Genomic DNA, 47705 nt, shown 5'->3' on the forward strand with positions numbered 1-47705 from the left:
TAACCTCTTTGAGACACCGGACAAGAAAGACCGCAAATACGGTGCCGGGGGAAAACTTTTGGAAGACCAGGATTGTTTCTATCATTACGATGACGAGGGGAACCTCATTTTCCGTGAGTTCAAGCAGTTGCAGGAAACGGGCGTAAGGTTCGACCGCAAGCGAATGGAGAAAGAACGGGGTATCCATTTTCTGGCAACGGGGACGGGATGGCTATACGAGTGGAGTTCCAACGGGATGCTGAAGAAAGTCATACGCCCGGACGGAAGACCGGTGGAGTTCCGGTATGATGCGTTGGGACGGCGCACGGCAAAGCAGTATTTCGGAAAAGTCACACGTTGGGTATGGGACGGGAATGTGCCTATTCACGAATGGGGCTACAAAGTCACCGATATGCAACCGGATGAGGAAGAAAACACTTCGTCAAAAGAACCGACAGAGAATATTACCACCTGGGTGTTCGAGGCAGGCACGTTTATACCAACAGCAAAGATACAGGATGGTAAGCAATATTCCATTGTATCTGACTATTTGGGTACACCTATTCAGATGTACGACGAAAAAGAAAACAAAACTTGGGATTGTACTTTAGATATCTATGGAAAAGTAGCAACTTTTGAAGGACGTTCTTTAAATGATTGTCCATTCAGATTCCAAGGGCAATATGAAGATGAAGAAACAGGATTGTACTATAACAGATTTAGATATTATATATCTGAAATAGGCGGTTATTTAAATCAAGATTTGATTGGATTAACTGGCAATAATCTTATTTTTTACAACTATGTAAAAAACCCAAACACATGGATTGATATATTTGGACTATTCAGTGATCTAAAGCCGACAGGAGATGGACACCATTTATTTCCTCGTGCCATAGGAGACAAACTAGGAATAAGGGATATTATAGAGAAAGTCAGTTGGTATCCCAATGTTTCAAAAAACACAGCAAGCTTACATCAGGAACTCCATGCAAAACTAAGAGAATCAGGAATCCCTATTCACGGAAGTCAATATCAAGGAACGATTGAACAAGCACTAGATGCAATGGATAATGCCTATAAATCTTTTGACACAAAGGGGTATTTAATGATTGATGGTAAAAGATATGATAATCTAACCCCATCAGAAGCAATGGTAAAAGTTCGACAACATGTAGAAAATAAAATAAAAGTCAAAAACAAATTAACACATCATTAAATGGAAAACAAAAAGATAAGTGCTTTAGGATACGGGTTTGTAATAATATCCCCGGAAAAATTTGAACAATGTCGTAAAAATAAAAACATTAAAGCGAAAAAAGTAATTTCTTATTTTAGTAAAGATAATGATTTTTTTTACTATTGTATTACAGAAGGAGTACTAATTCCTATTCATCATATAAATTATGATAGATACACATTATTATTTTCTATTGGCAAATGTGAAAAATCAAAATTGAATGGATGGGAAATTCAAGCAGAATGGAATGGTTTCAATTTACAAGTTGGAGCTTCAAATGAAATTTGGGCAGTAGGTATTGATGAAATGGAAAAATGGAATATTAAAAACCTTGATCAAGAAAGTGGTTATATTAAAGGTTTTTATTATGATATAAACGACAATGAGCATATTGAGTATAAAGCTATCAGGTATAATATTCCTTCCAATAAATACGAAGTGAAAATTTATGGTTTAGCTCGTAAAATAAAAAATAAAAATGGCATGGAAAATTATGGATTCCTTTTCGAATTAACCCAAGTACAAATTCTAACTTCAAAAACAGATCCATCTGAAACAGATTTTAGTAAATTGTTTGAATAACACAACCCGTCCCGGTGGATTTATAATCTGCCGGTTATGAGTATTAGGATTTGCAATCCTTGAATTTCTTTCTAAAAGTATAGGGGATAAGCAGGATACCAATCTTTATAAATCTGCGATTGTTTGTTCAATTAGTAAAAGGACTTAAAATAGAAAAAGTATAATCAAGCTGTCCAAGAACTCTTATCTAAAACATAGCATAATGTGTATAAACAGGATATGAGTTTTTGGACAGCCTACTATTCTTATTAAATAACACTAAGGCTGTACAAAGCATTACCCCACATCACTCAATTCATGGTCCAAATCAAACCTCAACACATAAAAAACACCATTATCCACATAACTAAAACACCTGTTCCGCTGAGTAATCTTGAACTTCTTAATGCTTTTCTGCCATAGGTCATCTGAAAAATAACGCTTGCTTTTCTTATTCTTATTATACGTTTTATAATCCAACCCATTGTCTGTTGCTATGGCATTCCAATCTGATTCCTCAAATTTTTAAAATAAATCAATAAACTCGTTTTGGTTCTCATTGTCAACAAAGGAAAATCCATGAGCGTCATCTATAAGGCTGAAATCAAGTTTCCCTCCACTGAAACGAATCGTGATATAATTCTTGAGAGGCAATTCTCCCCTTTCAAACAAGATGGAAAACAATTGCTTCTCTTTCCATATATTCCCCACCGGAATAGCAACTCCTTCTTTGGTTACAACAACCGGATGCTTCCCATACAAGGAGCGTATAAACGACAGAAGGCAGACCACACAGGCGGCGGCTTCGGCAACGGAACTGCCGGACACATCCGCTTCATCTATGAAACGGGCGTCCGGTGCTGTCAACAGATCGTTGATAGTCTTATCGAAAGTGGTTTACACCCCTTAAAAACTTCCTTGCTTGAACAAGCAGTTCAAACTCTAGCTATGTCTATCAGCTGTTTTTTACCACCTGACAGAAGTAACCGTATGGCAAGTCCATGATACGGGTAAATAAATCGGGGATTATCCATTTGCTTTTCTGTTTGGGCTTCCATACCAAACCTCCAAGAAATCGGGAGTTGGATTCAGCATTGAAGTAATCTTTTCCCCTTTCCGCTTCAATTGGAATACGAAAGCTGTCCGCATGGTACATTCTCCTTCAAAATCCATAACTCCTTTTTTCTTCTTAACATAAAGATACAATGTTTTTCTGAGAGATATTCTACATCAATCAGCTTCCGTTAGTACCCTTTGATATTTTTTTTTGAAAATAACCAAGGATAGGTTTTCATTTTTTTGATTTTAACTTATATATTTGCAAAAACAAACCGACTAATCGGTTTTAAGCAAGAATGGAATTTATATTAGATACGTTAGATCATATAGTTAATGTCGTTAAATTCAACGACATTAAACAAAAGGCAGTCCAATTCGCTAGTATATCAACTTTAAGAAAGAGTAAACTCTAATTAAATATTAATCTTTAATTGAAAAACATTATGAAGAAAAAGATGTTCAAATTTATTTCATGCATAGCCATTTTATTTATGGTTTCATGCTCTGGGGATGATTTACTTTTCTCCTATGAAGATGATGTTACCACAAGGGGACTTTCGGGTAGAGCTTCATTGACTTATCCTATGAGTAGCTTTATTAGTAATGTGGCGTTGAGTTTAACAGACCAAGGTTCTGTCAATTCCATTCTTGAGGAATTACAAAGTAATCCTTTAGGCAAAGGATACAGATGTGTTTTCAAGAAACTGACAACTAAAAAGGTATCAAAAATATCCCGAGGCGATACAGGCACAGCACCAGCTTCGTACAATGCAAAAACGAATGAGGTATTGTTGAAAACAGGCTCAACAATCGCAACGAATTCAATACAGGAGGAGTTTATACATGCCGCACAAGATAGAGTATATTTCAATGGAATTCTTCAATATGCAGGTAAAGAAGGAACTCCAAACATAGAATTTGAAGCAAAGATTATTCAAGAACTTATATATTGCGCTAATGGATATGGATTTGGTGGCTTAGGAGCAGGACCGACACATGCCGATGATTATACAAGATGGATTATGTTGTTATGTGAAGATGGTTTTCTTGATGAAAAATTTCCTTCTCTATCAGAAGTGTTATCTACTAAATATGCTGGATATGGTTATTACAACTATATGGAGTTTTTTAAAGTTAAAGATCCTGGCTATAATAAAGGTATCATTTATAGTATGCAACCTTCGCTACTTGATTATATAAGTAATAATTACGGTATTTAAAAAAGATATTATGAAGACATTAAGTTTTTTCATTTCAGTAATTGTCGCATTATTTGTTTTTACAAATAATATTTGTGCACAAAACGAAGTTAAAGTTTCCAATGGCAAATCTTATGTATATGATTATAAGAACCAGAAGATTTATCGTCAAACTTTGAATAGAAGTTTTCAGCAAGATAAAATACTGGACAATTTTGTAGCCAAACAAACGACACCAGTCAATAACTTATACATAGAAGTATTATCACCGGCAAGATTGGAAGAATTGAAATCTGAAAAGATAGCCACTACATTTATTTGTGATTCGTACGGAAAAGTAAAATCTGTAGAGTTCCTATTTTTCAAAGAACCTTTTTTGTCTGTTGATGAAATAGAAAGATTAGAAGAAGCTTTTTTGAATTACACATTTGATTTGAAAGTATATGGAGATAAGCAGGATTCAAATCTTTATAAATTTGCAATTGCTTGCTTTTTTAGTAAACTTTAAATAGGAAAGGGATAGAATATACTTCAAACTGTCCAAGAACTCTTATCGAACACATAGTATAGTATGTATAAACAGGATATGAGCTTTTGGACAGTTTTCTATATATAAAAAGAATACCAAGACTATAAAAACATTACCCCACATCACTCAACTCATGGTCCAAATCAAACCTCAACACATAAAAAAACGCCATTTTCCACATAACCAAAACATCTGTTCCGCTGAGTGATCCTGAACTTCTTAATGCCTTTCTTCCATAGGCCATCTGAAAAATAACGCTTGCTTTTCTTATTCTTATTATACGTTTTGTAATCCAATCCTTTGTCCGTTGCTATGGTATTCCAACCCAATTCTTCAAATTTGCGGAATGAATCAATAAACTCGTTTTGGTTCTCATTGTCAATAAGGGAAAATCCATGAGTGCCATCAATAAGGCTGAAATCAAGTTTTCCTTCACCGAAATGAGTCGTGATATACTTCTTGAGAGACAATTCCCTCTCCTTTCAAACAAGATGGAAGGCAATTGCTTCTCCTTCCATATATTCCCCACAGGAATAGCAACTCCGTCTTTGGTTACAACAACCGGATGCTTCTCATACAAGGAGCATATAAACCACAGAAGGCAGACCGCACGGGCGGTGGCTTCGGCAACGGAACTGCCGGACACATCCGCTTCATCTGCCAGGTAATCATTGACAGTTCTAAAACATAAGCCTAATAATCATAACTTTTTTAAAACCGGGTTTGTCTCTTCCGTTTTTTAAATTACCTTTGTAGTTACTTAGTATAAATGAAACATATTCAATGATTAACAGCATATTATTAACTGATTTTACAGGCTTTGCAAATACCCGGTTTGATTTCACCAAAGGGATAAACGTCCTTATTGGCAAGAATGGTACGGGCAAGACGCACGTTCTCAAATGCCTGGCGGCAACTTTGCAGGCACGCCATGACTTCCTCGGCAAGAACTCAGCTTCCAAGGAACAGTTTGAGTATATCTTGGCGGAAGACATGATATTTTATTTCAAGCCGGATGTCATAGGCAACCTGGTCAACAAGGGAGTGCCTTCAGGCAGGGCAAACATTACAGTCACGATAGACGGCAAACTGTTGCAATACAGCTTCTCATCCGCTTCCAAAACAACTGTAAAATTAGAAACGGATGAAAAGTGGGACGACCGCCACTTTATCTATATCCCCCCACGTGAGATGTTCTCTTTGTTCGAAGGCTTTATCGGTTTGAGCAGTAAGCGTGAAATCTCATTTGACCAAACGTATATCAACCTGGCACACGCGTTGTCACTCCCCATATTGCGTGAGTCGGAAGACAATCCGTTGAAACCGGCTATCGAGTTGCTGGAGCAGGAATTGCAGTTCAAGGTTTTGCAGATGAACGGACGTTTCTATATACAGACTGAAAAAGGGAACATGGAAGCGCACCTGGTAGCCGAAGGACTCCGCAAGCTGGCTTCCATCTTGTACCTCATACTGAATGGGGAAATCAATACGGACACCATCCTGTTCTGGGACGAACCCGAAGCCAACCTGAATCCGGCTCTTGTAAAAGTCGTGGCAAAGTTTATCCGTGTGCTTCAAGAATGCGGCTTGCAGATTTTCGTCGCCACTCACGACTACCTGCTTACACACACGCTTTCTCTCTATTCCGAATATAAGGAACACACCAACATATCCGTCAAGTTCTTCGGTTTGAAAAAAGAAGATAAGGGAATCATTGTGGAGGAAAGCGAAACCTTGGCAGGCATACGGAACAATCCGATACTGGAGGAATATGCGGCTTTTTACGATTTGGAACAGCAATTCATCAACCAATATGAGTAATTTTCAAGAAAGCGGCATAAACTTCAAGTTTCAGTCTCCCCAATGGACTGTTGTCAAGTATGACGAGCATTTGGCACACAAAAAGGTAAGCAATGCCTTGCAGCCTACCAAAGCGGTGGACTTTTTGGGTATTCATGATAACGGACAGTTGTTTTTGATTGAGGTGAAGAATTACAGGGGGCACACGCATGATGAGGAGACCCGGAATGTGCTTCAGGCAAAAGGCGATGAGTTGATGCGCAGGATTGCCGTCAAAGTAAGGGACACGATTGCCACAGTAATCGGTTCTGCCCGTTTTTCCACAAATGACGAAGCATTTTTTACCCAAGTCAACCAATTGTTGGTTGATGACCGGAAGAAGATAGTCATCATTGCCTGCATAGAACTGGATGCGACAGACGACAAAGAGCGAAAAGCCCAAATGAGCGTATGGATGCAGAAGTTGAAACAGAAACTGTCATGGCTCCATGCAGTTAAAATCTCCATCAATCCGGTTGACAACATTACCGCTCTCCTGCCCGATACGGAAGTCTCATTCATATAAATACCTACCGTACAACAAGAGGGTATCAAAACCCTCTTTTCCACATTTCAAAAAAAGTACCACATTTGTTTCCGTTCTCATACAAAAAGAATATATTTGCACATAACAGACTGTTTGGTCTGTTATGTGCAAAATAAGCATGGAACAAAAGTAATGGGCTCACTCCATTAAACACTTACCTTATATTAGGTCATCTTATTTATAAATGGTATATTTGCACATGGTCTATATAACAACGATATGAGTAGAATCAAGATTAAGAATTTCGGTCCGCTCAAGGAAACGGTCTCCGCAATGGACGGATGAATGGAACGCTTTTTCTTGGAAACAAACTATATATTGAGAATCGAAAATAGAATAAATATCGAATAATTGGTTGACCTTGCAGTGATTTTCGGCGAAAAACGGAACTCGGGTACGAAAGCCGATGCCTACATTTGCACTGTTAACAAGATGTTTCACTTAATACCAATTTATTTATGGACAATATCCAAAAAATCAAGTTGCTGAATGAGCTGATGTCCAAGGCAACCCCGCAAAATGTAGATTTCACCCCGCACAATGGCAATTATTGTGTGACACTGCTGGCTACGCAACCCATTCACACTTGGGGATGGCAAAAACGTAAATTCAAAATCAAGGGTCGCCTGGAAGAGGGCAAGACAATCTCCGCCGACTTGATAGTGGAAAATGAAATGCTTTTTGGTGTGACAGACCTGCCGTATGTGGCACACGAGGGCGACCGTACCCCTATCTTCAAGATTATCCGTGCTTCCATCTTCTGCGCTTATGGAGCCTTACAGCTTACGGAACTGCATCGGGGTATGCGGAAAATAGCCTGCACGGACTACCCTTTCAAAAAAGCGGATAAGGAAGAACAGATAACGGCGGAAGTCAAGTTTATGAAAAAACTGGCCTCAAGGATGACTGTCCCTGAACATTGTATAAGCGGACGCCCGGTAGTAACCCATCTTACGTCCACCCGCTTGAGAGACGTCATATTGTATAACAAAGAATATGAGCCGGCATTATATGAAAAGATGAAAGGTTCCATTGAGGCGTTATCCCCTTTCATTCCGGCAAAGGACAACGCGGACAATGCGCTTCCTGATGTATTTATCTCCCGCCAAGATTGGGAAAATCCCCGTGACACCTTTGACCATCAGGTGGTCATACTCAACGCCAAAAGCAAAAAGAAGCAACAGTTTTGGTGGGATTACCTGAAACTCAATATTTTTTTGAGTGACTTGGAGTATAAATTCGGTTACTATGTATTAATGAACCGCTGGCAGGTTCCGGTAATTCAAAAGTGGATTGCCGAATACCACGAAAAAGGTTATTTCGAATCCCAACGGGCAAAAGACTACCTTCTTTTTTATTTGAAAGCCAGTGAAAAAGCACCGGTTCGTGTCTTAAACTCCATGGGAGTACAGGTTAAAGTTAAAATGACTCCAAGATAAATTTGATAAATCAGCACTTGTCAAAAGGGAAGGATGAAATGTTTATTAACATAGAGTTTCATCTTTCCCTTTGTTTTTATTCCGAATGTTTATATTTTTGCAATAAATACCGACTGGACGGTTTATATGAAAAAAATTATGATATACAAAACTTGTGCTAAGGAATTGGTCATACCGCTGATTGCAGCAATACCTGAAATTGTCGCAGTTATGTTCGTTGATGTTCATTCAACGGATTGACAACAGGCATGATTCGGTTTTCAAATTTTAGATGAAAACAAGATTACGCGGAAGAGTCATAATTTGGGGGAGTAGTAAGTTGAAAAAGGCATAGAGAATCATCTCATACAATAAATTCCACTTTTCGTTTGAGTTCTTCTCTACGCCTGAATAAAATCCGATTAGTCGGTTTTTATTAAAAGCAAATGTAACAAAAAAAAATAAGACCCCCATATTGCCTGAAGCAAAACTGTCTAAAATAATGGAATTGATTTAAGTATCATACTGTTAACGTATGTAGTTTAACTCTTATTCGCTTTAAACTAAGTATGCAAAAAAGATTGAATATTCAGCCAAATGTTCTATTTTTGTTTTAAAAATACATATTTATGAAAGGAACAAAAGGAACAGAAACAAAAGCGTTAATAAGGGAGACCGCATTCAAGTTGTTTCTGACAAAGGAGTATAATATGGTCCCCTTGAAAGATATTGAACAAAGTCTCAACCTGTCAAGAGGTTGTATGTCCTATCATTATCCGACCAAACAAGAATTGTTTATGGATGTGATTGATCAATATATCTTGAGAAAACAAGATGTAGATAATAAAATGCAAAATTCCGAAAGTCTATCACTGCATGATTTTATCAACTATTACATTGACAATGTAAAACGTACAATGGACTATCTATACCAGTTCATATTGCCGAACGCTAATACCAACGGAACAAGGGCTTATATGAGTCTGATATTACAGGCGGAAAAATTTTATCCAAACTTTACAAAGGAAACAACGATAGTTACCCAAAAAGAGCTATTACTATGGGAAAGGATATTGAAACATGCACAAGAGAAAGGAGAAATTGGAACTCAATACAATTGCAAAAATATCGCCAAGCAGTTCAAATACGTATATTTGGGACAATCTTATAATGATGCATTGGTAAATGGATTGAATATTCCCCTGTTAAAGGAACAGTTTATGTTTATATATAGTTTAATTAAAATATGATTTAAAATGTCAAAGGAAGTTTTTATAACAACAGTAACCTCTTACTTCCCAAACTCTCCGATAGATAATAATTCTATGGAAGATTATTTAGGGTTAATCTCTGGAGTACATTCTCGTGTCAAAAATATTGTACTCAGACAAAATGGAATAAAACAACGTTTTTATGCCGTCAACACAAAGCAGGAAATGACGCATACGAATGCGGAACTGGCACAACTGTCGATACAGAAACTTTTGACAGAAGCTTTATTACCTCTGCAAGAATTAGAACTTTTAGCATGTGCAACTGCCAGCCCGGACCAAGTGCTGCCTTCACATGCCTCCATGGTACATGGTTTGCTAAAAAATGCTCCTATGGAAATATTTTCAGCATCCGGCATCTGTTTGTCATGCGTTCAAGCATTCAAGATTGCATATCTAAGCATTTTAGCGGGTGATAAGCGTAATGCTGTTTGTAGTTGTTCCGAGTTGGCATCAGCGGGGTTGCTTTCCAAAAATTTTGATGTTGAATACGAAAAATGCGCTAATCTTGGAATACAACCATACATGGCATTGGAAAAAGATTTTCTACGCTTTATGCTGAGTGATGGTGCCAGTGCGGTATTATTACAGGATAATCCGGGCAAAGGAAAAGCTCTACATATCGAATGGGTGGAAATGACTTCGTATGCCAATGAATTGCCGACATGCATGTTTATGGGAGCGGAAAAAGAAAAAAACGGAGAATTGAAAAGTTGGAAAAGTTTCAGTAGTCAGGAACTAACAGACCGCTCACTTTTTACTGTAAAGCAAGATATTAAATTACTGGAAAAGAATGCCGTCCCATATTGGGCGAAACACATAAAATATTGTCTTGAGAAACACAATGTGGCACCGGAATCCATTTCTTATGTACTGCCCCATGTTTCCTCCATGTTTTTTTATGATAAGATAATAAATGAATTAAAAGGGATTGGAATCGGAATTGACGAAAGCAAGTGGTTTACCAACCTATCCAGAGTAGGCAATATAGCTTCTGCCGCCATCTTCGCCATATTGGATGAATTCTGGAAAACACACGAACTGAAGTCCGGTGAAAAAATCCTGTTGCTTGTTCCTGAAAGCGGACGCTTCTCCTATGGAACTGTGTTATTAAGTGTAGTTTAAGTGTTTAAGTTTGGAAATAAGCAATAAATAGCTTAATTTTGCAAAACTAACAGGTAAAATAGTATAGTATCATATACATCTTTCAAACGAAAAGTGGAAAATTTCAAAGAGAGAAGATGGGATATGACAGCTTGCGCTATATCAAAACATATAGCACGGGTGCGTCGACTTCATCTCTAGGCTTTTCCACTGCCACGTTTGGGTTGTTGATTGCATCTGTGCTATTTTTTATATAATGCAGGTGTGATATGGATCCAAACTTGAAACAGCGGATAATTGACGAGGCGTATGTACTGTTCCTTACCAAAGGCATGAAACAGACTTCATTTTGCGATGTGGCGGCAGCCGTGCATAAGTCCAAAGGCGCGGTCATGCACTATTTTTCATCCAAACGGCATTTGATTGACACTGTCGTGAAAATGCGCTTTTTCCCGGCTTCCCAGCTCTCTCCGGAAATGGATTATCTGGAAGGGAGAAGATGGGACGAATTTCTCCGGTCCTACAAAAACCCGATTGAACGGGTAATCGACAGTTTTCCTGAAAAACTGGAGGGCAACGGATTGATGTATTACATGCAGTTCGTATCCTCCGCCAACGAATACATGGACGAATTTCCGCAAATGTATCACGAACTTCTTGCCAGGGAACAGGATTTTCTTTTCAATGCGGTCGTTGTCATTCACAAGCAGTCTGTGGACGACATACAGGTGTTCAGCCGGCAATTGTTCGAAAATTCCATAGGAAAAACCTTTGGAGCACTGCTTTTTCAAATACAATAACCGCTTCTCTTCGCTTAAAGCCGCATTTTTCTAATGTAAACGGCACATTTGCCTTGCATTTGAATACTTTTTCTTTTGTTATTATTTGGAAAGATTTATCTTTGCGAATAATAAAATACCGACTGGTCGGTTTTTATTATTCGCTTGTTTAAAACCGGGTATAACAAAAATAAAAAGGCTCATACATTGATAAATTGGAACAGACTGATAAGAAAGACTTCACACCCGCGGTCGCTTCTTGCCAAGATTGCGGCGGGGTACATCACCGTGCTCCTGACGGTTGGCTGTATCATATATATAGGTATCCACGAATGGCGGGAGATCAGGTCTATAGAAACGAATGTTCGGCAAATAAACAGACAAAAGCGGGCCATACGCAATGTATATATGAAAATGCTTGAACTCTCTTTGTTCTGCGACACATTCACGGAGTGGGACGAGAAGGATTTCAACACGTACCTGAAACAGAAATCGACAGTCGACAGCCTGTTGTACGGTTTACAGGAATTGCATCCCAACGCCCGGATAGACAGTATCCGCATCTTATGGAGGGACAAGGAACAGTCCATGCTGCAAATCAAGGAGATTATGCGCAAGCAGCAGCAAGCCGGCCGGGAAATAGCCGGACAGCTTCCGCAAACAGCCGGACAAAGCCCCCCGAAAAAGACCGGCAGGAAGAGAGGATTCCTGAAAAGGCTGTTCGGGAAAAAAGAGAAGACGGAAACCTCCCCGGACACATCCGCACTCCATGCCCTCAACAGGACCATAGCGGACAGACAGCGGCAATATGCGCGCCAGTTCTCCGAGCAGGCACATATCCTCGCCTCCCGCAACAGGTTGCTCAACGAGCAGCTTCAACAGGTTATCAGGCACATGGACCGGAATATCCAGGAAGAGATGCAGCAACGGGAGGAAAAGCTGGGCAGAACGGGCGAACGGTCACTGGCCATAGTCGCCGGGCTGGTGGTGTTCATGCTCCTGCTGCTCGGGGGTTCCTACATGATTATACACCGGGACATGGCACGCATAAACCGCTACAAGAAAAGGCTGGAGGAAACAATCGGGCAATTGGAACATACCGTCGCCGAAAACGAGGAGCTGATCGCGGCAAGAAAAAGAATCATGCTGACCGTAACCCATGACCTGCGCACACCGCTTACGACAATCAACAGCTATGCTGAACTGCTCGCGACGGAGAAAAAGATATCCAAACGGAAAGAATACAACCGGACGATACGCCGGGTGGCGGGACACATGGAGGCCATGCTGAACACTTTGTTGGGATTTTTCCGGCTGGAGAGCGGAAAGGAGGAAGTCAATCCGGTTCCGTTCAGGCTGCATACCGTCATCGAGACGCTGGAAGCGGATTTCATGCCGCTGGCGGCGGACAAGAACCTCTTCCTGAATATGGAGAGTCCAAGGGACAGGGTGGTCATCGGGGACAAGAAACGGATTGTCCAGATAGGACATAACCTGTTGTCAAACGCCATCAAGTTCACGGAGCGGGGGGCGGTCACATTACGCATGCGGTTTGATAACGGAACCTTGCAGCTCTCCGTCGAGGATACCGGTACGGGGATGAGCGCGGAAGAGCAGGCACGCGTTTTCACCGCTTTCGAGCGATTGCCCAACGCGATGGCCGAGGAGGGTGTGGGACTGGGGCTCTCCATTGTCAAGGAGCTGGTCGGACTGCTGGGAGGCACGATAGAACTGACAAGCAGAAAAGGGTCCGGAAGCTGCTTCACGGTGCTTCTGCCCGTGTCAACTGCGGAGGAGACGGCAAAGAAAGAAAACGGCACCCGGTCCCTCGTACAGCCTTTTACCGTCGTGGCGTTGGACAACGATACCGTCCTGCTGGCCGCCGTCAAGGAGATGTTCGCGCACCATGGGGTGATGTGCACGACATGCGGGTGCGTACGTGACCTGATGGAATGCATCCGCCGTCAGAACTATGACCTGATGATTACCGACTTGAAAATGCCGCAGATGAACGGGTTTGATGTGTTGAAACTGCTTCGCACAGCCAATGTGGGAAACTCGCGGACCATTCCGGTCATTGCGGCCACCGCTTCGGGAAGCTGCAATACGGCGGACCTGCATGAGGCGGGGTTCTCGGCCTGCCTGAAGAAACCGTTCTCCGTGGAAGAGCTGCTGCAAGTCTGTACGGGATGCCTGGGCGACGAAAGGCAGCAGGAGCAGGTCGATTTCCATGCGTTGCTGGAGTATGGCGACAGGCTGGAAATGCTGGAGACGCTTATCAGGGAGACAACGGACGATATCGCGGCGATGGCGGAAAGTGCGGAAAGGAACGATTACGAGTCGCTCAGGGAATGGACCCACCACCTGAGCAGTTCCTGGGAGATAATCCATGCCGGCAAGCCCCTGCGGGACCTGTTCATGCTGCTTCAGGGGAACGGGGAATATTCGGCGGAGGAGTTCGGCCGGGCGGTCCGGAAAGTACTGGACAAGGGAAAGGAAATAATTGATTTGGCACAACAGGCAAAGGAAAGCTATGAGAGTGATTGTGGTTGAGGACAATATATTGTTCTGCGATTATATCTGCAATTTCTTGCAGAATGCCGATTACCAGACAGTGAAGGCATACCGGCTGGCACAGGCGCGGCAGGTCATCGCCCGTTCCGTCCGGGAGGATGACATCGTGCTGGCCGACCTGAGACTGCCGGACGGGGAAAGCACCGCGCTGCTGGAATGGATGAGGGGACAGGGCTACACCCATCCGTTCATCATGATGACGAACTATGAGGAGATACACACGGCTGTACATGCCATGAAACTGGGAGCGGAGGATTATATCCTCAAACCGCTGCTCGAAGACAAGCTGCTTCCCGCACTGAAAAAGATAAGGATGGCGGACGAGGCATTCGCCAAAGTGATTTATGAACGCAAGAGCGCCGCTTTCCGCGAGCTGGACCGCTACATCCGCCTGGTTGCCCCCACGGACATGACGGTGCTCATACTCGGCAACACGGGGACGGGCAAGGAGCATCTGGCGGGCAAGATCCACAAGCGGAGCCTGAGGGCGAACAAGCCGTACATAACCGTGGATTGCGGAAGCCTGTCAAGGGAATTGGCGGCATCCGCCTTTTTCGGCCATGTCAAAGGGGCGTTCACGGGGGCGACGGATGAAAAACCGGGATATTTCCAGGAAGCGCGGGGAGGCACGTTGTTCCTGGACGAGGTGGAGAATCTGCCGGTGGAAATACAACAGATGCTGTTGCGTGCGATGGAGGAACGGAGATACCGCCCCGTGGGCGGAAGGCAGGACAAGCGGATGGACGTGCGCGTCATCGCCGCCACCAACGAGGACTTGCAGGGTGCCGTCGCGGAAAAACGCTTCCGGAAGGACCTGCTATACCGGTTGCAGGATTTTACAATCACCGTGCCCACGTTGCAGGATTGCCTGGAAGACATACTCCCGCTGGCTGATTTTTTCCGTATCCAGTCTGCCGGACAACTGGGAAAGGAGATTCCGGATTTTGACGAGGCGGCAAAAAAAATATTGCTGGGCTACGGCTGGCCGGGGAATGTCCGTGAATTGAAACAGGTTGTCCATGCGGCGGTGCTGATATGTGGCGGAAAACTGATAACCCCTCAGTGCTTACGGTTGCAGCAGGCGGGAAAGACAGTGTTGAATCTTGCAAAGGAAGAAAAGATAAACAACTGCCTGCTAAAAGACGAACAGCGGAATGCGGAACAGATCAGGATGGCGGTCACCATATCCAAAGGCAACCTGACACAGGCGGCAGCCTTGCTGGGCATCAGCCGCCCGACCCTTTACAAGAAAATGGGCATGTACGGGATTACCAAGGAACAGGTCTGAAAGGACCGGATAATAATATACAGGACAGTTTCCCCTTCCATCAAAGGAAAATCGAACCGGTCTTGCCAGCCGCATTTTCCACACTCTTTTCGTGGCAATTTTCCTTGCGGCTGGCGCCGGGGAAAATTGCCGCGAAAAAGAATGCGGCGGCAATCCCGCTTCGATTTGAAGGATGATTACAGGGGCAAACTGCGACCGACGTGACGCACGGGCAATACATACAGGAGATATTCCGGAGGAACCGTTTCTTATATTCCCTGAAAATCAAATACTGACCATACCATATCCCGTCCCGCCTGAAATCTTCTTATTAAGTATATGACGGACCACAAGAAAAAACAGGGGGCTTCAGCTCCCTCTGTTCTGCATGGGCCGCCGTACCCGCTCCTTTTTTCTTCCGTGCCATGCACGCCGTTTGTCCTTTTCCCTGCGGTACGTCCCCTCGCCTGCCCCTACTCTTTTTTCCTGCCGCCCTTGTATTTCCTACTTGTTTTGAAGCACCTTTCCGGACATCTGATGACATCTGATGACGTCCGATGTCACCTTTTTGAAAATCAGCATTTTATCCAAAATATACTCATACATTTGAAGTGTCAAAGCGATTCATTAACCTCAAAAAGATGATGTATGGCACAAGAAAAGAACATGAACGAGAAACCCAAACGGACCAGAAAACCGAAGGCGAAAGACGAGGCCCTTCCGGTGGAACAGATTACCGAACTGATGCTGGTTCACAACAAGAACGACCCGAAAGCGGGCGTGCGTGCGGTCAGCGGAATCGACGGACAAGGAAAGGTGAAAACTGTTCCGGCGGATGAACGGAACGAGAATTCATTCCTGAAATTCGACAAGAACTCAAGTATCCTCGAGAATTTCATCAAGAATTTCTGGAGCCAGCTCAAGAACCCCACGCATTTCCGGCTGATCCGCATGACCGTCCACGATTACAAGATGAACAAGCAGGCCATCAGGGACCTGGCGGAAGGAAAACAGACGGACGCGGTGAAGGAGTTCCTCAAGCGCTACGAGATCCGTCCCAAAGAGAACAGGAAGGAACAGAATGTAAACCAAGAAAAAACAGAAACGATGGCAAAGAAAAAACAGCAACAGCCGCAACAACCGCAGGAACCCCTGCAACAGAGCGAGGTGCAACAGGCGGCACAAGGCGCGCAGCCGCAGGTACCGCAGGCGGAACAACAGCCGCAGGCACCGCGTTACCGCTACAACGAGGACATGATTGACTGGAACGCACTGGAAAAGATCGGTGTTTCCAAAGCGTCGCTCGAACAGGAGGGACTGCTTGACTCCATGCTGAAAGGCTACAAGACGAACAAGCTGGTACCGCTTACGCTGACATTGGACGCCGCCACCATCCGTATGGACGCGCGCCTTTCACTGATACCCATGCAGAACGGACAGGTCGGGCTCGGCATCCACGGCATACGCAAGGAGCCGCAGCTGGAACGCCCGTACTTCGGGCATATCTTCACCGAGGAGGACAAGAAGAACCTGCGCGAGAGCGGCAACATGGGACGTGTGGCGGAACTGAACCTGCGCGGAGGCACGACGGAACCCTGTCTGATCTCCATCGACAAGAACACCAACGAGCTGGTGGCCGTCCGCCAGGAGCATGTCTACGTGCAGGATGAGGTAAGGGGTGTCAAGTTGAGTCCCGACGAGATACAGACCCTCAAGAACGGCGGACAGGTGTTCGTGGACGGGATGATTTCCAACAAGGGGAAAGAATTCAGCGCTACACTACAGTACAGTGCCGAACGCAGGGGGCTGGAGTTCATCTTTCCCAAGGACCAGGCGTTCAACCAGCAGTCCCTCGGCGGGGTACAGCTCTCGCCCACCCAGTTGAAGATGCTCAGCGAGGGGCATACCATCCTGGTTGAGGACATGAAACGCAGGAACTCCGACGAGGTGTTCTCCTCATTCGTCACGCTGGACAAGGTGACGGGACGTCCGAACTATACCCGCCACAATCCGGAGACAGGCGAAATCTACATCCCGAAGGAGATCTGCAACGTGCAGCTCACCCACGAGGACAAGGAGCTGCTCCGCAAGGGACAGCCGGTCTTTCTGGAAAACATGGTCAACCGCAAGGGAGAGGAGTTCTCCGCCTTCGTCAAGCTGAACATGACCACCGGCAACCCGCAATACTCCCGTACCCCGGACGGGTTCAACGAGCAGCAGGCGCCGCGCATCCCGGCGGAAGTGTACGGCCATGTGTTCACCGCGCAGGAGAGGGCAAACCTCCAGGACGGAAAGGCCATTCTCATTTCCGACCTAAAAAGCAACGGAAAACAGTTCAGCTCCTACCTGAAAGTCAACCCCGGTTCCGGGCAGTTGCAATATTTCCAGGACAATCCGGATATCCGGAGGGACACTTCCCGCCGGGCGACACAGGCAGACAATGCCCAACAACAGGAGCAGAAGAAAAGCGCGAAACAGGCCATGTAGGATGATACCGGAAATGACAGAGAAAATGACTTTACAAACAACCCCAAAATCAAGAAACGTATGAATACGAATCAGAAGACCCGCCTCAAGGCGGAAGATATGGAGTGGAACGTTCTGAAGACCCTCGGGCTCAGCAAGGAACAGCTGGAGGCGGACGGCAGTATGGAGCGGTTGCTGCAAGGCATGGAGACGGAAGCCATTCCGTTGAAGTTCCGTACCCCGGTCATCGACCTGAGCATGGACGCCACATTGAGACTGGTACCCGGACCCGGTGGAAAACCGGTCCTGGAAATCAAGGGAATCAGCCCGGAAAAGGAACCGGAAGCATAAGACGGAAGAAGTTGGACACGTACTCCGTGCCGGACGGTACGGAGTACATAAAAAGAAAAAAAGAATATGATTGCAATATTGACTGACAAGCCCAACGTGGGCAGAGAGATAGCAAGAGTGGTAGGTGCCCATAAGAAAGAGAACGGTTACATGACCGGAGGCGGCTACATGGTGACATGGACATTCGGCAACATGCTTTCCCTGGCGATGCCGAAGGATTCCGGAAAAGCGAGGGTGGAATGGGAGGATTTCCCGCTGGTCCCGCCTCCTTACCTGACGGTGAAGAACATGAAGACGGATACCGGATGGAATCCCGACATCAACGCGGTGCTCCAACTGAAAGTGATAGCCAAAGTGTTCGACGCATGCGACACGATCATTGCGGCCACCGATGCCTCCCGCGAGGGGGAAATGCTGTTCCGCCACCTTTACCGCTTCCTCGGATGCAAGCAGCCTTGTCTCCGCCTTTGGATCTCGTCACTGACGGATGAGGCCATTCTGGAGGGCATGGCGAACCTCCGCCCGTGCCATCAGTTCGACAACCTGTTCCTGGCGGCAGACAGCCGCAACAGGGCGGACTGGATGCTGGGAGTCAATTCAAGTTATGCCGTGTGCAAGGCGGTAGGCTTCGGAAACAACTCGCTGGGCAGGGTGCAGACACCTGTGCTGGCGGCCATAAGCGGACGTTATCGGGAAAGGGAGAACCACATAGGTGCCGACAGCTGGCCGGTATTCATCAGCATCTGCAAAGACAACCGGATAATCAAGATGCGGCGTACCGAAGATTTTGAGGAGCATCGGAATGCGACGGAGCTGTACGAGGACTGCAAGGCGGCACGGAAAGCCCGCATCACGGCGGTCAGCCGCAGGACGGAGGAGGTTCGGGCTCCGGCTCTGTATGACCTGACCGGACTTCAGACGGATGCGAACCTCTACCATGGCCTAACCGCCATACAGGTGCAGGAAATCACACAGAGCCTGTATGAGAAGAAACTGATTTCCTATCCGCGTACTGCCTGCCGATTTTTGCCGGAGGATGTGTATGCCACGCTTCCCGCCGTCATGGAAAAGATGCTGGCGCGCAAGGAGTTCCGGACGTATGCGGACCGGCTGGATATTGCCGGCGCAAAGGCCGTCATCAACCCGCTGAAGACGACGGAGCACCATGCCATCATCATCACCGGCATGTCACCCGGCGACCTGGCCAGAGAGGAGATGCAGGTCTATACGCTCATCGTAGGCAGGATGCTCGAAGCTTTCTCGCCATCCTGCAAGGTGGAATACACCACGGTCGATGCGGTATGCGCCGCACACAAATTCCGTACCCGGACATACCGCATACTGGAAAAAGGATGGACCGGCGTCTTGGGACGGGAACACCTCATCGCGGAAGAAGGCTTTTCCAGCCTCTCCCTTCCCGAGCTGTCCCGGGACGAACTGGTAGAGGTGGCCGGTTGCAGCATCATCCGCAAGAGAAACCTGCCGCCCTCCCCCTATACGGATGCGGAACTGGTCGGATTCATGGACAGGAACGGACTGGGAACGGTAGCCACACGAGCCAACATCATCCGCACCTTGCTCGAACGCAAATATATCCGTTATTCGGGGAAATACGTCATTCCGACTCCCAAGGGGCTCTTTTTCTACGAAACGGTACGGGGCATGAAAATAGCCGACGCCTCCCTCACCTCGGGCTGGGAAGCGGAACTGGCGCAGATAGAGCGGGGCGAACGGACACCGGAGGAATTTCTGGACGGTGTACTGGAACTGGTGAGGGGGATTACCGGTGAAATCCGCCGGATCCAACGCCCGGAGGAATGACCCGCGGAGGTTTACCGGCCATCCGGATTCCAGACAGACAAAAGAGGAAAGAGGTACAGGCGTCATCAGAGGCCCGTGCCTCTTTTCTTTTTTAGAGCCGGCCTGATTCCGGTCCGGACAAGACGGCAGGATAGTTTTTCCGCTTTTAAGCGGCAAAGGTCTTGGATTGCCTCATTATTTGCTGCAAGGCGGCCCCTTTCAGGGGCTTGGTTGGGAAAAGAAAATCATCCTCGCTCCGCTCCGGTATTTTCTTTCCCCAAGCCTTGCGCAAAAAGGCAATCCAAGGGACGGGAGCCTATAAAATCGGGAAAACATATCCCGATGGGATTATTCATACTTAAAATTATAAAGAACATGAAACTGCAACTCATCGAAAAAATCAGCAGACAAGCGGTAGCGCTGGTCCTGCTCGCAGGAATATGCCTGCTTTACAACAAGGGGATCGTCCCTGTGTACACCATCGTCCTGTTCCTCTTCTCGGGAACAATCATCGGATTCTTTTTCAGGACCCTTTCCTTTGTCATAAAAATAATTCTTGTCCTGCTTCTGGCAGGCATGTTCGTATAACCGTTAATCCTTCAAAGACATGAGAACAGCAGCATTTTCTTCCCCGGCTCCGGTCATGCCGGCCGCATGGCCCGCCACACACCGTATCAGACCGACTAAAAAACGTATCCCCGGCACGGTGGACGGACCGAAACATATCGGGTACTATCTGGAACCGTTGAGAGGCATCGCCTCAAAACCCGACAGGCGGCAAATCCTGAAGGATTTCTTTAACGAAACGAATGTATAACACTTTAATATTTTACCACTATGTTTTTTCAAGCTATCAACCGAATGATTACAGCCGGCACTGACCTGAGTTTCAGTATCCGGCAAGTCGACAACCGTCTGACCGTAGCTGTCATGCCCCGCCGCACCGGACTGAAAGGCGAAGCCGGGGGGCAAATCGTTCCCCTGGTATTGAATGGCACTCCGGAGGAACTGGACGCAGAGTTCCTTCAAGCCATCAGCACTCCCGTACAGAAAGCGCAGGGCATCCTCACCAACCTGGAGACATTCGAAAAACAGGCGGAACAGGCGGCGTCGCAGAACAAGGGCGCCAAATCCCCGCTGGAAAAGGAACCGAAGGAGGTCAGGGAAAAACGGGAGAAAATGGAAAAATTGCTGAAAAAGGCGGATGAGGCGATTGCCGGCAAACGCTATTCCGAGGCGCTGACGTGGCTCAGGCAGGCGAAGGTACTGGCCACACCTGACAGACAGAAGGACATTGACGCAAAAATGGCGGAAGTGCAGAAAAAAGCCTCCGAAGGAAGCCTTTTCGGAGAGGAACCGTTTATGCAGGCGTCACAACCGCAACAGGAAGCACAACCACTACGCCGGCAAGACGGACAGGCGCTGATTTTCGAGCCGGAACCGGCAGCTGCCATGCCCCAAAACGTACCGCAACAGCAGCCTCCGCAACCGGTACAATATACACAGCCTGCCCCTTCGGTCCAATATGGAGCGGACGGAAGACCGGCTTACTCTCATCCTTATGCGGAACAACGGGGTCAGATACCTCCCGGACAGCCCGTGCAGGCATCGCAGACCATGCCGCAGGCCATACAGTTCCATCAGCCCGTACACATGCCGCAGCAGCCCGTATACGGAGGACAATGGCCGCAACCGGTCCCGGCGCAACCGCAGAATGTCTCCGTACAGGCCGCACCGGGAAACAACGGGAACCGCGAGTACAGGTCGCAACCGCAGCCGGCGGAAATGTACAGCTTTGACAAGGATGACGAATGTGACAGGGAACTCCTCCGGGAGGACCCTTATGCCGAATACCTTGACTTTCCGGAAGAATACCGGATGAAAGATGAGGCGCAAATGGAAACGGTATGTTGTTAAACCTTATAAAAACAAAAAATTATGGCACTTGAAATCAAAGGATTGCAGAGAATATTCAAAATGAAGAAAAATTCTACAGAAATGGAACTGGCAGATCCGGACAGCAACATGTCCCCTTCCGAAGTGATGGACTTCTATTCCATGACCTATCCCGAACTGACCACGGCTACCGTGCACGGGCCGGAATGGGAGAATGACAGGACGGTTTACCGGTTCAAGACAACCATCGGGACAAAAGGATAGGGATATGGCGAAAATAAAGAGAAACAATCAAAAGAAGGAAACATGCAGATTATTACCGAAATCCCTGACGGCAAACCTGGCAGGCCTGATAATCAGAGAAGCCGGTTCCTCAAATGTCAGCCGGGGCGTGACCTCCCGAAAAAGACGGAGGTTGCCACCGGCAGAAAGCGTAATGCTTTTCTGACCGGGAAAGTTTCCCCCATTGCGACCGATTATTACATGGAAAACGAAACGGATGAAACCGAAACAAATCTCACGACATCCGAGAATTTTGACTTCCTCTACCGGTCGGCATTAAGATATGCCGGGCTGATGGGGATAAAGCTCCCTTTCCGTCCACGGAAAGGGGGCAGTCCCCGCATGAACATCGCCGGACTGTACCGGGCAATGGACGAGGCGCTGCCCGAACAGGTCAATCTGGAGGAAAAGGCGGGAAGGCTTTACTTCTGCCTGTACAGGTTCCATGAATGGCCGGATTACACCTTGTTCTGGATTCCCATTGATTTCATAGAGAAAATCTCCGTACCGGTACGGTGCATCGTCCGCGAATTCATCCGCCGGTTCATCCGGCACCACGGATTGAACATGGTCAAGGAAACATGGTATTACGAACTGGCACTGGAAGAACTGCGTGACTGGAAGAACCGTGACCCGGACTCCTCGCCGCAGGAGGTCAGGCGAAACAGCCTGCTGGCGGAATCCTATGATAACGGAAAAATCTCAAAAGCGCTCAAGCGGATGGAGGGAAAGCCGTTCTGTGTACGGCTGGAGGACAAAATACGGGAATGCCGGACAGAAGCGAAGAGGGAACGGGACCTCCTCGGACTGGTAAGCGAAGGGCTGGAACTGATAACACCGGACAGCCCGTGTCTCATACAGTACTATTACGACTGGGCGTATGAGAAAGAACCGGATTTTCCACCGATAGGACTTGACACCCAAATCATGCTGGCATACTCCAACAATGATATGCTGGCAGAAAACATGGAGTCTTATTTCAATTCGGACTGCCGTGAAACCTATACCATCACCCCGGTCACATACATGTACCTGACACCGGAAACGGACAGGCTGTTCCGCATGGACGATTACCCGGAAAGGCTCTCTAAGTGGATGCAGAGGTTCATGCAGCATATAGCCGGCTCCTTTTAATTCCCCCAATCAAAATTTCAAATCAAAAATCAGATAGAGATGAATGAACTGACCAAGAAGATGCAGGAGATAATGGTGCCCAAAGCGGCGCTCATTGCCTATGAATACAGGGAAAGCGCTTATGCAACCGGAAAGAATTACCTTGAGCTTCGTCCCATCAACAAGGCGGGCAGAATGGAAGCGGGCATTCCGGTCACGTACGAGTTCATGAACGCCCTGGTGGAATCCTATTCGGACGAAAGGCAGAATGTGCCCCACGGCAGGCTGCCTTCCAACATGTTATGGTGCGACACCCGGAAAGGGCATGAGAAATATATATGGTACAACCCGCCGGGAAAACGGCGGATGTTCTTCAAGGACAGCCTGAACATCAAGGATGGCGTATTCCATCTGCCGGGAGTTGTCTACATCATTGAAAACGAGAGAATGACCATATTCGCCTACAAGGGGCGGACACCGGAAGAGGACACGCCGCTTTATCTGGCGCCTTTCTTCAATGTGACGCGCGGAAGTGTGTGCCTGGGCAGCTCCACATTGGTAAAACCGGAAAATATGGACTTCCACGCGCTTCAGGAATATTGGGAGAAACGCTTCTGGCTCAGCGAATTCTCGCACCTGGGAGGAAGTGAAAATCCGACACGCGGCAATCTGGTCTCGGTAACGGAGCAGGCACGGGAGCGGCCGTTCAACAATGACGAGCTCAAACCGGCAAACAAACAGCTAAAAGATATACTGTCATGAGAAAAATACATTACACAGACCAATACCTCCTCAATCCCTATCATCCGGTAACCGTTTTCGTAATCGGGGCAGGAGGCACAGGCTCCCAGGTAGTCACCTGCCTGGCACGTATGAGCGTGGCATTGCAGGCGCTCGGCCATCCGGGACTGCATGTCACGGTCTTCGACCCCGATACCGTTACCGGAGCGAACATCGGACGACAGCTGTTTAGCGAGGCGGAAACCGGGCTGAACAAGGCTGTGGCGCTTGTCACCCGTATCAACCGGTTCTTCGGCTACACCTGGGAAGCGAAAGGAAAGAGTTTCCCGTCAAGGCGGAAACACGACGATGACAGTCCCGGACTGGCAAATATAATCATTACCTGCACGGACAACATCCGTTCCCGGCTTGACTTGTGGAGACTCCTGAAGCACCACAGGAAGAATACGCACAATGACGAAAAGACACCGATTTACTGGATGGATTTCGGCAACGCCCAGACAACCGGGCAGGTTCTGATAGGCAATATCCGGAACAAGATACATCAGCCCGCCTCCACCGAGTACCACACCATACCCAGAATGAATGTGATTACCGAGGAGACAAGTTATTCCACCATTGAGGAGAAGGATTCCGGACCGAGCTGTTCGCTGGCGGAAGCATTGCAGAAGCAGGACCTCTTCATCAACTCCATGCTGGCACAAACCGGCTGCGACATCCTCTGGCGCATGTTCAGGGAAGGAAGGACCTTTTATCGGGGAGCCTATCTCAACCTTGACACGCTACGGGTGAATCCCATCCCGGTATAAACGGAAAAGAGAGTGCCATAATGCCCGAATTGAAAAATCCGGAGGATGTTACCCCCCAATGACTCTCTGCAAAGCTACTGATTGTAACTGCAAGCCCTGAAAAGAGCCGTATCAAGCTCCGTTTTGAGCAATGATACGGCTCTTCTTTTTGCCTTTAGGGATGTTCAAGTTTCAAATCAAAAGCTCATCCGGGCTAAACCAGAGTTTCGGTCACCCTTTATAAAAAACGTTCAGCGTTTCAACCGTACGGCCCCCGCCACTCCTTTTTCCGTCCGGACCAGCTCATAACGGTCCAGTTTCTCATACAGTTTTCCCAAAGTCTTGCAACCGTATCTTTTTATCTTGAACTTGGGCATCATCCTCTTCAGGGCGGTTCCGATCAGTGAGAGAGGAACTTCCGTCTTACCGTCGGCGGCCTCCTCGAAAGCCCTGTCAAAATATTCCATATCCCGCCGGAGAAAGTATCCGGGCGTATTCTCCACCGGCTTCCCTTCCATGCGGTCCGCATACAGAAATTCAGTACAGGCGCGTACCAGCGGTGCCGGGGTCTTGCCTTCACCGTATCCCAATACCGGCAGGCCGGCTTCCCGTATCCGCTGGGCAAGCAGGGTATAATCACCGTCGCTGGCAACCAGACAGAAACAGTCGGCCAGTCCGTCACGCAGAATATCCATCGCGTCTATGACCAGGGCGATGTCCGTGGTGTTTTTCCCGGAGGCAAAGGAAGAGGCCTGTACCAGCCGGAAACCGTGTTCTCCGGCGGCATCCTTCCAACCGGAAAGCGGTTTCCGCGTCCAGTCACCGTATATCCGTCTGATAATGGCATTTCCGTGGCGGGAGACAAACCCCATCACATCCTCCAAATTCTCGAAGGATGCGTTGTCACCGTCCACCAGGACCGCCACCGCATATTTCATATCTGTCTTCATAACATGTATTTCAGGTGCAAAGTTAACATAACTTCCTCATTGTGAAATAAAACATTCTCTATTTCTTCTTCCCGCGCTGTTGCAGGAACTCCTGCACATCCGAACTGCGATAAAAGTTCTTCCCGTTCTCATCCGTCTGATAATACCGGATCAGCCCTTTCTCCCGGTAACGGGCCACTGTCCGCAACGACACCCCGAGCAGTCTGGCCAGGTCATAGTTGTCCAGCAGCTTGTCACCATCCATGCAGTCCTTCACACGCATCATACTGTCCAGTTTCTTTTCCATCCGGTCAAACCCTTCCACTATGGTCATAATCATTTTCTCAAGCACTTCATTGTCTATATACATCATGGCATGTCTCTCCTGTATTTTAAAGGTTATTACTGGAATACCCTTTCTTGTGCGCACTGATAAGAGTATATGCCATTCATAGTGAAAAAAACGTGCCGTCAGCCGGCACTTCACAAAAAGCATCAAACGAATATCCTGATTATAAAATAATTAGAAAAGAATACAAATTTTATTCCGCGTATTATTGTAAAAGACAAAGTGTAAAGTTGTAAAGGGGGTATTGTAAACTTTACAAATCGCGTACAGTCATGCCCGCCGTCTTACTTTCCTGTCAGCAACGCCGATAAATGATGTTTCCAGACAACCCGTCTGACTGTTGCCGGCGAGGGCATCCGGAACGTACGGGCCAGAAAGACAGCACCTGTCACTATGGCGCCGACCCTTTCCAGGTTATGGGCATACTCCAGCAGGCTGTCACCGCTGGTCAGCAGGTCATCCACAATTACGACCCGTTTTCCCCGCAGCCCCCTCGCCATCATATAATTGGCCGTATCCACTCCGGAACGCCTTTCGGAAGTGTGTTTGCTCTCCCTGTCTTCCGTGATACATATCAGATCCAGCCCTGACCGGGCATAGCCCCCGGACTCCAGAAAAGCGGCTATACCGGAAAAACGTCGATGGTAACGCCGGGAAGTGCTGCATGGCATAAACATGGCGGTCACATCTCCGGTAACGGAAAGAACCCGGAACGCCTGCGAGAAACAATTCCGGCATGGGTCTCTCCCCTCCTTGAAATCATACACCTTCTGGACAAATTCGGACTGGTCGTCACAAAGCCAGTTTTCATAACGTTGAGGGAAATAATATCTGGCAAACACACAGCGGATTCCCCTGAATTCAAACAAGCGTAACGGCCGGGCCTTGTCAAACCGTTCGGGATAAGTCAACGCATACAACAAGGGGGCATGACGGTTTCCCGCTATTATGGCATACCGCATCAGCTTTTCTCTTTCCTCTCTCCCGCAGCAGGCAGCCGCATATTGGCAGAACGCCTTCCCGCACATTCTTCTCCAATACCGGGCATACATCCAAAGCCCGATAAAAACCGATATCACCGACAAATTCACAATCAATTCCATAATATAAACGTTTCAAAGGTTAAAATCCTGATGGCGGATAAATATAGTTGTTTTTATCGGAAAAGACCTGCAAGTCATTCCCTTTTGAAGAAAATTTAAACAGGGACTAAAATCCTGTCCAATTCCTGCTTGCTACTTTCTCGGGGGTATTTAAATATTTCACATTTTCGCTCCCCTTGCCATCTGATGCCGTCTGATGACATTTACAGACACCTTTTTGGAGGAAAGGGATTCCATCCCTATTTTCGTACCGGACAAAAAAGAGAAACGTATGGAAATCGTAACCATTGAAGCGCAGACATTCTTGGAAATGAACAGGGCCTTGGAAGCCCTTGCAAAAAAAGTGCGGGAAATATGCGGGGAAAATTCCCGAAGTATGGATGACTGGATAGACAACCAGGAAGCATGTATGCTGATGGGAGCCTCCCCCGGAAAACTGTTACAGCTCCGAAGACGCAGGGCGCTCCCTTACAGCCATATAGACCGCAAAGTATATTACAGGCGTCAGGACATCATCCGCTTTATGGAAAATACGATTCGTCAGGTAATCCTTTAATTGGCAAGATACAATGGCACAATCACTATTGACCAAGGAAAGTCCAGAAATCAGGCAGTTTTTCCGGAACATTGACACATTGTCCCGCCTTCTGGACATACAGGCGGAAAAGTTCCGTCCGCTACTGAACGGCGACCGTTACATGACGGACAGCGAACTTGCCGGAAAACTGAAACTGACACGAAGGACACTGGCGGACTACCGCCTGAACGGAAAAATACCCTATTACAAAATAGGAGGCAAATTATTGTACAAGGAGAAAGATGTCCTGGCATTGCTGGAAAGTAACCGGATGGAAGCGTTCGACTGAATCCGGCACCACGTCTGTCTACCGGACGGTTTTTCTTTTCCATGGCAGACCGCACATGACACTTATGCCCGGACAGACTGTCGGATTTCCCTACCATGTCTGCCGTACAATGCGGCATGTACATGGATAGTCCACGAATGCCGTCGTACATCACTGCCGTACAATTTCTTACAAGACCATTCATATCGTATTTCAATTCTTACCTGCAAAGGTCGCCTTTTGCCTTCGATTGGGCAAGGCGGTCCTCCGGACTGGTTGGAAGGAAAAAATCATCCTCGCTTCGCTCCGGTATTTTTTCCTTCCAAGCCTTGCGCAATCACGGCAAAAAGCAAACCGGGGCATATAAGAAATGGAAATACCGGTTTGGCAAAAGCCGGTCATGTTTAATCAAAATAGAAAGATTATGGTTCAAACGAAAGAAATGAAAAACTACAAGGCAGAAGTGGCAGACAACAACCTGATTGAATATCTCCACTTTTTCGGAATAAAGTATCCGTTCATCGAAATTGACGGAATGAAAATTGCCTCTGACGAACTGGAGTATGCCATACGGAACCACCCGAACTCACCGGAAGGATTTGAACTGATGGAAGAAATAGACGGTTTCCTGCCCGAAAAGGAACTGCTTAGGCAGGATGAAAAAACGGTCCGGATGTATATGTCTACCTGAACAGGAGGATATGGAAACCACTGACGCCGTCATTGGAATCAGGAGGGAAATACAGATTGATATAGGAAAGGGGTACCCTTGATGGGATATCCCTTTCCTTATTTTATCTCATAAACAACACCAAAAAGTCAATGATATGTTATACTACAAGATTAAAAATTACGAGGATTTCAAGAACCGTTTCGGAACTGAAACGAGAGAGCCCGAAGTGTCTTCCAGAAAAAACAGGATATTGCTCGGGCATTTAAGGAATCCTCCGCTGCTCAGGTATTGCCTTAAACAGGGTGATTTCAGCCTGCTGCACATATCCGACATGGCAGAGTTGCAGAAAAAAGTGGCCGAAGCTGTCAGGGAATCCGGCAGGAACGATGAAACACTGAAAAACAAGGTGGAACTGATTGGCGAAACCTATCACTCCGCACAATACAAAACGGATAACGACAAAGGAATTTGCAAGAATATGGACAAATCCTCGGTCCGTTATATCAATGTCGCCCGCAACCAGGCATTCAAAATGAAATCCGGAAAATTCATGAGAGCCCTTATCCTTGAAACGGAGATTGGAAAACTGCTCTCTCCGGGAGTACTGAACTGGATTTCCGGAGATGTCTTCACACAACAATGGCATACATACATCTATGGACATACCCCCGATGGCCCGAAACTTCACGTGGATGACAAGTTTGAAAAAATATATGACAGTCATGAATGCAAGGGGGATTTCAACTCCTGTATGACCAACCGGAACAGGACGGTGTTTTATACGGATTCCGTGGATGCCAAAGCCGCTTATATCACCGACGGGCATGGCCTTGTCATAGCGAGAGCCGTCCTGTTCACCAACGTGACAGACCAGGACGGCAAGAAATGGAGATTGCTGGAAAGGCAATATTCCTCCGGAGGGAATGACACCCTGAAGCGGTTGCTTGTTGAAAAGTTGATTCAGGAAAACCATATAGACGGTTATAAGGCAATCGGTGCGTCATGCAATGAACCGGATGCTTTTGTAAGCCTTGACGGCAGTTCGCTTGCCGGTCGTAAATTTGAAATTGACTGCCGGCTGGACAAGGAAGACATACTCTCCTATCAGGATTCCTTCAAATGGTATGACTATGACAAGGAAAAGGCTTACAATTATAAACCGGCATCATACAGCCATTATCTTGACACCACAGAATACAATCTTGATGGGGATGAGGACGAATGGGATGATTATCACCAGTATTATTGTGAAGAAACCCAGCTATGCTACAGGAACGGTGCGCAAATCTATGTGGATATGGACAACCTGAACGATTTTGTATGGATAGAATCAATATACGAATACCACCATGATGATGACTGTACAACTTGTGATGAATGCCAGGAATGGATATTGCACAGGGATGCCCTGCAATCGCACCTGACCGGCGAGAAGTACTGTTGTGGCAAGTGCATGGAAAAAGCGGAGAAGGAATTCAAGCGGAAGAACTGGTATTATTCCGAATACGACGATGAGTGGTTTGAAAAGGAGGACGACATCACCCGGATTCAGGTATGGACGGATGCGGAAAACAAGTATAAGGATACAAGCATCACCGCCGGGACATTGGACAAATTGGTAAAGGACGGAAAGGCATGGATATTTGACAAAGAGGCGTTTGATACGCTCAATCCCGGCACCGGTCTTCCCTATGGTTACAAACTTAATGAAAAAGAACATGAATACACAATTGCTAAAGAAGCTGTATAGCATTCACAGCCCGAGCGGAAAGGAACAGAATATGATACGTTTCCTCCGTTCCTATATCGGAACACTTCCCGGTAACATATCCGTTTCACAGGACCGATACGGAAATCTTTATGTGATAAAAGGAACGGGGGAAAACTATCCCTGCCTGGTCAGCCATATCGACCAGGTGGCACACTGCCACCACTCCAAGGATTTCAAGGCGATAGAGACAAAGGACATCATTTTCGGCTATTCCCCGGGCAAAAGGCGGTTTGAGAATCCGGGGGCGGATGACAAGAACGGAATATTCATCTGTCTGGAATGCCTGAAAAAATACGATACCATTAAAATAGCTTTCTTCAGGGAGGAGGAAACCGGATGCGCGGGCAGTTCCAACGCAGACATGCCTTTTTTCAACGACGTACGGTTTGTCATCCAGCCTGACCGGAAAGGCAATTCCGACCTGATTACAAGCATCGGTTTCTCGGAACTTTGTTCGGATGAGTTCATAAAAGCGGTAAAACCGGAAGAATGGGGTTATAAGGAGAACAACGGATTGTTGACCGACGTAATGGTCCTGAAAGGAAACGGGATGGGCGTCAGCTGTGTCAATCTGAGTTGCGGTTATTACAACGCCCATTCAGACCACGAGATAACGGTCAAGAAAGACCTGATGAAAGGCCTGCTATTTGTAGAGCATATCATTGAGGATTGTACCGCTGTCTATCCGCATACGGGCATATTCAACGACCGTTATGAGTGCGAGGATGAAATCCATGACATCCTAAGACAAGATCCGGCACTGACGCCGGAAGACCTTCAATATATGTATGCCACCAATTTCCCGCACTTGAAGCCGGAAGATTACGAAAGGATTTGCCAAGACTACCGGACATTGTGGGCGGGAAACGAACAAGACAGGGAACATCCTTAACCCATATTTGCAGGACAATACAACCATTACGAACCGCAACCGGCTATAATCCAAGCCTATTGGAGCATCCGTTTTGGTTGTACTGTCAAAAAATATCAAAAGAGTAGCAGCAAGCGGCTTTTCACAAACCGACATCCCGCAACTGCAAGTAAAGATAACCAGAAAAGAAGAAATTATTTTTTGGACTCTTCCAAAGAGAGCTTGCGGAACTCCTTCATCAGTTTTTCCAATTCCAACGAAGCTTTGCGGGCACGAGTACCTGCGGCCTTGTTATTCTTTTCAATCTGAAGCGCAGCATCTATAGAAAATGCGGCATATACATCCTGTATTTGAGTCAACAATTCGTTCATATAAACCTTAATTTAATTAATAATCGGTACAAAAATAACGAAAATAATCAAGAATGAAAATGATTCTGTAGTTTTATCATTCAAAATGCCATTCAATACAACCCCTTCACATAATCCTTCCAACAATCATACGTTTCATCGCTTACGGCACAGATATTCATTCAAATCCTTATAACCGACATATTCCTGTGAAAGGTCATGTACGCGGCTGCCATATTTTTCTCTCATCGCCATCACCGTATTATTTCCGGCAGCATCATTATCCAAACAGCTGTAAATGTCATCATATCGTGAAAGAAAGGAAAAAGCCTTCGGCAAGTTGCTGACGGAGTTCAGCACCAGGCAATCCCCCTTCGTCCAAAGAGGAAAGGCCGGCTCAAAAGACAGAAAGTCCATAAATCCCTCGAACACATAACACCTGCCCGTTTCCTGTCCATTCGTGATACAAGTAATATCCTTGGGGGAGATACAAGCCTTAAAAAATCTGTTCCGTATCTCATACCCACCGGAAATATTGGGAAAGGCAATGGCAAAATAATTTTTTCCGTTCCGCTTGAAGGAAGCCTCCCTGCATATTTTCCCCGCTGTTTCCACATCAATGCACCGTTCTTTCAGATAAGCAAGCAATATACGGTTGGCAAGCGGCCTGATTTTCAACTCCTGAAAGGCGGGTGCCGCCTCTTCCACAGGGCAGGAGATTGTAACCGGTTTCAAAACCGCCCTTTTATCTTCAATACACCGCAGCACATGACTTATATCACCTGTCCGGTAAATCTCTTTAGCCAGGGTAATAATATCCCCGCCCTTCCCCAGACCGAAGTCATACCACAATTCTTTCCGGAGATCAATCTTGAAGGAAGCCTCCTTTTCCATCCGGAAAGGAGACTTGTACCACACACTGTTCCCGCGCTGTATGACCGGGTGATGCCCCAGTCCTCCTAAAAAATCAACAAGCCTGATTTTCTTTGCTTCCTGTATGTTCATAGCATGACATTTTTCATGAACCGACTCACTGTTACCACACAAGACAAAGAACATATTAATACCTGGAATGAGAAAAACAAAGTCGTCAGATGTCATCAAAAGTCGTCAAATAACATGTGGCAATAGAATTGTTGGACTTATTACACGATTTTACAATATTGCATACAATAGCCCCCCTTTGTTATTCATTCTTCTAAAACCAGTTTGCATCAACAAGCTTTCTATTGGCAACAAAATATTTGATAGTACCCTCAAAACAAGTATTGAAAGACAACGGCTCAAACTTGCAACCGAGCCTAATAACATTCTCCTTCCAGCAACCACAACACTCTAATTGGGAAAATTTGACTCTACTATAAGCAATCAACTATAAAAGTCACAGATACAACATTAATTTCTCACTTCATTTATGTATTTTTACTGCCGAATTAACAAGAATCGTTATTGTTAATTCTGAACACTAAAATTTTTGATTCATTGCTTTCAAAATTATAGTTAACTTTAACGCAATGAATTAAGAGTACTTAACCTACTTTTTATTTGACAAACTATTAAAACATCAATAAAATGGATGCGATAATTTTTTATAATGGAGAAGAAAAAGAATATATTATTGAAAAAAATAACTTAACATCTTCCATTTTTAAAGAACAATATGAGAGAGCATTGAGACTTATCCAGGACATTGTAAACAATCCCAATAATACAACACCAAGTATAGTATCTTTTTGTGGAGACAGGGGAGAAGGCAAAACATCTTGCATGCGCACCATAATGTATTTATTGGAAGACGCAAGTAATAAATCCATAAAAGAATTATATAAGAATTGGAATATCGTAGACAAAAAGTTCGAAGTATTGGAAGTGATAGATCCAATATTCTTTGATAAAGAGCACAATGTTATCCAGCTTTTACTTGGACAGTTATATGCTGATTACATAAAAAAACTAGATAAGGTCAAGAATAAATGTGAGGAAGCAGAAAAATTAAAGCCATTAGGAAAAGCTTTTCAACGTACAACTCGTTGTTTGGCTCAAATAAAACATCCTAGAGAGAAGTTTTATAATACAACAGAAGATTTGGAAGCATTGGCAGCAGCAAAAGAATTACAAAAAAGCATTGATAACTTAATCAAGGAATATCTATCTGTAGCTGAAAAAGACTTCTTGGTAATTTCTATCGATGATATAGATCTCAATATAAAAGGTGCCTATGAAATGGTGGAGCAAATACGCAAATATCTGCTAAGCAAACAATGCATATTATTCGTCTCACTCCATATCAACCAGCTCATTAACGTAGTGGCAACTTACTTGGATAAAGAGGATTCTCCTCACAATCGTTTGGAAACAGAAGACATGGCAACAAAATATGTTACGAAACTTATTCCGTTAGATAATCGTGTTATAATGCCAAAGACTTACGATTTTTGCGATAAACGATTGCAAATATATAAAACACATGAAGATTCAGATGCTTCTGCTACATACAATTCTGTAAAAGAAGCTGTTGTACAACTGATTTATAATAAAACCAGATACCTTTTTTACAACAGTAAAGGAGGCGTATCGCCTATCGTTCCTAATAACCTCCGCTCTTTACGTCATTTGATAGGCTTACTCTATAATATGGAGAATTTTGTGAACAATGCTACATCAGAAGCCAATAAACATGCTTTCAAAGCTTATTTCTTTCAGACGTGGATATATCAATTAGATAAAAAAGACCAAAAGTTTGCCAATCTCTTAGGTCAAAACAACGATACTTCACTGATAAACAAGCAAATCGTTTCCTATTTGGCAGAAAATAATCGAGAAAGAATATCAACAAATGAAAACAACTCATTGCTGACTAATATTATACAACCGGATAATTATAGTTACAACATCTCAGTAGGTGATGTGTTTTACTTAACAAACTTTTTAGAGAAAAGTAACGTAAAAGAAGAACTCCGCTTACTTTTGTTTTTTATAAAATCATATTATAGTATTCGTCTTTATGAATGCTATGACATAATAACAGAAAAGAGTGCGGAAATATTCCCAGAACCACAATTTGATGGTGAGATATTTAAAAGTGACGCCTTGTTTAACCGGGTTAATATACTTCAAAAATTACTTAATGGAGCTTATTTTACTTATAATCCAGGTAATTATTTGCCTATGTCAAACGCAGGAACTTTCCGTGATTTAAAAGTTATTAGCGCAAAAGTATTACGTGATAATTTATACACAGATTGGATTGACAATATGAAAAAATTTTCAGACGGAACACTTGGAAATAAAGAAATGGAAGTCTTTAAACAGAAATTTCGCATGATGGAATTTTTTGCCATTACATCCAAACGTTCTGTTCCTCAAAAACAGATTGGGAATTTTGAACGTATGAAAAGGAACAATCCTGAACCATATCATTTGTCTCCATTCAATATCAATACAGGATACATCGTATTTGACATCATGGCACCTTTTACTAATATCGTAAATCTAAAGTATGCATATGGCAGATATTCATATTTACATTACGATAATAATTGGGATTTTTATGAATTTGCTTATCAAAATAAATGGAGTTTATTGCGACGTATGATGGAATATGTTGATTTGAAAGAATATAATGAAGAACATCCAGAAGCCCCCAAAGACATTTCAACCAAAACACTCATAAACGATGAAGACCTGAAAGACAAATTCTTCCGTTTAATATCCAATGCAAGTATAAGAAACGCAGAAGTGTTATCTGCCATGACAGAAATGATAACAAGTAGACGTTTTGATTATCACGGTGTGAATGATAATGCCAGAATGATAGCAGATTTCTATAAAAGTATTATCAATTCAGAAATGCGTACTTATAAAAATAATGACAGCCAAAAGCCGTATGTTATTCGATTTGCATTTTTAGAAGCAATTATTGAGCTATTGAATACAAACGGAGATTTATTTAAGCGTATTTATGAAACAGATTCAAGTATATCATTAAGTGTAATACAACAGAAATTTTATCAATTTTACAACTTAAACTTCACTCGAAAAGCACGTAAGGGAATTGTGTCTGAATTAAGAAAAATTTATGGTACTGTAGTTGACACCATTCCTTAAGAAACATGGAATAATATCTTTCCGGATGAACAAAAACAACACCCAAAGAATGAGATTATGGAAATTTTCAGAAAGAATTATGACATGATACGTTCACTTGTACCAGAAGATGTTGTGAAATAAAATAAATAGATTCGTTTATCTTATGGATTTTCCTCGAAATATACTAAAAGCATTATTCTACGAAATAGAACTTGATCATGTAGCAAATGCCATTGTTCAAAAATATAAATCGGATGACTTTTTGTTTAAGAAGATAGTAGAGATTATGTCTGTACTTATGCCAGCTTTTACAAAAAGTGAATTGAAATTATTGGCTGATATGGAAAAGCAAAAGTGGAAAAAAGATTGTGATACTATTGGGAAATGCGTTTTAGAATCTTTAATGAATGCTATCAAAGAATTGTCTGTAAATAATACTTCAAGTTTACTAAAAGTTCAATTTAACAATCTACTTAGATGGAGAGAGACATCACTGTTTTTAGGTGAAGACCTGTTGATTTGTGCAATCTTATCAAAGAATTCACCTCAAATTAAAAATGACTTTTCATGGCAAGAAGTGCTAACACATGACAATCATGAACTAAACACTTTGTTACAAACCAATGATTTGTGTGATTTACACTTGCATTTTAGTTCTTCATATGCTGCGTTTGATTTACAATGGATACAATGGATGAATTGCAAATATTCAGGAAAAGAGGATGGGAACGAGAGCAAATGGATACAGATTGCAATGACTATTCGTTTCAAAATATTTAGTTATTTAGAATGTAAAAAGGCTGATTGGATCGGAATAGAAAATATTTTGTCATGGGAAGATAATATGATACATACGCAAACAACATCTCTTTACGATGATATTAACTTTGCTATATTATGTTCACAAAAGATAAATAATGATGGCGATTATTCATATTGGGACTACGCAATAAGGACTGATATTTCAACTCTTAATAATTCTCCATACACGCTATTGTGGGGCGAAAGAAAACTTCTTTATAGCTATTTATTTGAATTCAATAATGGAAAAGATCCAAACATAAAAAAATTGGCAACAGCATTTTATATGTATTGTATAATAAAAATCAATATTAGAAAGAACTATATTTTAACAAATAAATTTGTTGGTTTGGAAAATTTTCAAGACCATAACAATAAACATTGTGATGTAGGAGATAATATAAAAGACAAATATGTTATACAAAGTAGCTTAGAAGGAAATTCAAAAATAAAAATAGAACCAAGATTTTCGATAAGTTTTGAAAATGCAGAGAAAAAAATGGCGAGAAAATCCAATACCAATTTTTTTATGCCATTTTTCTCTGATAATCTTTTTGCAAATCAACAAACCGACAGAATAGCATTCACTATATCTATTCCCAAACCAAAAAACAAAAGTCGTGAAGGATGGAGTAAAAACAGAACTGAAACACAAAAAACTTTTGAAATATTTCTCCACAAATTCTATAAAAAAGCGGATGATAACCAAATACCAATAGTAGGTGTGGACTTTGCTGGCGCAGATTGGAAATCAAGACCTTATTTCTTTTCACCATTAGTTAGATATGGACGAGAAAATGGATTTGACAACTTTACTTATCACATTGGAGAAGATTTTTACGATTTAATAGATGGCTTAAGGGCTGTAGATGAAGTCTTGGTATTCTTGAACTGGAATGGACATAACAGACTAGCTCATCTCAATTCACTTTTTGTAGATGTAGAAAAGTACTATGAAACAAGGCATTGGAATATGATTATTCCACAACAAATTCTTTTAGATAATCTCATTTGGATACAAAAATGGACAGATAAATTGTGTGTCAAATTGGAAGACGATGTTGAGAAATTATTCATACAGAAAATAGAAGACTGTTTTAAGGATTTAAAGTGTGAAAAATATTTAAGCTTCGAATCTTACATGGAAAATTTTGAAATTCGAGGTTTCGAAGACACATATCTATTAGAAACTGTGGCCGAAAACTACAACAAGCTCACTCAAATAACTGCATGGCATATATTAAAAAGCCACAAGTTTTTATCTTTATTAGAAAAGATACAAACCTCCTTACTTCAAACAATAATCAACAAAAACATTCATATAGAAACCTGTCCATCATCCAATTTTCTTATTGGAAGATTTGATAAATATGACAGCGTTCCAACTGCTAATTTATATAAGTACATAGATAAAGCTTCTATCTCTATTAATACTGATATTAAGGGTACAGTAGCAACTTCTTTAGTAAATGAATACTCGTTAATGGCTTTAGCTTTAGAAAAAAAAGGGATTGAAAAAACAGAAATACATCAGTATTTAAAAAAAATAATGAATGCAAGTCATACTCGGAAGTTTACTTAACAAGCTACATCAGCTAAATATCAATAGCACTATTTCTACTAATTATTCCTACTATTATAAAAAAACAAATTGACTTTGAATGCGAATAAAACCTGATTTTTAATCAATTACAAAATCTCATTCTATTTAATCAGAAATTACATCAAGAAAAGAAGCGTGTATATTTGCAGAAATCGAACCTTTTACTTACCTTTGCATTGTCAAAGAGATAATGATTGTTGAATTGATAAAGAAAAGCAATGAATTTAGTGTAAGGCTAATTCAATGGTTTTTATAAAAGATAAAGCAAGAATGTGCAGTCATTCAAGGAATTAGAATAAACCGAAGCAAAAGGTTCGATTCCTGGTGGCACCACTTGAAAATCAGAGAGTTACTCAATAATGAGTAGCTCTTTGTTCGTTAATAGGGCTGTGGTTTACACGGATTCAGGCAAGTTGTGTAAACCAGCGTGTAAACCATGGCGACAACAGTAAACGTAGTATGCTACAAATCTAAAGTGCTCAAAAACAATGAATCACCTCTAATGATTAGAGTGTGTAAGGATAGGAAGCGAAAGTACATCAGCATTGGACTATCCATCAATCCTATCTATTGGGATTTCACTAAGAATGCTCCCAAACCACAGTGCCCAAACAAGGAAGCTCTAACTACCCTAATAACCCTGAAACTTCATGCCTATTCGGAGCAGATTATGGAGTTCAAGGCTATGGATAGGGATTATACGGCAAGTACTCTGGTGGAGAAAGTCAGTAAGCCCAGCAAACTAAAGACTGTAGGAGAAGTGTTTTTGGAACAGATGCAGGCTCTTAGGGATGCACAAAGGTTGAGCTACATGCTCACCATCCAGCAGACTTACAATTCCCTCATGGAGTTCAACAAGCATCTTAATATCTACTTCGTGGATATAGATGTCCCATGGTTGAAGAGATATGAAACTTGGCTACGCAAGCATGGCTTATCAGGAAACACAATCAAAGGCAGGTTCGTAGATATACGCACCATGTACAACATTGCCGTAGATGAGAATCTTGTTAAGGTGGAGCATTACCCGTTCAGGAAGTTTAAAATCTCTAAGCTACAACAGGAAACCGCCAAACGTGCCATCACTAAAGAAGATGTTACCAGAATCATGGAATATAAAACTAAGAATAAGCTGGTACAATTCGCCATAGACATCTTTACATTCTCTTACATCATGGGCGGAATCAACTTTGTAGACATAGCATCTCTTACTAAAGAGAACATCATGGATAATAGATTAGTCTATATCCGACAAAAGACTAAAAAGTTAATTCAGCTCCCGTTGCAGGATAAAGCCATTGAACTGATAGAGAAATACCATGATGATAATAACCCGCACTTGTTCCCTATCCTTCTGGCTTACCATAAGACAGAACAACAAAGGCTTAACAGGGTGCATAAGGTGATTGTCAACGTAAACAAAAGATTGAAGAAGATTGGCAAGGAATTGGAGCTACCTATTACCTTGACTACCTACGTAGCCCGTCACAGCCATGCTACAATTCTTAAAAAGGCAGGTGTGGCAACTTCCATTATCAGCGAATCTTTAGGGCATAGTTCAGAGAAGGTAACTCAAATCTATCTGGATAGCTTTGGCAATGAACAGATGGATGATGCTATGAAGAATTTGCTCTAAACTTTAAATAATCTCACTTACAGCAATGTAGGTGAGATTATTTTTTTAATTTTGCCAGAGATACAAATATTTATGCCATGCCTGAAGTTACATTTAACATACCAACCATTAAACAGCTATATCCGGAACTGAACAGATGCTTTGGGTTCACCTATGACGATATAAGCAATGAATTGACGCAAGTCTATACCAAGAAAGTTCTCAATTTAACGCCAGAAGAAAAGGAACTCACCAAGCAATGTAAATCAGAAAATGATTGGGGAGTAGATGTAGTAAAGTTTGCGCTGGCTACCAATGAGAATATAGCAGTGAAAGTTCCAGATAATTTTAGTCCTGAAACAATAATGGAGTCTTATGCCGCAGAACTTTACAATGAAGACTTTGCTTCATGTGCATTAATATTCATGGCTGCACTCCTATATAGAGATAGAGTTACAGAAGTCCCAACATCAGAAGGAGAATATGATGATATGCAATATCAGCAATATATCCATGAAGTCAGACCTGATATGCTAAAGCTATACATTGCTCTCAATCAGCCCAAACAGAAAAAAGGGAAAGACTTCATTACTGATATAAAGATAGCAGCAGGTGGTAATTCACCAATACTTATCAATAATAAAGATAATTGGTTGGAGAATCGACTGAATGAATATCTGCACCATTATTTAGGAATAAACAGTCTGGAGGAAGCCCAATTAGAATTAGACATAATATATGGAAATAAGAAGGTCGGCAATAAAATGATTGACCCTATTCAATCTCTCTATATATGGGGAACATATCAATTACTCCAAAACACACATTTAAAATCTACCAAAGAAAAAGTGCCAACAAGACCACAAGCCAATTTAATAGAATCTTATCTGAAAGCTATTGAATTGATAGATGCCGATGATGTTACGACAGATGCCAACAACATAAGAAGCAGGCTATATTCATTCCTAAAGAAATATAACACAGTAGAATCCCTACTTAACTATAAGACATTCAAACTATCACCTAATAATATAGTTGGAACAAAACTCTGGTAAATCATACTCTCCTTATATAGCAGGCAGCTCTTACAGTGGTAAAGAACTGCCTTTTTCTTTGTCCTATTCTGTACCAATCTACCCCATCACAAGGTTCTAACTTTGCGGCACTTTCAGAAAGTTGATAGGCTCGTTGCCACCAACTAACCACTGAATGTACAATAGAAAATGAAGAAGAAGAACTATCCTATGACAAAAGAACAAGTAGCTGAAATGAATTTTAAATCTCTTATAGAGATAAATTATTTAGTAGAAAGAGCGTTTGACGACCCAAAGGACCTTGAAGCTGTTGTAATGAAATTACAGAATTACTACGGAGGTTCACCTGAATCGGTTGTAGATGATTTAATGTCTGAAATAGAAGAGAATCTATCCTTTGTCAGAAGTGGATTGGAGGAAGCAGCATATAATATGCAGCAGAAGGCTAATGTCACAAAATAGGCAAACCCACAAAGGAATCTCCTGCAAATAGGGATTCCTTTGGTAAAGAACTCGCCGAAACAAGCTGTTATTCTTTACCAATTCAAACCAAAGCAGAGCAATACCTTTGCATCGTAATCAACAACGATAAGGCGCTAAAGTTGATGATTACATAGTAACTAACAAATTAAAAATAAAAAGCTATGAACATATTATTAGCAAATCAGAGTGAAGAAACGTCTGTAAGAACAGACAAGTCTATTGATTCTTTCTTTATAGACAGATTCCTCAAAGGCGTCCTAAGACTTCCTACCGAAATTCGTCTTCGTTTCAAGACAATTGATGGCAGACCAGCTATTAAAGTCTATCTGACTTATCAAAATCGAATCAAAGAGACTCTAACGACTATCGCCAACGAATCTCTAATCAATGCAGTAATCGCAGCAATGGGCAGTAACTTGAAACCAATTCAAGAGTTTGCCAGTAATGGTAACACGGCTATCGAAGAATCTTCCGAAAACTTTGAATTAGAAATGTTTCAGACTTTCATTCGGTCAAAGTACCGATTGACGATTGAGGAGGACTTCATATCTCCTTCCGGTGGTAGATTTCTCCATGCTGTTTTCTCAATCGGCTATCACAGTCAAATCCATTTCTATCTTAAACGGGATGAACACATCGAAGAATTACTAAATGAAGTTTTGACTTCAAAAGCAAACTAATGTCTTATCTGGAGGGAGGGTAAAACCTCTCTCCTTTACATTCTTAATAGTTCTATGAATATTATACTGCCCCCTGCATACGACAACGAATCAGCCCATCGGCAACTAAAGCAGTTGATGGAGCAGAAAAGAAATCTATCCATCAGGTTAGATAACGAACCCTGCGCATGGATAAGTACCCCGAACATAACAGGACTAAGATACCAACTCAATAAGGATTCCTGGAAGTGGATAATCAATTATCTGGAAACTGGAAGCCCCGATGATTTTAAAGTGTTCCCGTCCCATGAAGAGCCATTACCCGACTTTCAAACTACGGTACTTAAAACATTGGTCGATATGAAGCAAAGGATATATAGGATTCCATTTCTAAGAGAAACCCAGTCACATATAAACCTCGTTGCAGTATTTAAGTTAGGTAAAATATACTTCCGAATCAATAGGACAGCACCCATTGTAGAATATCTCAACACCCATAATATATGAATCACTATACCATCAGTAAAGGTCAGAAATTGGCTGATATAATGCCCGAAATAGCATCCAATATCAATCTGGCTAAGAAGTTTCCCGGTATCGGAGCGACCTACTTAGAAATCCATTCCCCCAGACCGTCCATATTGATAGAACCCAATGTTCCGGTCATTCAAGGGAAGTGTGCGAAATCTGATGAATATTTTAAATTGTTCGGAGTGTACGAGGGTGTTTCTGTAGATAAGATAACCCGTTACCTGCAAGAACCTCATACATACCATAAGTTGATGACTACCCCCGAAAGTTTTCAGAAGGTAAAGGAAGCGATTAATAATGTTGGCATAGACCTCCATTCCCACTTCTTCTGCTTGATGGACGAATCACACCTATTAGTAAAGGATGTGGATTACAGAGAAAATATAGTTCTGCCGATGAATGACTTCTTCCTTTTTAAACAGAAGGCTCTGGTTTCAGCTACCCCGATAGCACTATCAGACCCACGATTTAAAAAACAAGGTTTCCGAACCGTCACTGTAGATGCTGATTATGATTATAGGCAGGACATTACAATAATACAGACCAATAACTCCCTGCAAACCGCCCAAGAATATTTAAAGGAACATGACACGCCCGTCTGCTTCTTCATCAATCTGGTAGACTACAGCCATTCATTAATAAAGGAATTAAGAATCGAAAATGAATCATCCATATTCTGCGCTCCCAAGAGTGTTACAAAGCTAAGGAATGAGTTGAAATTCAGCAACGCTTATGACGAATGGAGAGCAGACAGGATGAGGAGATATAATTTCTTCACAAGCAGGTTTTATAACGCTTTCGATTTAGAGTTGGGCTATTCTCCCCACGTTGTAATGCTCACTGATATAAAGGCATCATCATACACTATGCTTGACATTCATACAGACAGTGTACAGATAGCAGGTCGTTTCCGAAACGGTCTTGAATCGCTCACCCACATCTATACAACAGACCATAACCTGCCTACTCCGAGCAGGGAAGAGATTTATATAAACCAAATCGCACACGAACACGCATACAATACCATCCGAACCTTATATAACAGTGCATCGACTGAAGCGGAACGGAATGCTTTCGGGGAAGCCATGCGTTCACTCCCTTTTAATAAGATGCTATACCCCAACGGAGAAAAGAATTACTTTGCCATTGATAACGATACCAACGACAAGTTGATGACTGGCAGCTACCATGACAGTAACCGGATAGAAGCTCTATACTACAGCTGCAATCTGTTCCGTCCATCCTGCATGGGATATAGTTATCCGTTCCAAGAATTTAAACATCTTCAACTTGAAGGCTCTAAAATGACCGTCCGAGAGAAACGTAAGAAGATGGTAGCAATGCTCTCCGAGTTAACAGAGCCATTGTCAGAGTACGATATGGACTTTATAAATGAATTAAGGAAAGTGGATTCATTACTGATTGAAGCATACGAATTGTTAGGCTTAGACACAATCAAAGGAATGGACTACTCCCAGAAGCGGATGAACGAAGAGGTCATTCTTAAACAAATGAAAGGTAACACGACTGTCAAATTGATAAAGAACAGCTTCAAGGTCGGCTACAAGTACAAATGCTCCGAGATAGTATCTGAACTGACCAGAATATTTGAGATACTGAATATCCATCCCCATAAGACCATTCGGGGAGAGACCATACAACATTACTTCGATGCCGACCCATGCAAGATTGGCAAAAAAAGGGAACGAGGCTATTATCTTAAAGCCGAACTGATTTAGTTGCAGGCAGGACAAAGTCAAGTAAAGGTTAGCTATCTTATACCCGAATCCAACTTTGTCCTGCCATCAATTCATAACAGGAAACCTCGATTTAGATGGTTCAATATAGGATTCCATAACTCCGAGCATTAAATTTTGAGTACAAGTAAGGTTCTATACTAATTTTAAAGAATGTCACACAAACATTATACCACCCCCTAAAATATCACTATCTTTGTAGTATCAAGATGAGGGAAAAGTAGGACATTCAAAGGTGTCCCATATTGTACATGAGAAACTTTTAAACTTAATCTATTATTATCAATCTACCACTACGAGTAACTTTTCCACTTCATATACAGATGAAACAACATATCTCTTTAGATTCCTTATTAACACAACCTTTATAATCCTAAAATGAATGATTATCAAGAACTAACTTATGAACAGGTTCGCGAGCGTGCTATGGCTCAATATGTAGATGATAACAAGATTAGCATTGGAGTGTGGGCTAAACAGAACGGCTACTTCAAGAAGAAGAGACAAAAAGACAACAGGGTTTACACCGCTTACATCAAGATGAATAATGATAATGCTAATAAGAATAAAAGCTATGACGAAATTAATGAAGAAATTTGATGTACAGAAGTACAATAAAGAGATAATAATGTTAGACCAACAATTAGATAGTCTAAATAACTCACTTAGATATTTAAAGGAATGGGGAAACTTTGAAATAACTGATGAGTTCCTTGAAGAGTTCTCACAGAAACCCGAAGTAATTTTAGATAGATACCTAAGCTACAAACATATTTCCAAAGAGATATTTAGCTCTCACAACATCAAATCTAATGATTACGACAATCCTTCTTATGAGGAATGTGAAGAAACAATCATAGAGCTTATGAGCATTGCCAGAACTACCAAAGCAAATCTTTATAAGCTGTTGGGGTTTATAAGCAGTGAATTAGGACATACATTTACTATGAAAAACGGTGTAGCAACCAAAACTGATACGGCCGAATATTACATAATGAGGAGATGTAGCACATTTACTAAGAATGAAAATGAAGACCACGTTCTGACCTGCTTACAAGGAATTTGTAACGAAATGGATAAGCTTAAAGATTATAACATTTCATCATTTTACTTACATAACTTAATTAACAAGGTAGATAATAGTCATATTATTAGTAACAAGGCATTTGACAACCTTGAATAAGAATTATCATAGGGAGGGTTACACAAACAGCCCTCCCTTTCATTTCTTATGGAACAAGTTAATCAACCTGTTGAAATTTGACCTAAGAAGTCAATATTGTACAAATTCAATTGATTTCAAATTGGTAGCTATATCTTATTACAGAACTTGGCTTACTAACAAGATAAAAACAGAAGTTCAGAGATTCATATTGTTAAATCTCCGGGGTGTGCTTATTCACTTTTTACTGTGTGTCTAAACACCCCCTCTCTACACTCCTACACTACAATCCATATAGACCCATGCAATGTCCTAACGGACACCGCGAAGGTGGACTGTAAACAAGGAGTGGCTAAAACTGATGATATGTGGCATTATAACAACCATTCATATGACAAATTGAGCGAACTTAGGAAAATCAACAGATTAAGTTCCTCTAAGATGAGATTCTTATTAAAGACCAACCAAATCATTTTAATTAAACATATTGAGCGATTGCCTTATGAGTTACGAGAAACTACCATTTAAGACCTATACAGTGATGAGCAATAATCTGATTCAGAAGTTGGGCTGTGCTGATGTGTACAGGACATACGTGTTACTTCTGACAGCAGACAAATCAACATTGACTACTGACACCACGATAGACCAGCTTGCATCATTCGTTGGTGAGAAGTCATCCAACTATAAAGGTGGTAAGAGTTCTAAATCTTTCAATGACAAATTAAGAACCACAGGAGAAGTTACCATACAGAATAAGAACAGTGACAGGAAAGATAGGACTTGGACTGATTATATATTCTGCCCCGTTGTCTTTGGGCATTACAGAAGAATTGACAGAGAGTTTTATGATTCATACAAGGAAGTAGATTTAAAGCTCAAAGGGTTTATCCTTAAACTGTTCAGTGCGGCAGAGCCACACAGCCATACTGTTACATTATCTGTAAGGAAACTAAAAGAATTAATCCACATGGGACATGGAACTATTTTCTCTTATATAGACCAATTAAAGGGACTGGACTTGTTGGATAAGATTGGGGATACTATCATATTAAAGGTAAAAGGTCTGATAATAGACCTACCCGAAGATAAATATGTAGAAGAAGCAAAAGCTACTTTTGAGCACACGATAGCTTTTAATGAGAGTAATGGAAACCCATTATCCAGAGAGTGCATCATCTATAAGAAGTACAAGGAGAATGACTTTAAAGGAGTTAAGAATATACACTCTTTTATGAAATCATTACAGAACGGCTTAATTGGAAGGAAGCAGGAAAAAAATGATATAGAATACCCAGAACTCATCTTATAAGCTTATCAAGATAGTCCTAAGCAACAAACAATGTTCCCTATCCCTGCCACAAATTGACTTTACAAACTCATAAAAGTAAAATACTTTAGGCAGAGAAAAGTTAGATTGTAAGCGAGATACCCCACCTACAATTTACTCCCCCTCATACCCTTAAAAGAAAAGTCTGAATTTAGAAGGACATGGGGGGGTACACCCCTAATCACTAATATAATTATACTCACCCACCAATATTATAAGCTCTCACTAAATGAATTTGTAAAGTGTAACACAAACTTAGCCCTATATGAAAAATATCCTAATGATATAACACTTATAGCTATTTAGCAAGTAGTATGAAGTCCCAAATTGTAACCGGAGCAATCCGTTTCATTTGGGACTTTAATTATATACCTGCATAATCAATCAATAATCATTTAATTCAATTATATTATGGAAATGGATTATAAGGTAGGAGAAGTTGAACTATCCTACAAATCTACAATCAAGCATTCAGAACGAATGAAAGTTACTTGCTCTAAGGATGCTTACAAAGTGTTAAGAACAACCTATCGTGAAGGAACAATAGAGCATAAGGAATACTTCAAAATCTTACTGCTTAATAGAGGCAGAGAAGTGTTAGGGTACACCCAGATTTCAGAGGGAGGAATTAGTAGTACTATTGTAGATGTGAGAGTTATCTTACAAATAGCTATCCTTTGTAACGCATCCTCCATCATTTTGGCACATAACCATCCAAGTGGTAACCTTAAACCCAGCAGAGAGGATAAGGAATTAACCACCCAAACTGTACAAGCTGCCAAGTTGATGAGCATACAGGTCGCTGACCACATCATTCTATCAGATGAGGAATATTACAGCTTCTCTGACGAAGGACTATTGTAGGATATTCCTATATATAATAAGGTGAAGGGCATTCAATTTTTAAGTTGGGTGTCCTTACTTACATAAGCTGAATGTTCGTTCAG

At 42.8% G+C, this 47705-nt stretch carries 47 protein-coding genes; 39 read left to right on the top strand and 8 right to left on the bottom strand.

Going from position 1 to position 47705, the window contains the following annotated elements:
* A partial coding sequence (locus QZ135_RS14740) for an RHS repeat-associated core domain-containing protein (RefSeq protein WP_294610774.1) occupies nt 1-1198 on the top strand: 1198 nt, incomplete at its 5' end.
* Entirely contained in the window at nt 1199-1801 is a 603-nt protein-coding gene (locus QZ135_RS14745) for a hypothetical protein (RefSeq protein WP_117866834.1), read from the top strand.
* Nucleotides 1802-2305: 504 nt separating this feature from the next.
* Here QZ135_RS14745 and QZ135_RS14750 read toward each other — a convergent pair.
* Nucleotides 2306-2647 carry a hypothetical protein gene (locus QZ135_RS14750; RefSeq protein ID WP_227034344.1) on the bottom strand — a complete coding sequence of 114 codons (342 nt, stop codon included), beginning with the start codon at nt 2645-2647 and terminating at the stop codon, nt 2306-2308.
* 159 nt (nt 2648-2806) lie between these two features.
* On the bottom strand, nt 2807-2953 hold the full coding sequence (locus tag QZ135_RS14755; RefSeq protein ID WP_147349134.1) for an ATP-dependent acyl-CoA ligase: 147 nt from the start codon (nt 2951-2953) through the stop codon (nt 2807-2809).
* Between the two features lie 329 nt (nt 2954-3282).
* Here QZ135_RS14755 and QZ135_RS14760 point away from each other — a divergent pair, with 329 nt between their 5' ends.
* A complete protein-coding gene (locus tag QZ135_RS14760) occupies nt 3283-4059 on the top strand; it encodes a hypothetical protein (protein WP_054349506.1) in 777 nt (258 codons plus the stop codon).
* Between the two features lie 10 nt (nt 4060-4069).
* Entirely contained in the window at nt 4070-4546 is a 477-nt protein-coding gene (locus tag QZ135_RS14765) for a hypothetical protein (RefSeq protein WP_054349505.1), read from the top strand.
* A 164-nt stretch (nt 4547-4710) separates the two neighbouring features.
* Here the strand turns inward: QZ135_RS14765 and QZ135_RS14770 are convergent, their stop codons facing one another.
* Nucleotides 4711-5037 (bottom strand): hypothetical protein, encoded by a 327-nt coding sequence (locus QZ135_RS14770; RefSeq protein ID WP_243636190.1) that lies wholly within the window; start codon nt 5035-5037, stop codon nt 4711-4713.
* Between the two features lie 95 nt (nt 5038-5132).
* Here QZ135_RS14770 and QZ135_RS14775 point away from each other — a divergent pair, with 95 nt between their 5' ends.
* The 19 genes from QZ135_RS14775 to QZ135_RS14865 all read left to right on the top strand — a co-directional run bounded on the left by QZ135_RS14775 (nt 5133) and on the right by QZ135_RS14865 (nt 24824).
* The gene (locus QZ135_RS14775; protein ID WP_294610785.1) at nt 5133-5258 is read left to right on the top strand and encodes a hypothetical protein; all 126 of its coding nucleotides are present in this window, start codon (nt 5133-5135) and stop codon (nt 5256-5258) included.
* Nucleotides 5259-5350: 92 nt separating this feature from the next.
* Nucleotides 5351-6388 (top strand): AAA family ATPase, encoded by a 1038-nt coding sequence (locus QZ135_RS14780; protein WP_005682890.1) that lies wholly within the window; start codon nt 5351-5353, stop codon nt 6386-6388.
* Nucleotides 6381-6932, top strand: a complete 552-nt coding sequence (locus QZ135_RS14785; protein WP_016271559.1) for a nuclease-related domain-containing protein — start codon at nt 6381-6383, stop codon at nt 6930-6932. The genes QZ135_RS14780 and QZ135_RS14785 overlap by 8 nt, the downstream gene beginning before the upstream one ends.
* Before the next feature lie 479 nt (nt 6933-7411).
* The gene (locus QZ135_RS14790) at nt 7412-8392 is read left to right on the top strand and encodes a pseudohemocyanin (protein WP_117866833.1); all 981 of its coding nucleotides are present in this window, start codon (nt 7412-7414) and stop codon (nt 8390-8392) included.
* A gap of 608 nt (nt 8393-9000) precedes the next feature.
* Nucleotides 9001-9621 carry a TetR/AcrR family transcriptional regulator gene (locus QZ135_RS14795; RefSeq protein WP_294610791.1) on the top strand — a complete coding sequence of 207 codons (621 nt, stop codon included), beginning with the start codon at nt 9001-9003 and terminating at the stop codon, nt 9619-9621.
* A 6-nt stretch (nt 9622-9627) separates the two neighbouring features.
* Nucleotides 9628-10767 (top strand): StlD/DarB family beta-ketosynthase, encoded by a 1140-nt coding sequence (locus tag QZ135_RS14800; RefSeq protein ID WP_117866832.1) that lies wholly within the window; start codon nt 9628-9630, stop codon nt 10765-10767.
* A 248-nt stretch (nt 10768-11015) separates the two neighbouring features.
* Complete coding sequence (locus tag QZ135_RS14805; RefSeq protein WP_005682877.1) at nt 11016-11546, top strand: TetR/AcrR family transcriptional regulator; 531 nt, start codon at nt 11016-11018, stop codon at nt 11544-11546.
* Between the two features lie 186 nt (nt 11547-11732).
* A complete protein-coding gene (locus QZ135_RS14810) occupies nt 11733-14078 on the top strand; it encodes a hybrid sensor histidine kinase/response regulator (RefSeq protein ID WP_117866831.1) in 2346 nt (781 codons plus the stop codon).
* Nucleotides 14059-15387, top strand: coding sequence for a sigma-54 dependent transcriptional regulator (locus tag QZ135_RS14815; protein WP_117866830.1), 1329 nt, complete (start codon nt 14059-14061; stop codon nt 15385-15387). The genes QZ135_RS14810 and QZ135_RS14815 overlap by 20 nt, the downstream gene beginning before the upstream one ends.
* 627 nt (nt 15388-16014) lie before the next feature.
* Nucleotides 16015-17853 (top strand): DUF3945 domain-containing protein, encoded by a 1839-nt coding sequence (locus tag QZ135_RS14820; protein ID WP_138272025.1) that lies wholly within the window; start codon nt 16015-16017, stop codon nt 17851-17853.
* 60 nt (nt 17854-17913) lie between these two features.
* On the top strand, nt 17914-18183 hold the full coding sequence (locus QZ135_RS14825) for a DUF4099 domain-containing protein (protein ID WP_005682873.1): 270 nt from the start codon (nt 17914-17916) through the stop codon (nt 18181-18183).
* A 66-nt stretch (nt 18184-18249) separates the two neighbouring features.
* Nucleotides 18250-20004, top strand: coding sequence for a DNA topoisomerase (locus QZ135_RS14830; protein WP_117866828.1), 1755 nt, complete (start codon nt 18250-18252; stop codon nt 20002-20004).
* Between the two features lie 354 nt (nt 20005-20358).
* Nucleotides 20359-20571 carry a hypothetical protein gene (locus tag QZ135_RS14835; protein WP_005682870.1) on the top strand — a complete coding sequence of 71 codons (213 nt, stop codon included), beginning with the start codon at nt 20359-20361 and terminating at the stop codon, nt 20569-20571.
* Between the two features lie 19 nt (nt 20572-20590).
* Nucleotides 20591-20800: a hypothetical protein gene (locus QZ135_RS14840; RefSeq protein ID WP_005682869.1), complete on the top strand. Its 210-nt coding sequence runs from the start codon at nt 20591-20593 to the stop codon at nt 20798-20800.
* A gap of 20 nt (nt 20801-20820) precedes the next feature.
* A complete protein-coding gene (locus QZ135_RS14845) occupies nt 20821-21900 on the top strand; it encodes a PRTRC system protein E (protein ID WP_054349501.1) in 1080 nt (359 codons plus the stop codon).
* A gap of 21 nt (nt 21901-21921) precedes the next feature.
* Nucleotides 21922-22143, top strand: coding sequence for a PRTRC system protein C (locus QZ135_RS14850; protein WP_005682867.1), 222 nt, complete (start codon nt 21922-21924; stop codon nt 22141-22143).
* 42 nt (nt 22144-22185) lie between these two features.
* Entirely contained in the window at nt 22186-23295 is a 1110-nt protein-coding gene (locus QZ135_RS14855; RefSeq protein ID WP_294610807.1) for a hypothetical protein, read from the top strand.
* Nucleotides 23296-23334: 39 nt separating this feature from the next.
* A complete protein-coding gene (locus QZ135_RS14860) occupies nt 23335-24036 on the top strand; it encodes a prokaryotic E2 ligase family D protein (RefSeq protein WP_005682865.1) in 702 nt (233 codons plus the stop codon).
* Entirely contained in the window at nt 24033-24824 is a 792-nt protein-coding gene (locus QZ135_RS14865; RefSeq protein WP_294610810.1) for a PRTRC system ThiF family protein, read from the top strand. The genes QZ135_RS14860 and QZ135_RS14865 overlap by 4 nt, the downstream gene beginning before the upstream one ends.
* Nucleotides 24825-25054: 230 nt before the next feature.
* Here QZ135_RS14865 and QZ135_RS14870 read toward each other — a convergent pair whose 3' ends face one another.
* The 3 genes from QZ135_RS14870 to QZ135_RS14880 all read right to left on the bottom strand — a co-directional run bounded on the left by QZ135_RS14870 (nt 25055) and on the right by QZ135_RS14880 (nt 27184).
* Nucleotides 25055-25753 (bottom strand): NYN domain-containing protein, encoded by a 699-nt coding sequence (locus tag QZ135_RS14870; RefSeq protein WP_005682863.1) that lies wholly within the window; start codon nt 25751-25753, stop codon nt 25055-25057.
* A gap of 58 nt (nt 25754-25811) precedes the next feature.
* Nucleotides 25812-26105 (bottom strand): helix-turn-helix domain-containing protein, encoded by a 294-nt coding sequence (locus QZ135_RS14875; protein WP_016271540.1) that lies wholly within the window; start codon nt 26103-26105, stop codon nt 25812-25814.
* 260 nt (nt 26106-26365) lie between these two features.
* Nucleotides 26366-27184, bottom strand: coding sequence for a phosphoribosyltransferase (locus QZ135_RS14880; RefSeq protein WP_294610814.1), 819 nt, complete (start codon nt 27182-27184; stop codon nt 26366-26368).
* A 271-nt stretch (nt 27185-27455) separates the two neighbouring features.
* Between QZ135_RS14880 and QZ135_RS14885 the strand changes: the two genes are divergently transcribed.
* The 5 genes from QZ135_RS14885 to QZ135_RS14905 all read left to right on the top strand — a co-directional run bounded on the left by QZ135_RS14885 (nt 27456) and on the right by QZ135_RS14905 (nt 31365).
* The gene (locus tag QZ135_RS14885; protein WP_117741602.1) at nt 27456-27740 is read left to right on the top strand and encodes a helix-turn-helix domain-containing protein; all 285 of its coding nucleotides are present in this window, start codon (nt 27456-27458) and stop codon (nt 27738-27740) included.
* Nucleotides 27741-27753: 13 nt separating this feature from the next.
* On the top strand, nt 27754-28050 hold the full coding sequence (locus tag QZ135_RS14890) for a helix-turn-helix domain-containing protein (protein ID WP_016271537.1): 297 nt from the start codon (nt 27754-27756) through the stop codon (nt 28048-28050).
* Between the two features lie 403 nt (nt 28051-28453).
* Nucleotides 28454-28720 (top strand): hypothetical protein, encoded by a 267-nt coding sequence (locus QZ135_RS14895; RefSeq protein ID WP_117867269.1) that lies wholly within the window; start codon nt 28454-28456, stop codon nt 28718-28720.
* A gap of 136 nt (nt 28721-28856) precedes the next feature.
* Complete coding sequence (locus QZ135_RS14900; protein WP_117867265.1) at nt 28857-30452, top strand: hypothetical protein; 1596 nt, start codon at nt 28857-28859, stop codon at nt 30450-30452.
* Entirely contained in the window at nt 30421-31365 is a 945-nt protein-coding gene (locus QZ135_RS14905) for a hypothetical protein (RefSeq protein WP_117867264.1), read from the top strand. Before QZ135_RS14900 ends, QZ135_RS14905 begins: the two co-directional genes overlap by 32 nt.
* Before the next feature lie 173 nt (nt 31366-31538).
* Here QZ135_RS14905 and QZ135_RS14910 read toward each other — a convergent pair whose 3' ends face one another.
* Together QZ135_RS14910 and QZ135_RS14915 are read right to left on the bottom strand one after the other, a co-directional pair.
* Nucleotides 31539-31715: a histone H1 gene (locus tag QZ135_RS14910; RefSeq protein WP_117867263.1), complete on the bottom strand. Its 177-nt coding sequence runs from the start codon at nt 31713-31715 to the stop codon at nt 31539-31541.
* A 135-nt stretch (nt 31716-31850) separates the two neighbouring features.
* Nucleotides 31851-32699, bottom strand: a complete 849-nt coding sequence (locus QZ135_RS14915; protein ID WP_294610819.1) for a toprim domain-containing protein — start codon at nt 32697-32699, stop codon at nt 31851-31853.
* A gap of 567 nt (nt 32700-33266) precedes the next feature.
* Between QZ135_RS14915 and QZ135_RS14920 the strand changes: the two genes are divergently transcribed.
* The 11 genes from QZ135_RS14920 (at nt 33267) to QZ135_RS14970 (ending at nt 47622) form a co-directional block, all read left to right on the top strand.
* Nucleotides 33267-35801, top strand: coding sequence for a hypothetical protein (locus QZ135_RS14920; protein WP_294610821.1), 2535 nt, complete (start codon nt 33267-33269; stop codon nt 35799-35801).
* 145 nt (nt 35802-35946) lie between these two features.
* On the top strand, nt 35947-38166 hold the full coding sequence (locus QZ135_RS14925; protein ID WP_208080676.1) for a hypothetical protein: 2220 nt from the start codon (nt 35947-35949) through the stop codon (nt 38164-38166).
* A 457-nt stretch (nt 38167-38623) separates the two neighbouring features.
* Entirely contained in the window at nt 38624-39823 is a 1200-nt protein-coding gene (locus tag QZ135_RS14930; protein ID WP_294610824.1) for a site-specific integrase, read from the top strand.
* Between the two features lie 77 nt (nt 39824-39900).
* On the top strand, nt 39901-40857 hold the full coding sequence (locus QZ135_RS14935; protein WP_294610826.1) for a hypothetical protein: 957 nt from the start codon (nt 39901-39903) through the stop codon (nt 40855-40857).
* 168 nt (nt 40858-41025) lie between these two features.
* The gene (locus tag QZ135_RS14940) at nt 41026-41298 is read left to right on the top strand and encodes a hypothetical protein (RefSeq protein WP_294610827.1); all 273 of its coding nucleotides are present in this window, start codon (nt 41026-41028) and stop codon (nt 41296-41298) included.
* Nucleotides 41299-41480: 182 nt separating this feature from the next.
* Complete coding sequence (locus tag QZ135_RS14945; RefSeq protein ID WP_294610830.1) at nt 41481-41999, top strand: hypothetical protein; 519 nt, start codon at nt 41481-41483, stop codon at nt 41997-41999.
* A 482-nt stretch (nt 42000-42481) separates the two neighbouring features.
* Complete coding sequence (locus QZ135_RS14950; protein ID WP_294610832.1) at nt 42482-44248, top strand: hypothetical protein; 1767 nt, start codon at nt 42482-42484, stop codon at nt 44246-44248.
* Nucleotides 44249-44644: 396 nt separating this feature from the next.
* Nucleotides 44645-44866, top strand: coding sequence for a hypothetical protein (locus QZ135_RS14955; protein WP_294610834.1), 222 nt, complete (start codon nt 44645-44647; stop codon nt 44864-44866).
* Complete coding sequence (locus tag QZ135_RS14960; protein ID WP_294610835.1) at nt 44841-45449, top strand: hypothetical protein; 609 nt, start codon at nt 44841-44843, stop codon at nt 45447-45449. The genes QZ135_RS14955 and QZ135_RS14960 overlap by 26 nt, the downstream gene beginning before the upstream one ends.
* 481 nt (nt 45450-45930) lie before the next feature.
* Nucleotides 45931-46740, top strand: coding sequence for a hypothetical protein (locus tag QZ135_RS14965; protein ID WP_294610864.1), 810 nt, complete (start codon nt 45931-45933; stop codon nt 46738-46740).
* Nucleotides 46741-47169: 429 nt separating this feature from the next.
* On the top strand, nt 47170-47622 hold the full coding sequence (locus QZ135_RS14970; RefSeq protein WP_294610867.1) for a JAB domain-containing protein: 453 nt from the start codon (nt 47170-47172) through the stop codon (nt 47620-47622).
* Nucleotides 47623-47705 lie beyond the last annotated feature (83 nt).

Origin of the sequence: uncultured Bacteroides sp. (genome assembly GCF_905207245.1) — a bacterium.
Lineage (GTDB): Bacteria > Bacteroidota > Bacteroidia > Bacteroidales > Bacteroidaceae > Bacteroides.

Excerpts from the sequence above, each read along its gene's own strand:
- QZ135_RS14795 (WP_294610791.1), top strand. The coding sequence starts at position 9,001 with ATGAAAGGAACAAAAGGAACAGAAACAAAAGCGTTAATAAGGGAGACC.
- QZ135_RS14775 (WP_294610785.1), top strand. The coding sequence starts at position 5,133 with ATGCTTCTCATACAAGGAGCATATAAACCACAGAAGGCAGACCGCACG.
- QZ135_RS14885 (WP_117741602.1), top strand. The coding sequence starts at position 27,456 with ATGGAAATCGTAACCATTGAAGCGCAGACATTCTTGGAAATGAACAGG.
- QZ135_RS14950 (WP_294610832.1), top strand. The coding sequence starts at position 42,482 with ATGAATCACTATACCATCAGTAAAGGTCAGAAATTGGCTGATATAATG.
- QZ135_RS14815 (WP_117866830.1), top strand. The coding sequence starts at position 14,059 with ATGAGAGTGATTGTGGTTGAGGACAATATATTGTTCTGCGATTATATC.
- QZ135_RS14780 (WP_005682890.1), top strand. The coding sequence starts at position 5,351 with ATGATTAACAGCATATTATTAACTGATTTTACAGGCTTTGCAAATACC.
- QZ135_RS14765 (WP_054349505.1), top strand. The coding sequence starts at position 4,070 with ATGAAGACATTAAGTTTTTTCATTTCAGTAATTGTCGCATTATTTGTT.
- QZ135_RS14755 (WP_147349134.1), bottom strand. The coding sequence starts at position 2,953 with ATGGATTTTGAAGGAGAATGTACCATGCGGACAGCTTTCGTATTCCAA.
- QZ135_RS14835 (WP_005682870.1), top strand. The coding sequence starts at position 20,359 with ATGAAACTGCAACTCATCGAAAAAATCAGCAGACAAGCGGTAGCGCTG.
- QZ135_RS14960 (WP_294610835.1), top strand. The coding sequence starts at position 44,841 with ATGACGAAATTAATGAAGAAATTTGATGTACAGAAGTACAATAAAGAG.
- QZ135_RS14915 (WP_294610819.1), bottom strand. The coding sequence starts at position 32,699 with ATGAACATACAGGAAGCAAAGAAAATCAGGCTTGTTGATTTTTTAGGA.
- QZ135_RS14890 (WP_016271537.1), top strand. The coding sequence starts at position 27,754 with ATGGCACAATCACTATTGACCAAGGAAAGTCCAGAAATCAGGCAGTTT.
- QZ135_RS14905 (WP_117867264.1), top strand. The coding sequence starts at position 30,421 with ATGAATACACAATTGCTAAAGAAGCTGTATAGCATTCACAGCCCGAGC.
- QZ135_RS14895 (WP_117867269.1), top strand. The coding sequence starts at position 28,454 with ATGGTTCAAACGAAAGAAATGAAAAACTACAAGGCAGAAGTGGCAGAC.
- QZ135_RS14965 (WP_294610864.1), top strand. The coding sequence starts at position 45,931 with ATGAGTTACGAGAAACTACCATTTAAGACCTATACAGTGATGAGCAAT.
- QZ135_RS14930 (WP_294610824.1), top strand. The coding sequence starts at position 38,624 with ATGGCGACAACAGTAAACGTAGTATGCTACAAATCTAAAGTGCTCAAA.
- QZ135_RS14880 (WP_294610814.1), bottom strand. The coding sequence starts at position 27,184 with ATGGAATTGATTGTGAATTTGTCGGTGATATCGGTTTTTATCGGGCTT.
- QZ135_RS14860 (WP_005682865.1), top strand. The coding sequence starts at position 23,335 with ATGAATGAACTGACCAAGAAGATGCAGGAGATAATGGTGCCCAAAGCG.
- QZ135_RS14785 (WP_016271559.1), top strand. The coding sequence starts at position 6,381 with ATGAGTAATTTTCAAGAAAGCGGCATAAACTTCAAGTTTCAGTCTCCC.
- QZ135_RS14910 (WP_117867263.1), bottom strand. The coding sequence starts at position 31,715 with ATGAACGAATTGTTGACTCAAATACAGGATGTATATGCCGCATTTTCT.
- QZ135_RS14845 (WP_054349501.1), top strand. The coding sequence starts at position 20,821 with ATGTTTTTTCAAGCTATCAACCGAATGATTACAGCCGGCACTGACCTG.
- QZ135_RS14925 (WP_208080676.1), top strand. The coding sequence starts at position 35,947 with ATGGATTTTCCTCGAAATATACTAAAAGCATTATTCTACGAAATAGAA.
- QZ135_RS14970 (WP_294610867.1), top strand. The coding sequence starts at position 47,170 with ATGGAAATGGATTATAAGGTAGGAGAAGTTGAACTATCCTACAAATCT.
- QZ135_RS14790 (WP_117866833.1), top strand. The coding sequence starts at position 7,412 with ATGGACAATATCCAAAAAATCAAGTTGCTGAATGAGCTGATGTCCAAG.
- QZ135_RS14935 (WP_294610826.1), top strand. The coding sequence starts at position 39,901 with ATGCCTGAAGTTACATTTAACATACCAACCATTAAACAGCTATATCCG.
- QZ135_RS14875 (WP_016271540.1), bottom strand. The coding sequence starts at position 26,105 with ATGATGTATATAGACAATGAAGTGCTTGAGAAAATGATTATGACCATA.
- QZ135_RS14865 (WP_294610810.1), top strand. The coding sequence starts at position 24,033 with ATGAGAAAAATACATTACACAGACCAATACCTCCTCAATCCCTATCAT.
- QZ135_RS14900 (WP_117867265.1), top strand. The coding sequence starts at position 28,857 with ATGTTATACTACAAGATTAAAAATTACGAGGATTTCAAGAACCGTTTC.
- QZ135_RS14805 (WP_005682877.1), top strand. The coding sequence starts at position 11,016 with ATGGATCCAAACTTGAAACAGCGGATAATTGACGAGGCGTATGTACTG.
- QZ135_RS14870 (WP_005682863.1), bottom strand. The coding sequence starts at position 25,753 with ATGAAGACAGATATGAAATATGCGGTGGCGGTCCTGGTGGACGGTGAC.
- QZ135_RS14825 (WP_005682873.1), top strand. The coding sequence starts at position 17,914 with ATGAATACGAATCAGAAGACCCGCCTCAAGGCGGAAGATATGGAGTGG.
- QZ135_RS14800 (WP_117866832.1), top strand. The coding sequence starts at position 9,628 with ATGTCAAAGGAAGTTTTTATAACAACAGTAACCTCTTACTTCCCAAAC.
- QZ135_RS14855 (WP_294610807.1), top strand. The coding sequence starts at position 22,186 with ATGCAGATTATTACCGAAATCCCTGACGGCAAACCTGGCAGGCCTGAT.
- QZ135_RS14830 (WP_117866828.1), top strand. The coding sequence starts at position 18,250 with ATGATTGCAATATTGACTGACAAGCCCAACGTGGGCAGAGAGATAGCA.
- QZ135_RS14920 (WP_294610821.1), top strand. The coding sequence starts at position 33,267 with ATGGATGCGATAATTTTTTATAATGGAGAAGAAAAAGAATATATTATT.
- QZ135_RS14940 (WP_294610827.1), top strand. The coding sequence starts at position 41,026 with ATGAAGAAGAAGAACTATCCTATGACAAAAGAACAAGTAGCTGAAATG.
- QZ135_RS14745 (WP_117866834.1), top strand. The coding sequence starts at position 1,199 with ATGGAAAACAAAAAGATAAGTGCTTTAGGATACGGGTTTGTAATAATA.
- QZ135_RS14840 (WP_005682869.1), top strand. The coding sequence starts at position 20,591 with ATGAGAACAGCAGCATTTTCTTCCCCGGCTCCGGTCATGCCGGCCGCA.
- QZ135_RS14850 (WP_005682867.1), top strand. The coding sequence starts at position 21,922 with ATGGCACTTGAAATCAAAGGATTGCAGAGAATATTCAAAATGAAGAAA.
- QZ135_RS14760 (WP_054349506.1), top strand. The coding sequence starts at position 3,283 with ATGAAGAAAAAGATGTTCAAATTTATTTCATGCATAGCCATTTTATTT.
- QZ135_RS14955 (WP_294610834.1), top strand. The coding sequence starts at position 44,645 with ATGAATGATTATCAAGAACTAACTTATGAACAGGTTCGCGAGCGTGCT.
- QZ135_RS14945 (WP_294610830.1), top strand. The coding sequence starts at position 41,481 with ATGAACATATTATTAGCAAATCAGAGTGAAGAAACGTCTGTAAGAACA.
- QZ135_RS14820 (WP_138272025.1), top strand. The coding sequence starts at position 16,015 with ATGGCACAAGAAAAGAACATGAACGAGAAACCCAAACGGACCAGAAAA.